This is a genomic window from Streptomyces chengmaiensis, from assembly GCF_029846775.1.
GTDB classification, from domain to species: Bacteria; Actinomycetota; Actinomycetes; order Streptomycetales; family Streptomycetaceae; genus Streptomyces; species Streptomyces chengmaiensis.
The window spans coordinates 1-56,178 of the sequence record NZ_JARWBG010000009.1; the positions used below are offsets into that span (position 1 = coordinate 1).

General features: G+C 72.1%; 53 protein-coding genes and 2 pseudogenes (1 of these 55 only partly in view). 24 read left to right on the forward strand and 31 right to left on the reverse strand.

The features are described 5' to 3' along the window. The first annotated feature begins 357 nt into the window (after positions 1-357). The gene (locus tag QCN29_RS10250; RefSeq protein ID WP_279927630.1) at positions 358-1,962 is read left to right on the forward strand and encodes an alpha/beta fold hydrolase; all 1,605 of its coding nucleotides are present in this window, start codon (positions 358-360) and stop codon (positions 1,960-1,962) included. Positions 1,963-2,104: 142 nt separating this feature from the next. Here QCN29_RS10250 and QCN29_RS10255 read toward each other — a convergent pair whose 3' ends face one another. From QCN29_RS10255 to QCN29_RS10305, 11 genes are all read right to left on the reverse strand, one after another. After that, on the reverse strand, positions 2,105-2,566 hold the full coding sequence (locus QCN29_RS10255) for a DUF6278 family protein (protein WP_279927476.1): 462 nt from the start codon (positions 2,564-2,566) through the stop codon (positions 2,105-2,107). A 58-nt stretch (positions 2,567-2,624) separates the two neighbouring features. Then, positions 2,625-3,404: an exodeoxyribonuclease III gene (locus QCN29_RS10260; protein WP_279927478.1), complete on the reverse strand. Its 780-nt coding sequence runs from the start codon at positions 3,402-3,404 to the stop codon at positions 2,625-2,627. 63 nt (positions 3,405-3,467) lie between these two features. Beyond that, on the reverse strand, positions 3,468-4,100 hold the full coding sequence (locus QCN29_RS10265; protein ID WP_240135109.1) for an MBL fold metallo-hydrolase: 633 nt from the start codon (positions 4,098-4,100) through the stop codon (positions 3,468-3,470). Positions 4,101-4,112: 12 nt separating this feature from the next. After that, positions 4,113-5,564 carry a bifunctional 3-oxoadipate enol-lactonase/4-carboxymuconolactone decarboxylase PcaDC gene (pcaDC, locus tag QCN29_RS10270; RefSeq protein ID WP_279927481.1) on the reverse strand — a complete coding sequence of 484 codons (1,452 nt, stop codon included), beginning with the start codon at positions 5,562-5,564 and terminating at the stop codon, positions 4,113-4,115. A gap of 51 nt (positions 5,565-5,615) precedes the next feature. Continuing rightward, complete coding sequence (locus tag QCN29_RS10275; RefSeq protein ID WP_398859170.1) at positions 5,616-6,254, reverse strand: hypothetical protein; 639 nt, start codon at positions 6,252-6,254, stop codon at positions 5,616-5,618. A 2-nt stretch (positions 6,255-6,256) separates the two neighbouring features. Further along, positions 6,257-7,417, reverse strand: coding sequence for an ROK family glucokinase (locus QCN29_RS10280; protein ID WP_279927483.1), 1,161 nt, complete (start codon positions 7,415-7,417; stop codon positions 6,257-6,259). A 381-nt stretch (positions 7,418-7,798) separates the two neighbouring features. Then, positions 7,799-8,617: an ATP-binding cassette domain-containing protein gene (locus QCN29_RS10285; RefSeq protein WP_240135106.1), complete on the reverse strand. Its 819-nt coding sequence runs from the start codon at positions 8,615-8,617 to the stop codon at positions 7,799-7,801. Continuing rightward, positions 8,584-9,642, reverse strand: a complete 1,059-nt coding sequence (locus QCN29_RS10290) for an ABC transporter permease (protein WP_279927485.1) — start codon at positions 9,640-9,642, stop codon at positions 8,584-8,586. Before QCN29_RS10290 ends, QCN29_RS10285 begins: the two co-directional genes overlap by 34 nt. After that, positions 9,639-10,652: a sugar ABC transporter substrate-binding protein gene (locus QCN29_RS10295; RefSeq protein WP_450169260.1), complete on the reverse strand. Its 1,014-nt coding sequence runs from the start codon at positions 10,650-10,652 to the stop codon at positions 9,639-9,641. Before QCN29_RS10295 ends, QCN29_RS10290 begins: the two co-directional genes overlap by 4 nt. 116 nt (positions 10,653-10,768) lie before the next feature. Continuing rightward, complete coding sequence (locus tag QCN29_RS10300) at positions 10,769-11,797, reverse strand: sugar ABC transporter substrate-binding protein (protein WP_450169259.1); 1,029 nt, start codon at positions 11,795-11,797, stop codon at positions 10,769-10,771. Between the two features lie 125 nt (positions 11,798-11,922). Continuing rightward, entirely contained in the window at positions 11,923-12,696 is a 774-nt protein-coding gene (locus QCN29_RS10305) for a GntR family transcriptional regulator (RefSeq protein ID WP_279927491.1), read from the reverse strand. A 103-nt stretch (positions 12,697-12,799) separates the two neighbouring features. Here QCN29_RS10305 and QCN29_RS10310 point away from each other — a divergent pair, with 103 nt between their 5' ends. Next, positions 12,800-13,804 (forward strand): Gfo/Idh/MocA family protein, encoded by a 1,005-nt coding sequence (locus QCN29_RS10310; protein ID WP_279927493.1) that lies wholly within the window; start codon positions 12,800-12,802, stop codon positions 13,802-13,804. A 720-nt stretch (positions 13,805-14,524) separates the two neighbouring features. Here QCN29_RS10310 and QCN29_RS10315 read toward each other — a convergent pair. The 7 genes and pseudogenes from QCN29_RS10315 to allB all read right to left on the reverse strand — a co-directional run bounded on the left by QCN29_RS10315 (position 14,525) and on the right by allB (position 21,050). Beyond that, positions 14,525-15,727 (reverse strand): cytochrome P450 family protein, encoded by a 1,203-nt coding sequence (locus QCN29_RS10315; protein WP_279927494.1) that lies wholly within the window; start codon positions 15,725-15,727, stop codon positions 14,525-14,527. A 435-nt stretch (positions 15,728-16,162) separates the two neighbouring features. Further along, on the reverse strand, positions 16,163-16,594 hold the full coding sequence (locus QCN29_RS10320) for a PaaI family thioesterase (protein ID WP_279927496.1): 432 nt from the start codon (positions 16,592-16,594) through the stop codon (positions 16,163-16,165). 45 nt (positions 16,595-16,639) lie between these two features. After that, a complete protein-coding gene (locus QCN29_RS10325; RefSeq protein ID WP_279927498.1) occupies positions 16,640-17,332 on the reverse strand; it encodes a response regulator transcription factor in 693 nt (230 codons plus the stop codon). Next, positions 17,329-17,522, reverse strand: a pseudogene (locus QCN29_RS10330) (sensor histidine kinase); the annotation flags it as partial. The gene QCN29_RS10325 and the pseudogene QCN29_RS10330, both read right to left, overlap by 4 nt. A 213-nt stretch (positions 17,523-17,735) precedes the next feature. After that, entirely contained in the window at positions 17,736-18,362 is a 627-nt protein-coding gene (locus tag QCN29_RS10335) for a dihydrofolate reductase family protein (protein WP_279927500.1), read from the reverse strand. Positions 18,363-18,589: 227 nt separating this feature from the next. Beyond that, the gene (gene alc, locus QCN29_RS10340) at positions 18,590-19,711 is read right to left on the reverse strand and encodes an allantoicase (RefSeq protein ID WP_279927502.1); all 1,122 of its coding nucleotides are present in this window, start codon (positions 19,709-19,711) and stop codon (positions 18,590-18,592) included. Positions 19,712-19,715: 4 nt separating this feature from the next. Then, positions 19,716-21,050, reverse strand: a complete 1,335-nt coding sequence (gene allB, locus QCN29_RS10345; protein WP_279927504.1) for an allantoinase AllB — start codon at positions 21,048-21,050, stop codon at positions 19,716-19,718. A gap of 214 nt (positions 21,051-21,264) precedes the next feature. Between allB and QCN29_RS10350 the strand changes: the two genes are divergently transcribed. Next, positions 21,265-22,065, forward strand: a complete 801-nt coding sequence (locus QCN29_RS10350) for an IclR family transcriptional regulator (RefSeq protein WP_279927505.1) — start codon at positions 21,265-21,267, stop codon at positions 22,063-22,065. A gap of 19 nt (positions 22,066-22,084) precedes the next feature. On the opposite strand, the gene QCN29_RS10355 is transcribed toward QCN29_RS10350, so the two are convergent. From QCN29_RS10355 to QCN29_RS10365, 3 genes are all read right to left on the reverse strand, one after another. Further along, entirely contained in the window at positions 22,085-24,115 is a 2,031-nt protein-coding gene (locus tag QCN29_RS10355; protein ID WP_279927506.1) for an NHL repeat-containing protein, read from the reverse strand. Positions 24,116-24,255: 140 nt separating this feature from the next. Then, on the reverse strand, positions 24,256-24,933 hold the full coding sequence (locus QCN29_RS10360) for an ABC transporter ATP-binding protein (RefSeq protein ID WP_279927507.1): 678 nt from the start codon (positions 24,931-24,933) through the stop codon (positions 24,256-24,258). After that, positions 24,930-25,973, reverse strand: coding sequence for an FtsX-like permease family protein (locus tag QCN29_RS10365; protein ID WP_279927509.1), 1,044 nt, complete (start codon positions 25,971-25,973; stop codon positions 24,930-24,932). The genes QCN29_RS10360 and QCN29_RS10365 overlap by 4 nt, the downstream gene beginning before the upstream one ends. Positions 25,974-26,085: 112 nt before the next feature. Here QCN29_RS10365 and QCN29_RS10370 point away from each other — a divergent pair, with 112 nt between their 5' ends. After that, positions 26,086-27,258 carry a sensor histidine kinase gene (locus QCN29_RS10370; protein WP_279927511.1) on the forward strand — a complete coding sequence of 391 codons (1,173 nt, stop codon included), beginning with the start codon at positions 26,086-26,088 and terminating at the stop codon, positions 27,256-27,258. Continuing rightward, on the forward strand, positions 27,255-27,890 hold the full coding sequence (locus QCN29_RS10375; RefSeq protein WP_240135072.1) for a response regulator transcription factor: 636 nt from the start codon (positions 27,255-27,257) through the stop codon (positions 27,888-27,890). Before QCN29_RS10370 ends, QCN29_RS10375 begins: the two co-directional genes overlap by 4 nt. Positions 27,891-28,375: 485 nt before the next feature. On the opposite strand, the gene QCN29_RS10380 is transcribed toward QCN29_RS10375, so the two are convergent. Beyond that, entirely contained in the window at positions 28,376-29,053 is a 678-nt protein-coding gene (locus tag QCN29_RS10380) for a response regulator transcription factor (RefSeq protein WP_240140222.1), read from the reverse strand. Then, positions 29,050-30,312: a sensor histidine kinase gene (locus QCN29_RS10385; protein WP_279927512.1), complete on the reverse strand. Its 1,263-nt coding sequence runs from the start codon at positions 30,310-30,312 to the stop codon at positions 29,050-29,052. The genes QCN29_RS10380 and QCN29_RS10385 overlap by 4 nt, the downstream gene beginning before the upstream one ends. A 420-nt stretch (positions 30,313-30,732) precedes the next feature. Here QCN29_RS10385 and QCN29_RS10390 point away from each other — a divergent pair, with 420 nt between their 5' ends. Then, complete coding sequence (locus QCN29_RS10390) at positions 30,733-32,892, forward strand: MMPL family transporter (protein WP_279927514.1); 2,160 nt, start codon at positions 30,733-30,735, stop codon at positions 32,890-32,892. Positions 32,893-33,188: 296 nt separating this feature from the next. Here the strand turns inward: QCN29_RS10390 and QCN29_RS10395 are convergent, their stop codons facing one another. Together QCN29_RS10395 and QCN29_RS10400 are read right to left on the reverse strand one after the other, a co-directional pair. Beyond that, positions 33,189-33,500, reverse strand: a complete 312-nt coding sequence (locus QCN29_RS10395) for a DUF5955 family protein (RefSeq protein ID WP_279927632.1) — start codon at positions 33,498-33,500, stop codon at positions 33,189-33,191. Between the two features lie 144 nt (positions 33,501-33,644). Then, entirely contained in the window at positions 33,645-35,612 is a 1,968-nt protein-coding gene (locus QCN29_RS10400; protein WP_279927516.1) for a serine/threonine-protein kinase, read from the reverse strand. 113 nt (positions 35,613-35,725) lie between these two features. On the opposite strand from QCN29_RS10400, the gene QCN29_RS10405 reads away from it, so the two are divergent. From QCN29_RS10405 to QCN29_RS10435, 7 genes are all read left to right on the forward strand, one after another. After that, on the forward strand, positions 35,726-36,355 hold the full coding sequence (locus QCN29_RS10405; protein ID WP_279927518.1) for a nucleotidyltransferase family protein: 630 nt from the start codon (positions 35,726-35,728) through the stop codon (positions 36,353-36,355). A gap of 306 nt (positions 36,356-36,661) precedes the next feature. Further along, complete coding sequence (gene aceB / locus QCN29_RS10410; protein WP_279927520.1) at positions 36,662-38,284, forward strand: malate synthase A; 1,623 nt, start codon at positions 36,662-36,664, stop codon at positions 38,282-38,284. Between the two features lie 155 nt (positions 38,285-38,439). Continuing rightward, the gene (locus QCN29_RS10415) at positions 38,440-39,285 is read left to right on the forward strand and encodes a helix-turn-helix domain-containing protein (RefSeq protein WP_279927522.1); all 846 of its coding nucleotides are present in this window, start codon (positions 38,440-38,442) and stop codon (positions 39,283-39,285) included. Continuing rightward, the gene (locus tag QCN29_RS10420; RefSeq protein ID WP_279927523.1) at positions 39,282-39,521 is read left to right on the forward strand and encodes a DUF397 domain-containing protein; all 240 of its coding nucleotides are present in this window, start codon (positions 39,282-39,284) and stop codon (positions 39,519-39,521) included. The genes QCN29_RS10415 and QCN29_RS10420 overlap by 4 nt, the downstream gene beginning before the upstream one ends. 251 nt (positions 39,522-39,772) lie before the next feature. Next, entirely contained in the window at positions 39,773-40,678 is a 906-nt protein-coding gene (locus tag QCN29_RS10425) for an AraC family transcriptional regulator (protein ID WP_279927524.1), read from the forward strand. A 232-nt stretch (positions 40,679-40,910) separates the two neighbouring features. After that, entirely contained in the window at positions 40,911-41,426 is a 516-nt protein-coding gene (locus QCN29_RS10430) for a hypothetical protein (protein WP_279927526.1), read from the forward strand. Between the two features lie 46 nt (positions 41,427-41,472). After that, positions 41,473-41,940 carry a peptidoglycan-binding domain-containing protein gene (locus QCN29_RS10435; protein WP_279927527.1) on the forward strand — a complete coding sequence of 156 codons (468 nt, stop codon included), beginning with the start codon at positions 41,473-41,475 and terminating at the stop codon, positions 41,938-41,940. A 175-nt stretch (positions 41,941-42,115) separates the two neighbouring features. Here the strand turns inward: QCN29_RS10435 and QCN29_RS10440 are convergent, their stop codons facing one another. Next, positions 42,116-43,153, reverse strand: coding sequence for a saccharopine dehydrogenase family protein (locus QCN29_RS10440; RefSeq protein WP_279927528.1), 1,038 nt, complete (start codon positions 43,151-43,153; stop codon positions 42,116-42,118). Between the two features lie 128 nt (positions 43,154-43,281). Here QCN29_RS10440 and QCN29_RS10445 point away from each other — a divergent pair, with 128 nt between their 5' ends. Beyond that, complete coding sequence (locus tag QCN29_RS10445; protein WP_279927529.1) at positions 43,282-44,250, forward strand: helix-turn-helix domain-containing protein; 969 nt, start codon at positions 43,282-43,284, stop codon at positions 44,248-44,250. A 141-nt stretch (positions 44,251-44,391) separates the two neighbouring features. Here QCN29_RS10445 and QCN29_RS10450 read toward each other — a convergent pair whose 3' ends face one another. Continuing rightward, complete coding sequence (locus tag QCN29_RS10450; protein ID WP_279927530.1) at positions 44,392-44,802, reverse strand: VOC family protein; 411 nt, start codon at positions 44,800-44,802, stop codon at positions 44,392-44,394. Positions 44,803-44,989: 187 nt separating this feature from the next. Between QCN29_RS10450 and QCN29_RS10455 the strand changes: the two are divergent. Further along, positions 44,990-45,541: pseudogene (locus QCN29_RS10455) on the forward strand (transposase family protein); the annotation flags it as partial. A 31-nt stretch (positions 45,542-45,572) separates the two neighbouring features. Here the strand turns inward: QCN29_RS10455 and QCN29_RS10460 are convergent. From QCN29_RS10460 to QCN29_RS10470, 3 genes are all read right to left on the reverse strand, one after another. Beyond that, complete coding sequence (locus tag QCN29_RS10460) at positions 45,573-46,145, reverse strand: TetR/AcrR family transcriptional regulator (protein WP_279927634.1); 573 nt, start codon at positions 46,143-46,145, stop codon at positions 45,573-45,575. A gap of 5 nt (positions 46,146-46,150) precedes the next feature. Further along, complete coding sequence (locus QCN29_RS10465; RefSeq protein WP_279927531.1) at positions 46,151-46,513, reverse strand: DUF1304 domain-containing protein; 363 nt, start codon at positions 46,511-46,513, stop codon at positions 46,151-46,153. 171 nt (positions 46,514-46,684) lie between these two features. Further along, on the reverse strand, positions 46,685-47,386 hold the full coding sequence (locus QCN29_RS10470) for a serine hydrolase (RefSeq protein ID WP_318036704.1): 702 nt from the start codon (positions 47,384-47,386) through the stop codon (positions 46,685-46,687). On the opposite strand from QCN29_RS10470, the gene QCN29_RS10475 reads away from it, so the two are divergent. Beyond that, positions 47,385-47,627, forward strand: a complete 243-nt coding sequence (locus QCN29_RS10475; protein WP_279927532.1) for a TetR/AcrR family transcriptional regulator C-terminal domain-containing protein — start codon at positions 47,385-47,387, stop codon at positions 47,625-47,627. The genes QCN29_RS10470 and QCN29_RS10475 overlap by 2 nt on opposite strands. Positions 47,628-47,745: 118 nt before the next feature. Next, positions 47,746-47,940 carry an MbtH family protein gene (locus QCN29_RS10480; protein ID WP_240136170.1) on the forward strand — a complete coding sequence of 65 codons (195 nt, stop codon included), beginning with the start codon at positions 47,746-47,748 and terminating at the stop codon, positions 47,938-47,940. A gap of 20 nt (positions 47,941-47,960) precedes the next feature. On the opposite strand, the gene QCN29_RS10485 is transcribed toward QCN29_RS10480, so the two are convergent. After that, positions 47,961-48,977 (reverse strand): helix-turn-helix transcriptional regulator, encoded by a 1,017-nt coding sequence (locus tag QCN29_RS10485; RefSeq protein WP_279927533.1) that lies wholly within the window; start codon positions 48,975-48,977, stop codon positions 47,961-47,963. A gap of 250 nt (positions 48,978-49,227) precedes the next feature. On the opposite strand from QCN29_RS10485, the gene QCN29_RS10490 reads away from it, so the two are divergent. The 7 genes from QCN29_RS10490 to QCN29_RS10520 form a co-directional block, all read left to right on the forward strand. After that, positions 49,228-49,404, forward strand: a complete 177-nt coding sequence (locus QCN29_RS10490) for a hypothetical protein (protein ID WP_279927535.1) — start codon at positions 49,228-49,230, stop codon at positions 49,402-49,404. A 39-nt stretch (positions 49,405-49,443) separates the two neighbouring features. Next, positions 49,444-50,352, forward strand: coding sequence for a LysR family transcriptional regulator (locus QCN29_RS10495; RefSeq protein ID WP_279927537.1), 909 nt, complete (start codon positions 49,444-49,446; stop codon positions 50,350-50,352). Positions 50,353-50,724: 372 nt separating this feature from the next. Further along, entirely contained in the window at positions 50,725-51,453 is a 729-nt protein-coding gene (locus QCN29_RS10500; protein WP_279927538.1) for an NADPH-dependent FMN reductase, read from the forward strand. A 55-nt stretch (positions 51,454-51,508) separates the two neighbouring features. Then, on the forward strand, positions 51,509-52,306 hold the full coding sequence (locus QCN29_RS10505; RefSeq protein WP_279927539.1) for a thioesterase II family protein: 798 nt from the start codon (positions 51,509-51,511) through the stop codon (positions 52,304-52,306). Next, a complete protein-coding gene (locus QCN29_RS10510; RefSeq protein WP_279927540.1) occupies positions 52,303-53,946 on the forward strand; it encodes a condensation domain-containing protein in 1,644 nt (547 codons plus the stop codon). The genes QCN29_RS10505 and QCN29_RS10510 overlap by 4 nt, the downstream gene beginning before the upstream one ends. Then, positions 53,936-55,822 (forward strand): amino acid adenylation domain-containing protein, encoded by a 1,887-nt coding sequence (locus QCN29_RS10515; protein ID WP_279927541.1) that lies wholly within the window; start codon positions 53,936-53,938, stop codon positions 55,820-55,822. The genes QCN29_RS10510 and QCN29_RS10515 overlap by 11 nt, the downstream gene beginning before the upstream one ends. After that, positions 55,819-56,178, forward strand: the 5' end (the start) of a protein-coding gene (locus tag QCN29_RS10520; RefSeq protein WP_279927542.1) for a type I polyketide synthase. The gene runs 4,488 nt beyond the window's last position; only the first 360 of its 4,848 coding nucleotides appear in the window; the start codon lies at positions 55,819-55,821; the stop codon falls past the right edge of the window. Before QCN29_RS10515 ends, QCN29_RS10520 begins: the two co-directional genes overlap by 4 nt.

Here is a 56,178-nt window from a genome sequence, read left to right on the forward strand (position 1 = left end):
GCCCGGCCGGGGCGGGCCGTCCGGGCCGGGCGGGCCGCACCGCCCGCGCCGGTCCGGCCGCTTCGGCGGCAACCCTGGCCGCCGCGCTGACCGCGTGCTCCGGCGGCGCCTCCGCCGACACGGGCAGCTCCGTGAACGCCGGCGACAAGAAGCGGTGCCCTCGACAACGGTTACGGCGAGTGGAATCTGAGCTGGGAGGAGAGGCAGGCGAAGAGCGCGCTGCACTGAGGGGACGCGAGCGACCGCTTCCATGATTGTTACTCTCACGTAACATACCGACCGGTTACCACGAGTAAGTCGCTGCGGTTACCGTCGGGTCACTTTGCTGACACGAGCGAGGAGTGACCCGTGACACTGATGCGCACGGCTTTGCGTACGGCCGCGATCGGCACGGTCTCAGCGGCACTTCTCGCCGGGCCGGCCGCGGCCGGCGCAGCCGCCGCCCCCGCTCCGGCCGTGTCTCCGGCCGTGTCTCCGGATGCTTACGGCGCGTCAGGGGCGACGGGCGTGCGGTTCGTCGACATCGAGGGCGACGGCGGCACGGTCCTCAAGGCCAATGCCGTCGTCCCCTCCGACTGGGACGGCCGTCGCCGCTACCCGGCGATCGTGCTGCCGACGAGTTGGGGCCTGCCGCAGACCGAGTATCTCGCCCAGGCCCGCAAGCTCGCCGACTCCGGCTATGTGGTGGTGAGTTACAACACGCGCGGCTTCTGGCAGTCCGGCGGCCGCGTCGAGGTCGCGGGGCCCCCGGACGTCGCCGACGCCTCCGCGGTCATCGACTGGACGCTGGCCAACACCCCGGCCGACCCCCAGCGCATCGGAGTGGCCGGGGTCTCCTACGGCGCGGGCATCAGCCTGCTGGCCGCCGCGCACGACAAGCGCATCAAGGCCGTGGTGGCGATGAGCGGCTGGGCCGATCTCATCGACTCCATCTACAGCGGCCGCACCCAGCACCGCCAGGCAGTGGGGCTGCTCGGCGGGGCCGGCTATCTCACCGGCCGGCCCAGCGACGAGATGAAGCAGATCCTCAAGGACTTCCTCGGCTCCAACCTGGCCAGGGAACAGCAGATGATCGACTGGGGCTGGAAGCGCTCACCCGCCGCCTACGTCGACCGGATCAACGACAACGGCGCGGCCGTGATGCTCGGCAACGCCTGGGGCGACACGGTCTTCCCGCCCAACCAGTACGCGTCCTTCTACGAGAAGCTCACCGGCCCCAAACGGCTGGAGTTCCGCCCCGGCGATCACGCCACCCCCGAGGGGGCGGGACTGCTCGGACTGCCCAACGACGTATGGACCAGTGCCCACCGCTGGTTCGACCGCTATCTCAAGGGCGTCGACAACGGCATCGACCGGGAACAGCCCGTCCAGCTCGCCTCCCGCTCCGGCGGCGCCTACGAGGGCTATCCGGACTGGAAGTCGGTCGGCGCGACCGAGCGGAAGATCGCACTGGACGGCCGCAAGAAGATCTACGCGAACCTCGACTCGGGAGCGAACGGCGGGACGGTCATCCTCTCCAGCGCCCTCGACCAGTTCCTGAAGCTCCCGCCGATGGCCGTGGTCCCCTTCCTCCCGCGCTCCTTCGCCGCCGTCTGGCAGTCCGAGCGGTACGGCTCCGAGCAGCGGCTGCGCGGCGCGGCGAAGCTGCACACCACGGTCACCAGCACCAAGAAGAGCGGGACGCTCGTCGCCTATCTGTACGACGTGGGCCCCCTCGGCATCGGCAGGCTCATCAGCAATGCGCCGTACACCTTCCACGGAGAGACACCGGGCCGACCGTTCAACGTGGATCTGGAGCTCTTCGCCACCGCGTACGACGTGCCGGCGGGCCACCGGCTCGCCCTGGTCGTCGACACGGTCGACCCCCTCTACATCGAGCACAACCCATCCGGCGCACAGCTGACCTTCTCCTCGTCAGCAGCCGATCCGTCGTATCTGTCGGTCCCGCTGCGCAAGAAGTGATCACCGGCTGCCGCCGGAGGGTCGGGGCGATCTGTCCTCCGCAAACTATCCATCCCGAAAAGGGACTTCGCTCAGGACACGCATAAAGGGGGCATAAGCCGTATTAATCCTGGCCCACCCGGCGGACCCGGCGCGGCAGGCCCTACGCTTCGGCTGCCTCCGCATAGACCAGTGACAGCTCCGGCGCGCCCGCCACCGCCCAGTCGAGCCCCGCCTCGACCACGTTGATCGTGCGGCCGGAGGCCAGCTCCACCACCGGGTGGCCCCCGGGGCGGAGGCGCCAGTGCGCACCGGGCACCGTGCGGACGATCACCGTGCCGAGGTAGAGGCCCGCGTCGTTGCCCAGCCAGGGCAGCTCCTCCGGGTCCTCGCGCCAGCGTGGCGGGAGCTGGTCGAGGGCCGCCAGCGAGTCCGGCGAGTCGTCCAGTGCGAGCCCCGCCTCCCCCGCCCGGACGCGCAGCAGCTCGCACTCCGCGAGCAGTTCGGCCACGGTCGCCGCGTACGCAGGGTCGTCGACGCGCGGAGGTGCGGCCTGGGTCGGGGTCCCGTCTTCCTGGTCACCGCCGAGACGCTTGAGCCAGCTGTCCAAGAAAGGGATGTTCATACCGCTCACCCTTGCATCCCGGCGGCCGCGCGCACCACCAGGCGCGCGTCGGCGAACGTCAGACGTCGAGATCGACGACGACGGGCGCGTGGTCCGACGCGCCCTTGCCCTTGCGCTCCTCGCGGTCCACATAGCTGTCCTTGACGGCCTCGGCGAACGGGCCGTTCCCGTACACCAGGTCGATGCGCATGCCGCGGTTCTTGGGGAAGCTCAGCTGGCGGTAGTCCCAGTATGTGAACGGGTGGTCGTACTTGAGGGGGCGCGGCACCACATCGGAGAGACCGGCGGACCGGAGGGCCTCCAGGGCGCTCCGCTCGGCGGCGGTGACATGGGTGGAGCCCTCGAAGGCGGCGATGTCCCACACGTCCTCGTCGGCGGGCGCGATGTTGAAGTCGCCCAGCACGGCGAACGGGCGCTCGGCCGCCGCGTCCTGTGCCACGGCCGTCTTCAGCGCCTGAAGCCAGCGCAGCTTGTAGGCGTAGTGGTCATGGGCCACCTCCCGGCCGTTGGGCACATAGACCGACCAGAGGCGGACCGGGCCGCAGTCGGCGGAGATCGCCCGGGGCTCCTGCACACCCTCGTACTCCGGGCCGCCGGGGAGGCCGGTGACGACGCCGGACAGACCGACCCGGGAGACCAGCGCCACCCCGTTCCACCTGCCGTCGGCGTGGACGGCCGACTCGTAGCCGAGCTCGCGCAGCTCGTCGGCGGGGAACTGCCCGGCCGTGCACTTGGTCTCCTGGATGCACAGCACATCGGTGCCGCTGCCCTCCAGCCAGGCCAGCAGCCGGGGCAGCCGAGCAGTGATCGAGTTGACGTTCCAGGTGGCGATGCGCATGGACCCCACCCTAACGGCGGGGTCCGACAGTCACCGGTGCGCGGCGGGCCGGGGAGCCCGCCGTCACAGGTCCGTGCTCTCCCCCGGCGTCAGCCGGCCGTGCTCCGCACCGCCGAGCGCCCCGATCTGGCTGTCGTAGATCGGCCGGGCCAGATCGGTGAGCAGTGCGTCATGGATGTCGACGGCGCGGCGCGGCTTCACCTCGCGCACATAGTCGATCACTTCGGAGATCTTGTTCCAGGGGGCGTGCACGGGCAGCATCAGCGTGTCGACCGGGTGCTCGGGGACGGTCAGCGCATCGCCCGGGTGGAAGACGGAACCGTCCACGAGATAGCCGACGTTGGCAATCCTCGGGATGTCCGGGTGGATCACGGCGTGCAGCTCGCCGTGCACCTGTACATCGAATCCGGCGGCGGTGAAGCGGTCGCCGTGGCCGACCGTGTGGACCCTGCCGGGGAAGGCCGCCGCCATCTGGTCGGCGACGCTGCGCAGGGTCCACAGGGCGGCGGCCGGATTGGACTCCAGGGCCGCGCGCAGCCGCTGCTCGTTGAAGTGGTCGATGTGCTCATGGGTGACGAGGATGACGTCGGCACCGAGCGCCGCGTCCTCCTCGGTGAAGGCGCCGGGGTCGATGACAAGCGTCTGCCCGTCCTTCTCCAGGCGGATGCAGGCGTGCTTCTTCTTCGTGAGCCTCATGCCCCCATCCTGCTACGGACGGGGACCCGTCTCCTCCTGGACGACCGCCTGTGCGACACGGAAGGCCGAATTGGCCGCGGGGACCCCGCAGTAGACGGCCGCGTGCAGCAGCACCTCGCGGATCTCGGCGGGGCTCAGCCCATTGCGCAGCGCGGCACGGGTGTGGAAGGCGAGTTCGTCCAGATGGCCGCCCGCGACGAGCGCGGTGAGGGTGATGCAGCTCCGGGTGCGCCGGTCCAGGCCGTCGCGGGTCCAGATCTCCCCCCAGGCATAGCGGGTGAGAAGGTCCTGGAAATCGCGGGTGAAGTCGTCGGCGGCAGCGTTCGCCCGGTCCACATGGGCGTCGCCCAGCACATCGCGGCGTACCCGCATCCCCGCCTCGTACGGATCGGGGCGCACGGGCCCGGTCGCACCGTCGGCGTTCACGCCGACGCCGGTCGGGGCCGGGCCGGGCTCGGCTGCCGGGGTCGCGGGCGCGGGCGCGGCGGGCTCGGGGGCGGCGGACGCCTCGGGCGCGTCGGATGCGGGCTGGAACACGGGGACGGGCACGGGCACGAAGGCGGGCACGGGCGCGGGCGGCTCCGGCACGAAGGGAGACGCGGCCGCGGGCGGCTCCGGCACGAAGGGAGACGCGGGCCTCATGGGCGCGTTCATGCCCGGGGCGCCGTCGGAGGCGGGCTGCCAGGCGGTCGCGAAGTGGTGGACGAGCAGTTCCGTGACGGCCGCGGGCTGCTCGACGGGGGCCAGGTGGGAGGCGCCGGGCACCAGGGCGAGGCGGGCGTCGGGGATGCCCTCGACCAGTGTGCGGGCCTCCACGGGCCCGGTCAGCTGGTCCTCGGAGCCGACGGCCACCAGGGTGGGGACGGCGATCCGGCCGAGTTCCGCGGTGACGTCGAAGGCGGCGAGCGCCTCGCAGGCGGCGACATAGCAACCGGGGTCGGTGGTGCGGACCATCTGCACCGCCCACTCCACGATCGCGGGCTGGCCGGCGGCGAAGGCCTGGGTGAACCAGCGCTCGGGCGCAGTGCGGGCGATCGGGTCGAGGCCGTTGGCGCGGACGACTCCTCCGCGTCGGCGGAACTCGTCGGGGGTGCCGAAGCGCGGCGAGGCGGCGACCAGCGCCAGGGCGGCGATCCGATCGGGGCGGCGCAGCGCCAGCTCGATGCCGATCGCTCCGCCCACCGCACAGCCCGCGTATCCGAAGCGCTGCACGCCCAGTTCGTCGAGCGTGGCGAGCAGCCGGCCAGCGAGGTCGGCGATGGAGGCGGCGGGGTGGGCGGGCGCTCCGCCGTGGCCGGGCAGATCGAAACGGAGCACTCGCCACTGGCGGGTCAGTTCGGCTATCTGCCGGTCCCACATATGCCAGGTGGTGGCGAGCGATGGCCCAAGGACGAGTACGGGGGCGTCGTCCGGGCCGTCCCACCGGTGCTGCAGGGTCTGCGGGGGCGTATGCGTCTCACTCACCCGACCCACGGTAATGACTTCAGCGGTGTGGTCCGTTCAGGGGCCGGGCATTCAGGGGTTGGTGGTGGACACCACGTACACCCAAGGGCGTTGGGGTTCGGTCAGATCGACCGTGATGTCCCGGGTCGGCCGGGGGTCCTGCTGCCGGTGAGTGGTCCCCCGCCAGTCACGGCCAGGGAGGTCGAAGTCCCAGCCGACCCTCGCCGCGTCGCGGTCGCTGATGGTGACCTCGCCGTCCGCCAGTTCCCCGCGGCCGGTCCCGACGTCCTTCAGGAAGGCGTCCAGGCCCTCGGGGGATGTGCGGAACTGCACATAGAGCCGGCTGGTCTTCCAGTTGCTGGTCTCGTAGTAGGCGACGTTCGCGGAGCCTGAGGGGATCGGCACCTCGAAGACGCGGCGCTTCATCAGCGAGGGCCAGAAGTCGCGCAGACCGGTGGCCGAGGACTCGGCTTCCTTGTCGCGGCCGCTGGCCCGGCTCTGCTGCGCGGACACCACGAGATAGCCGGCCGGGATGCCGATCAGCAGCACGATGATGACGAGCGTCAGCAGCCGGCGCAGGATCATGCGGCGATGGGTCTCGGGCGCCGGGAGCCGGGCGGACTCCGTAGGCCGGGGGGACTCCGCGTGCAGGCCGGGCTCCGGGAGCCGGCCGGGCGAGGGCGCGGTGGGCGGCTGGTGGGGCAGGGTCATGGCTACGGTTCCTGGGTGGGACGGGCAGTGCTCGGGTTGCGGAGCGCCTGCGCATAGCGCTCGTACCGCTCATGGCGCTCCACCCGACGCCGGGTGGCCCGGCGGAAGCGGCGCGCCACCAGCCTGGCGAGGTCCGCGGCGCCGACCATACCGGCTTCGGGGCCGAGCTGGGCCTTGGCGATGCGGGCCTCGGGGCGGTAGCCGCGGCCGGTGAGATGGCGGCGGAAGGCGTCGCGGGCGGGGCCGATGAGCAGATCGTCGGCGGCGCTCACGCCACCGCCGATGACGAAGCAGGAGGGGTCGAGGGCGGCGGCGAGGTTGGCGATGCCGACGCCGAGCCACTGCCCTATGTCCTCGAGGAGTTCGATGCACATGGCGTCGCCCTCCCTGGCCAGCTCGGTGATCAGCGGGCCGCTGATATCCGGGATGTTCCCCTTGACCCGTTCGATGATGTTGTACGCGACCGGGGAGTCGGCGGCGGCCAGCTCACGGGCCTCCCGGACGAGGGCGTTGCCCGAGCTGTACTGCTCCCAGCAGCCGCGGTTGCCGCAGGGGCAGCGGTGGCCGCCGGGCACCACCTGCATATGGCCGAACTCGCCCGCCACGCCGTACTTGCCGCGCTTGACCCGGCCGTCCTCCAGGATCGCGCCGCCGATGCCGGTGCCAAGCGTGATCATGACGAGATGGTCCTCGCCGCGGCCCGCGCCGAATCGCCACTCCGCCCAGGCGGCGGCGTTCGCGTCGTTGTCCACCAGGACGGGGACGGCGAGACGGGCGGAAAGCGCGTCCCGCAGGGGCTCGTTGCGCCAGGCGAGGTGGGGGGCGAAGAGCACGCTGGCGCGGTCCGCGTCGACCCAGCCGGCCGCGCCGATGCCGACGGCGTGCACGTCATGGCGGTCGGAGAGGTCGAGCACCAGCTCGCAGATGACGTCCTCGACGACCTTGGGGCTCTTGGACTTGTCCGGCGTCTCCGTGCGGACCTTCTCCAGGATCACCCCGTCGGCGTCGACGACGCCCGCCATCACCTTGGTGCCGCCGATGTCGATCCCGACGGTCGGCACCCGCGGCGCGGACAGATGCGAGCGGCGCTCGCGTGTCCCCACGGTCCGCAGGACGGTGGCGCGGGCGGAGCCTCGGTTCGCGAAGTCGCGGTACGTACTCATGTCCCCTGGGGGGTTGGGGGCGGGTGCGGTCAGGAACCGATTCTGCCATTGGGCGGGGGCGGGGGCGGGGCGCGCCCGCGGCGGGCCGCTCCCGAACCCGGGACTCCGCCCCCGGACCCCTCTCCTCAAGCTCCCCCGGACTCCGTCCGGGGGTACCCGCACGGGGCTGGATTTTCGGGGGCTCTGCCCCTGGACCCCCTGTACGGCCTTCGGCCGTGTCATCAACCTCCCCAGCTACCTCCCCCGGACTTCGTCCGGGGGGTACCCCCAAGGTGCCCCCCAACGGGCTGGATCTTCCAGCCCCGCCTGGGGGTACCGCCCAGCGGTAGCCGGGGGAGAGTGAGGCGCGGGGGTCCGGGGGCGGAGCCCCGGTGGTCGCCGTTACCGCTCCAGCTCGTGCCGCAGGTCGTCCAGCTCGCTCCCACCCGCCATCTGCCGCGTCAGCTCGTCGAGGCTCACCGAGTCCTTCGTGTGGCTCGCCGTCATCGCGCCGCGCTTCAGCAGCACGAAGCGGTCGCCGACCAGGTACGCGTGGTGCGGGTTGTGGGTGATCAGCACCACGCCCAGCCCCGCGTCCCGCGCGGCGGCGACGTACTTCAGCACGACGCCGGACTGCTTGACGCCGAGCGCGGCGGTCGGCTCGTCGAGGACGAGGACCTTCGCGCCGAAGTAGACGGCGCGGGCGATCGCCACACACTGGCGCTCCCCGCCGGAGAGCGTGCCGATGGGCTGGTCGACGTCGCGGAGGTCGATGCCCATCCGCAGCAGTTCGGCGCGTGTGGTCTCGCGCATCGTCGCGACGTCGAGGCGTTTGAAGGGCCCCGCGCCCTTCGTCGGCTCGGAGCCGAGGAAGAAGTTCCGCCAGACGGGCATCAGGGGCACCACCGCGAGGTCCTGGTAGACGGTGGCGATGCCCCGGTCCAGCGCCTCGCGCGGGTTGGCGAGGCGGGTGTCCTCGCCCTCGATGCGAAAGGCGCCCGCGTCATGCTGGTGCAGACCCGCGATGATCTTGATGAGGGTGGACTTGCCCGCGCCGTTGTCGCCCAGCACACAGGTGATCTGCCCTGCGTCGACCGCCAGGGAGACGCCTTCGAGGGCGCGGATGTTGCCGTAGTACTTGCTGACGTCGGTCAGCTCGACAAGGGGGGCCGAGACAGCGGTCGTGGTCATTTCGTCGCCTCCGCGCGCTTGCGGACCCATGCGTTCAGCAGGGTGGCCAGAAGGAGCATCGCTCCGAGGAAGAACTTGAACCAGTCCGGGTTCCACTCCGCGTAGACGATGCCCTTGCTGGTCATGCCGAAGATGAACGCGCCGACGGCCGAGCCGATCGCCGACCCGTAGCCGCCGGTGATCAGACAGCCGCCGATGACGGCCGCGATGATGTACGTCAGCTCGTTGCCGACGCCCTCGCCGGACTGGACGACGTCGAACGAGAACAGCAGATGCTGCCCGGAGACCCAGGCGCAGAAGCCGACGCCCATATACAGCCCGATCTTGGTCCTGACGACCGGCACGCCGACCGCGCGCGCCGCGGGCGCGTTGCCGCCGACCGCGAAGATCCAGTTGCCGAAGCGGGTGCGCAGCAGGATCCAGGTGGCCAGGGCCACCAGCGCGAACCACCACAGGATCGTCACCTTGAGACTGACGTCGCCGATGGTGAGCTGGGAGGCGAACAGCGCCTTCGCTGATTCAAAACCGTCCATGTCGGCGATGGACTTGGTGGACACCGTGCCGCTGATCAGCTTGGTGAACCCGAGGTTGAGGCCGGTCAGCATCAGAAAGGTGCCGAGTGTGATGATGAAGCTGGGGAGCTTGGTGCGGGTGAGCAGCACTCCGTTGAAGACGCCGACCGCCAGGGTGGCCAGCAGCGACACCGTCACCCCGACCCATACGTTCGCGGTCAGCTGGTAGCTGACCATCGAGGAGACCAGCGCCGAGGTGGTGACCAGGACGCCCGCCGACAGGTCGAACTCCCCGCCGATCATCAGCAGCGCCACCGGCACGGCCATGATGCCGAGCGTGGAGGCCGCGTACAGGACGGTCGAGAAGCTGGACGTCTGCAGAAACGAATCCGCGACGACCGAGAAGAAGATGAAGACCGCGACGGCGCCGACGACCGAGCCCAGTTCCGGGCGGCCGAGCAGTCTGCGCAGCGGTGAGGTGTGCAGCAGCCGCTCGTCCGCGGTCTTCTGCGGTGTGGCGGCAGGTGGTGCGGTCGCGCTCATCGGGTTCCCCGCTCCGTGTAGTCCCGCAGCTCGGCGGCGTCGTCGCGGGTGACGATCTGCGGCCCGGTCAGCACCGGGCGCCCGCCGCCGAGCACCTCGGCGTTGTACTTGTAGAGCCACAGCAGATCCACGGCCTGGTAGCCCTGGAGATGGGGCTGCTGGTCGACGGCGAACCCGAGCGACCCGGCCTGGAGGGCTGTGGCGACCTTCTCGTTGAGGTCAAAGGTGTCGATCTCGGCCTTGCTTCCCGCGCTCTGCTTGGCCTGGACCGCGGCGTCCGCGAACGGCGCGCCCAGGGTCACGACGGCGTCGATCGAGCGGTCGGACTGCAGCTTGGCCTCGATGGCCGCCCGCACGTCGGGCATGTTTGTGCCTTCGACGTAAAGGCTCTGCATTTCGCCGTCGAAGGCCTTCTCCGCTCCGGCGCAGCGCTGCTCGTGGCCGACGTTGCCCTGCTCGTGCAGCACGCACAGGGCCTTCTTCCTGCCGCGCCGGTCGAGTTCGTCGCCGACGGCCTCGCCGGCGATCGTCTCGTCCTGGCCGACATGGGTGAGGGCGCCCAGCTCCCGCGACTCGGCGGATCCGGAGTTCACGGTGATCACCGGAATGCCGGCGGCGACGGCCTTGCCGACGACGGACTTCATCGCGTCGGGCTTGGCCAGCGTGACGACCAGGCCGTCGACGTCCTTGTCGATGTACGACTGGACGAGCTGGGCCTGCTGCTGCCCCTCGTCGCTGTGCGCGTACAGGAAGTCGACGTTGTCCTTGGCGGCGGCCTGCTCGGCCCCGCTCTGCACGATGTCCCAGAAGGTGTCGCCGTCCCCGGAGTGGGTGACCATGGCGAAGGTCCACCGGGGGGTGGTGACGGCGGCCCGCCCGGCGGCCTGCTGCGCCTTGCGGGCGTCCTCGGCGCGCTTGCCGCCGGTGCTGCTGCAGGCGGTGAGCGTGGCTCCGAGTACCGCCGCGAGCACCGCGCCGAGCGCGCGTACCCCTGTCCTTGCCCTTGCCACGACGCCGTGCCCTTCTTGCTGTGCGGCCATGCCGGCCTGTGCTCCTCGGTGCGGCCGGGGGTCGAAACGTCCCGGTCCGGCCGCCCAAGTATGGTTCACGGCGATGGTGAGCGCGGTCATCGGGTGCCGTCGGCCGTGAGCTTCTCCAGCGCCGGCACATCCTTCTCGGTGACCAGGGCGGGCCCGGTCAGCACCGGCTTGCCGCCGCCGATCACATTGCCGTTGACCTTGTGGAGCCAGAGTTCGTCGACGGCGAGGTAACCCTGGAGGTAGGGCTGCTGGTCGACGGCGAAGCCGATCTCCTTGGCCTTGAGCCGCTTGACCACCTCGGCGTTGAGGTCAAACGTGTCGATCTCCGCCGTGGAGCCCGCACCCTCCCTGGCCTGGACGGAGGCGGCGGCAAAGGGCGCGCCCAGCGTGACGACGGCGTCGATGTCCTTGGAGCTCTGCAGCTTGGCCTCGATGGAGGAGGTGGAGGCGGGCATGTTGGTGCCCTCGACGTTGAGGTTCTCCACCGTGCCCCGGAAGGTCTTCTTCACTCCGGCGCAGCGGGCTTCGAGGGAGACGTTGCCCTGCTCGTGGATCACGCAGAGAGCTTTCTGCTTGCCGCGCCTGTTGAGCTCCTCGCCGACGGCCTCGCCCGCCACGGACTCGTCCTGGCCGATGTGGCCGAGCGCGCCCAGCTCCTTGGAGAACTCCGCTCCGGAGTTGATGGTGACCACGGGGATGCCCGCGGCGACGGCCTTCTTGACGACGTCCTGCATGGCCTCCGGCTTGGCGAGGGTGACCACGATCCCGTCGACCTTCTGGTCGATGTAGGTCTGGACGAGCTGGGCCTGTTCCTTGCCCTCCTTGTTGGCCGCGTAGAGGAACTCGACGTTGTCCTTGCTCGCGGCGACCTTCGCGCCGCTCTGGACGATGTCCCAGAAAGTGTCGCCCTCGCCGGAGTGGGTGACCATCGCGATCTTCATTCGCTCGGTGGCGGCGGGCTTGCCGCCGGCCGCTGCCCCGTCGGAGGGCTTGTCGTCGGCCCCCTTGCCGCCGGAGCTGCTGCATCCGGCGGTCGCGGCGAGTGCCAGTGCGGCGAGCAGAGCTGCCGCCATACGGGCTCGATGGGCTCTCAGGACTGTTCGGGCATTGCGCATGGTGGGTCCCGCCTTCTCTCCCGGCCGCCCCGTGGCGGCTGAGGAGAGTTTCTACGCAGGCAGCCCCGAGCCGTCAATACTTTGTCCGAACATTCTGACGCGGATTGGCCGAGACGGTGACGCCGCTACGGGCGGACGAGGAGCTGAAACTCGAAGGCGTAGCGCGACGCGCGGTAGATGTGCGTGCCGAACTCCACGGCCCGGCCGGTGTCGTCGAACGCCGTGCGACCCATGGTGAGCACCGGCGCGCCCGGCTCCTCGGTGAGCAGCTCGGCCTCGGCGGCGGTGGCGGCCCGCGCGCCGACCGACTGGCGGGCGCTGTGCAGGGTGATGCCCGCGGCCCGCATCATCCGGTACAGGCCGGTGGCCTCCAGCCGCTCGCTGTCGCAGTCGACCAGCCCGGCGGGCAGCTGGTTGCGCAGCAGGGCCATCGGCTCGCCGTGCGCATAGCGCAGCCGCTCGATCAGCTGGACGTCGCTGCCCTCGGGGATGCCGAGCGCCGCCGCGGCCTCGGCGCCCGCCGGTTCGAGGGCGTTGCGCAGGACGACGGTGGCGGGGCGCTGGCCTGCCGCCTCCAGGTCGTCGTAGAGGCTGCTGAGCTCCAGGGGCCGCTTGACCTGGCTGTGCACGACCTGGGTGCCCACGCCGCGGCGGCGCACCAGCAGACCTTTGTCGACGAGGGACTGGATGGCCTGGCGGACAGTGGGGCGGGACAGGCCGAGGCGGCTCGCCAGCTCTATCTCGTTGCCGAGGAGGCTGCCGGGCGTGAGACTGCCCCGTTCGATGGCCGCCTCGAGCTGCTGGGCGAGCTGGAAGTAGAGCGGGACCGGGCTGGTGCGATCCACGCTGAGCTGGAGCGACAGCGACGCGTCCGCCGTGTGTCTGGGCTGCTTGGGCACGGGAGTGAGCGTAGTCGTCAGGGATGTTGACGGGAAGTCGTGAAGTTCGGTTGTCAGGACAAAGTCTTGACACGGCGGCATCGCGGGCCCCACCTTTGGGCGCATGCGCATCGGACTCATCGGAACGGGACGTATCGGAAGCTTCCACGCGGGCGTGCTCAGCCGCCATCGCGATGTGGGCTCCCTGGTCGTGGCTGACACGGACGCGGGACGCGCGGCCGAGGTCGCCGAACGCACCGGGGCGACGGCGGCCCCGGGGCCGGACGAGATCTTCACATGGGGCGTGGACGCGGTCGTGATCGCCTCCGCCACCGCCGCACACGCCGAACTGATCGCCCGCGCCGCACGCGCCGGGCTGCCGACGTTCTGCGAGAAGCCGATCGCACTCGATCTGCCGGGCACGCTGACCGCGCTGAGCGAGGTGGAGAGCGCCGGCACGCTCCTCCAGCTCGGCTTCATGCGCCGCTTCGACGCGGGGTACACGGCCGCGCGCGAGCTGGTCCGCTCCGGGCGGCTCGGCCGACTGCACACCGTACGGGCGGTCACCTCCGACCCCGCGCCGCCGCCCGCGGCGTATCTGCCGCTCTCCGGCGGGCTCTACCGGGACTGTCTGGTGCACGACTTCGACATCCTGAGGTGGGTGACCGGACGCGAGGTCGTCGAGGTGTACGCGTACGGCTCCGACGCCGGCCCCGAGATGTTCCGCGAGGCGGGTGACGTGGACACCGCGGCGGTGCTGCTCACGCTGGACGACGGCACGCTGGCCACGGCGACGGCCACCAGGTGCAACGGCGCGGGCTACGACGTGCGGATGGAGCTGGCCGGCGAGCTGGACCAGGTGGCGGTCGGCCTCGACGACCGCACCCCCATCACCTCGACCGAGCCCCAGGGCCCACCGCGGGCCGACAAGCCGTGGCCCGGCTTTCTGGAGCGGTTCGCCCCGGCGTACGAAGCCGAACTGGACGCGTTCGTGCGCGCGGCGCGCGGAGAGGCGGACAACCCGTGCGACGGGCGCGAGGCGCTGACGGCCCTGCGGATCGCGGAGGCTTGCGAGCTCTCCCGGCGGGAGCGGCGGCCGGTGCGGCTGGAGGAGATCCCGGGGGCGTAGGGGCGGGGGCGTTGGGGGGCGGGGGCGTTGGGGTGACCCGGCCGGGCCGACCGGGCCCGGGTGACCCGGGTGACCGGCAGTCCAGCCGGGCCCGCGTGCGGCCCAGCCCGCACAGGTGACCCAGCTGGCCCAAGTGGCCCGGTCGACCCAGGTGACGCGGCTGGCCCGACGGCAGCCGGGCCCGCGTGCGGCCCAGCCCACACAGGTGACCCAGCTAGCCCAAGTGACCCGGTCGACCCAGGTGACCCGGTCGACCCAAGTGACCCGGCTGGCCCGAGTGACCCGGTCGACCCAAGTGACCCGGCTGGCCCGGGCGGGCCCGGGCGGGCCCGGGTGACCCGGGTGACCGGCAGTCCAGCCGGGCCCGCGTGCGGCCCAGCCCGCACAGGTGACCCAGCTGGCCCGAGTGACCCGGTCGACCCAGGTGACCCGGCTGGCCCGGGTGACCCGGTCGACCCAGGTGACGCGGCTGGCCCGAGTGACCCAGGTGACCCGGCCAGCCCAAGTGACCCGGTCGACCCAGCCGACCCAGGTGACCGGCGGGCCAGCGGCCGCCGGGCGGCTCGGGACGAGAACACCAGGCACACGACCGCCGCCGGCAACCGCCCGGAGAGCTCCCCGAGGCCCGGTCCGGGGGCGGCGGGCCCCGGAGACCCCGGCACGGCGGCCATCTGCCGCGCCGCCCGCCGCTGCCCGGCCGACGGGCCGGGGACCGCTCGCCTACCAGGCGACCGGCAGGCGCTGCGGGCCGCGGATGAGCATCCCGGGGCGCCAGGTCAGGGCGGCGGGGTCGGCGTCGAGACGCAGGCCCGGGAAGCGTTCCAGCAGGGAGCGGAGCGCGGTCCGGGCCTCCAGCCTGGCCAGCGGCGCGCCCAGGCAGTAGTGGATGCCGTGGCCGAAGGCCAGATGCCCCCGGCTCTCCCGGCGGATGTCGAAGCGGTCCGGGTCTGCGAAGCGCGCCGGATCGCGGTCGGCGTCGCCCAGCGCGACCAGGACCAGTTCGCCGCCGCCCGGGATCACCGTGTCGCCGACCTGGTACGGGTCGGTCGTGAAGCGGTACGTGGGCGTCTCCAGCGGCCCGTCATAGCGCAGCATCTCCTCCACGGCTCCGTCGAGCAGCGAGAAGTCGGCCCGCAGCGCGTCCAGTTGGGCCGGGTGGGTGAGCAGCGCGAGCACGCCGTTGGAGATGAGGTTGACCGTGGTCTCGTGTCCGGCGACCAGCAGCAGCCAGGCCATGCCCAGCAGCTCGTCCTCGCTGAGCCGGTCCCCGTCCGCGTCCTCGTCCGCAGTATGGATCAGTGCGCTCATCAGGTCGTCGCCCGGCCTTTGCCGCTTGTCCTCGACGAGGTCTACCAGATACCGCTTCATCGCCGTCGAGGCGTCGGCGCGGTCCTGGGCGTCCGTCCCGGACAGCGCCGTGTTGGACCAGGCACGGAATGAGTCCCGGTCCAGGAAGGGCACGCCCAGCAGCTCGCAGATGACGGCGATGGGCAGCGGGAACGCGAAGGCGTCCACCAGGTCGGCCCGGCCCGCCGGGGCCATCGCGTCGAGCAGGCCGTCGGCGATCTCCTGCACGCGGGGCGCGAGCCGCTCAACGCGCCGCGGGGTGAACTCCCGGGCCACCAGCGTGCGCAGCCGGGTGTGCAGCGGCGGGTCCGCACTGAGCATGGTCACCCCGGCGGCGATCCGCCGGACCGCCAGGTCGGGCGCGGCCTGCCGGAAGTCCTTGGCCAACCGCGGATCGGCGAGCGCGGCGCGCCCGGCCTCGTAGCCGACGATCAGCCAGGCGGTCCTGCCTTCGGGCATGTGGATGCGGTGGACGGGGCCTTGTGCGCGTAAGGCGGCGTAGACGGGATAGGGGTTGCGGGTGAAGTCCTCGCCGAGGGCGGCGAGGTCGACGAGGTGGGTGTCGCTGACGGTCACGGGGGCCTCCTTGGGTGCCTCGGGCACCTTTTGCCTTGCGGCGGGGCTCTTCCCCTCCCCGCCCCTTCCCGAAACTGGGGCTCCGCCCCAGCCCCCGTACGGGGGCTCCGCCCCCGGACCCCCGCTCCTCAAACGCCGGAGGGGCTGGATTGCGCCGCCCCTCGCCCCTCAAACACCCGAAGGGACCCGATTGCACCACCCCGCTCCCCTCAAACACCCGAAGAGGCCGGATTGCACCACCCCTCACTCCCCAAACACCCGAAGAGACCCGATCGCACCACCCCTTCACTCCCCCCAATCGCCGGCAAGGTGGAATGGACGGAGCCAAATTCAGCCCGTCCGGCGATTGAGGACACGGCCTTCAGGCCGTACAGGGGGTCTGGGGGCTTGCCCCCAGTTTCGGGAAGGGGCGGGGAGGGGAGACACCCACACCCCTCACGACCTCTGCGCCGCCACCACCGTCCCCTGCGCCACCGCGCACAACGTCCCCTCCCCGTCCCCCTCCCCGTCCTCGCCCACCATCCGCAGGTCGCAGCGCACGACCGCCTGCCTGCGCCCCGCGTGGGCAACGGCGGCGTGGGCGACGAGGGCGCGGCCGGTGGCGGGGCGGAGGTACTGGATGGAGAAGCCGCCGGTCAGCACCGCGGGGCCGAGTACGGAACCGGCGGCGAAGGTCAGGGAGTTGTCGGCGGCGTAGGCGATGACCCCGCCGTGGAGGTAGCCGTTCTGCTGCCGCAGCTCGTCCCGGGCATCGATTTCGAGGACGGCCCTCCCCTCGCCAAAGGCCGTGATGCGGGCCTTGAGGAGCACGCTGAACGGCTGGCCGTCCAGGACCTTCTGGGCCAGTTCGAGGTCAAGTTCCGTCACGGTCAGGCTCCTTGGCTGGGATCGGGATGTCCATGCACCGTGAACCTATGGCCTTGGCTCGTCCTCGTCGAGCAGCCCCGCGTCATGCACCAGCAGCGCGATCTGCACCCGGTTGTTGAGCTCGAGCTTGGCCAGGATGCGGGAGACATCTGCCTTGACGGTGGGGACGCTCGAATAGAGCTCCGCGGCGATCTCCGCATTGGAGCGGCCATGGCCGACGGCGACGGCCACCTCGTGTTCACGTTCGGCGAGCGTGTCCAGCCGGGCCCGTGCGCGGAGGGCGCGCTCGTCGCCTGCGCTGTCGGCGACATGGGTCATCAGCTGCCGGGTGACGGCCGGGGAGAGCACCGGCTCTCCCGCCGCGACCTTCCGGACCGCGTCGACGATCTGCCCGGGCGGAGTGTCCTTGAGGACGAACCCGGCGGCCCCGGCGCGCAGCGCCCGGAGCACGTGTTGATCGGCGTGGAAGGTGGTGAGGACCACCACTTCGGGCGCCTTCGGCCTGCGGCGCAGTTCCTCGGTGGCGGTCAGGCCGTCCACCGTCGGCATCCGGATGTCCATCAGCACGACGTCGGGCGTCCGTTCCTCGACGAGCGCGGGGACCTCCGCGCCGTCGGCCCCCTCCCCCACGATCTCGATGCCGTCGGCGCCGCCGAGCATCAGGGAGAGTCCGGCCCGTACGAGGGGGTCGTCGTCGACGATGAGCAGCCGGATGGGAGGGGTGGTCTGAGCGGTCATGAGGGCCACGGTAGCCAGGCGTGGACGCGGAATCCGCCGTCCGGGTCCGGTCCGTGGTCGAGACAGCCGCCCGCGCGGGCCGCGCGCTCGGTCAGTCCGATCAGCCCCTGCCCTGAGCCGGGCACGGCCTCGGCCGCGCCGGCGGGGCCGGGTTGACCACCTCGACGGTCGGCCCCTGTCCCCGCTCGCCGCCGACGTGGGGCGGCGGGTTCTGAGCCCGGGAGTCAGCGCCCCGGCTCACGGCCGGGCTCAGGGCCCGCGACTCACGGCCCCGGCTGGCCTCGACCTACGGCCCGGGACTTCAGGGCCGGGGGAGTCAGCGCCCCGGCTCAAGGCCCGGCTCAAGGCCCGGCTCAAGGCCCGGCTCAAAGCCCGGCTCAAAGCCCGGCTCAAAGCCCCGGAATCAGGCGCCGATGGTGCCGAACGTCGCGCGCCCCGCGGGCCGGTAGGTGTGAATGGCGACCCCGGCCGCCGTGGTGCGGTGGTCCGCCAGTTCGAAGGCGGTGGGCAGCGGCAGGTCCTGGAAGAGCCGCTGCCCCTGGCCCACGGCGACCGGATAGACGAGCAGGTGGCATACGTCGATCAGGTCGCGGGCCAGCAGGGACCGCGCCAGTGTGGCGCTGCCGTGGATCTGGAGTTCGCCTTCCGGCTGCTCCTCCTTGAGCCGGGCCACCTCTGCCGCCACGGCGTCGTCGTCGCCGCCGACGATCGTGGAACCCTCCCAGTCGGCGTGCCGCAGCGTGCGGGAGACCACGTACTTGGGCAGGTGGTTGAGGCGGGAGGCGATGGGGTCGTCCTCGTCGGTCACCCGGGGCCAGTAGGAGGCGAAGATGTCGTACGTCCTGCGGCCGAGGAGGAAGGCGCCGGCCCGGTCGAAGACCTCGTTCACAAAGCTGCCCATGTCGTCGTCGGCGAAGGGGACGAGCCAGCCGCCGTGTTCGAAGCCTCCGCTGCGGTCTTCGTCGGGTCCGCCGGGCCCCTGGTAGACACCGTCGAGGGTGAGGAACTGGGTGAACGTGAGCTGAGCCATGGCGGGGCTCCCTTGTGTGGAGTGGCAGTCGGTGCAGTGCCGACTCCACTGTCGCCCCTGACTCATCGGCGGGCGCGTGCGGCGCGCGGGGCGCGCCGGTGCTGTCAGCCGGTGCGCCCCGCGTCTTGGGGCCTTTTCGTTCGCGCGAAAGGCCCGGCCCCCGCGACCACAGCGGGGGCCCGGGCGGTGTCGCCGCCGCCCGGGTCTTCGGCGGCGGGCCGCGGTGGTCAGCCGCCGAGCTCCTGGTGGCGGGCGGCCAGCCGGTTCGCGCCCTGCTCGGTCAGCGACCCGTACAGCCGCAGCCGGGAGAACCCGCCGTCCGGGTAGATGTCGATGCGGATGTGGCGGCCGACGGCCGGGGTGTCCAGTACGAAGCGGTGGTTGGTGTCCGGCTGGAGCCGGGTGCGGGGCAGCACCTCGGTCCACTCGCCCGCCTCGCCGTCCCCGCCGTCCCGTACGGAGAGCGCCGCCCAGCCCGCGCTGTTGCCCTTGAGGTAGGCGGTGTCGATCTCGACGGCGCGGATCTCGGACTGCTCGGCGAGCCGGTAGCGGATCCAGTCGTTGCCCTTGTCCCGGCGGCGGCGGGTCTCCCAGCCGTCGTCCATCTTGCGGGAGCGGCCGGGCTGGATGGTGTTGGTGGCCGGGGAGTAGAAGCGGTCTGAGGCGTCCTCGACCTGCCCGCCGTTCTCCAGGGCCGCGAGGTCGAAGGTGCCGAGTGCCTTCAGCCAGGCGGGGTCGGGGGAGACCTCGCCGTGGACGCGGAGCCGTGCGATGCCCCCGTCGGGGTGCTGGTTGACGCGCAGGTGTGTGAAGCGCTGCTCGACGTCGACGGCGAAGCCGTTGGCGGCGTGGCCGCCGATGGCGGTGCGAGGGACGAGGGTCGTCCATTTGACGTCGTCGCCGAGGAGTTGCTCGGGCGAGGGGGTTCCGGGGACGGACGCGGCCTCGATGGAGACCGCCTGCGGGTAGTTGCCGCGGAAATGGGCGGTGTCGACGACGATGCCGCGGATGACGCCGGGCGCGCCGAGCCGCACGAGCGCCCAGTCGTGGTCGTCCTGAGCGGGGTGCGGCTGCTGCGCGGAGACGCCGCGGCGGCGGCGGGTCTCCCAGCCGTCCATGATCTTGCCCTTGTGGCCGAAGTGCTCCGGGTCGAACTCCGCGGGCCCTGGCTTGAGGAGGTTCTCCCGCTCGGCGAAGAACTCGTCGTTGGCGGCGATCACGCCCGCGCCGAGCCTCCGGTCGGCGAGATCCGCGAGGTGGGTGAAGGGGAACTCGGCCGTGCGGTAGTCGGCGTACGGGTCGCCGCCGCCGTAGGGGGCGGCGTCGCCGGTGAAGGAGGGTATGGACACGGTTTCAGTTGTTCCTTTCGAGCAGCCGGCCGCTCGGCGCGGCCAGGGTGCCGTTCTCCACGATGCGTCGGCCGCGCAGCCACGTCGCGGTGACGACGCCGTACAGGGTCTTGCCCGCGTAGGCCGTGACCTGGTTGCGGTGGTGGAGTCCGGCCGGGTCGACGGTGAAGGTCTCGTCGGGGGCGAGGACCGCGAAGTCGGCGTCCCGGCCCGCTTCGATGGCGCCCTTCCGGTCCAGTCCCGCGAGTTCGGCGGGGGCGGCAGCCATCCATCGGGCGACGTCCTCGAGGCTGTGGCCGCGTTCGCGGGCCGCGGTCCAGATCGCCGGCAGGCCCAGCTGGAGGGAGGAGATGCCGCCCCAGGCGGAGGCGAAGTCGGGGGTCTTGAGGTCGGTGGTGCACGGGGAGTGGTCGGAGACGATGCAGTCGATCACGCCGTCGGCCAGGCCCTGCCACAGGGCGTCCTGGTTCTCCCGCTCGCGGATGGGCGGACAGCACTTGAACTCCGTCGCCCCGTCGGGGACCTCTTCGGCGGTGAGGGTGAGGAAGTGCGGGCAGGTCTCGACCGAGATCCTGACGCCTTCGCGCCGGGCGGCGGCGATCATCGGCAGGGCGTCGGAGGAGGACAGATGCAGCACATGGACGCGGGCGCCGAGCCGCCGGGCGTGGCCGATGAGGCTCTCGACGGCGGTGTTCTCGGCTTCGCGCGGGCGCGAGGCGAGGAAGTGGGCGTACTGGGGGCCGGTCCTCTGGGGGGCGGAGGCGAGGTGGTGCGGGTCCTCGGCGTGCACGATGAGCAGTCCGCCGAAGCCGGCGATCTCGGCCATGGCGCGGGCGAGCTGCTCCTGGTCGAGTTCGGGGAACTCCTCGACTCCGGAGGGTGACAGGAAGCACTTGAAGCCGAAGACGCCTGCGTCGTGCAGCGGCCGCAGATCCTTGAGGTTGGAGCCGACGGCCCCGCCCCAGAAGCCGGTGTCGACATGCGCCTTGGGTCGGGCGACCTCCTGCTTGGTGCGGAGATGGCCGACGGTCGTGGTCGGCGGGAGGGAGTTCAGCGGCATGTCCAGCAGGGTGGTGACGCCGCCCGCGGCCGCTGCGCGGGTGGCGGTGAAGAAGCCTTCCCACGCGGTGCGGCCGGGGTCGTTCACATGGACGTGGGTGTCGACGAGACCGGGCAGCAGGACGTGGTCCCCGAGGTCCTCGGCGGTCGCTCCGGCGGGCGGCTCCGCGTCGTACGGGAGGACCGCGGCGATCGTCTCGCCGGCTACGGCGACCGAGGCCGGCCGCATGCCTTCCGGGGTGATGACGCGTGTCGAGCGCAGCACCAGATTGACGTCCACCCGTACTCCTCCCGAATTTCAACGAACTGTTGAAGGAGTCTTCATCCACGGGGCCGCGGAGTCAAGGGTCACCGGCCGCACCGGAACAACCCTTGTGCGCTTCCACAAAGCGAAAGTAGAATTCCACCAAGCAGAAGGTTGCTTCCGCCAAGGAGCGGGCGCGAGACCGGCCGGTACGCTGCTGCCTCGCCCTGCCTGCCCGAAAGGACCGCCCGTGCCGACGTCCAGCGCCAGCACCACCGACGCCGCCAAGACCGCCAACAGCGGTGGCGTGCAGTCCCTGGAACGCGCCTTCGACCTGCTCGAGAGAATGGCCGACGCGGGCGGCGAGGTCGGGCTGAGCGAGCTGTCCGCGGCGAGCGGGCTGCCGCTGCCCACCATCCACCGTCTCATGCGCACGCTCGTCGCGTGCGGCTACGTCCGCCAGCAGCCCAACCGGCGCTACGCCCTCGGCCCCCGTCTGATCCGCCTCGGCGAGTCCGCCGCCCGCCTGCTGGGCACCTGGGCGCGGCCCTATCTCGCCCGCCTCGTCGAGGAGACCGGCGAGACGGCCAACATGGCACTGCTCGACGGCGACGAGATCGTCTATGTGGCGCAGGTGCCGTCGAAGCACTCCATGCGCATGTTCACCGAGGTGGGCCGGCGTGTGCTGCCCCACTCCACCGGCGTCGGCAAGGCACTCCTCGCCCACACCCCGCCCGACGAGGTCCGCGCGCTCCTGGCCCGTACGGGCATGCCCGCCGCCACCGAGAAGACCATCACCACGCCCGAGGGCTTCCTGGCCGCCCTGGAGCAGGTCCGGCAGGTGGGTTACGCGGTCGACGACAACGAGCAGGAGATCGGCGTCCGCTGCCTCGCCGTCTCCGTGCCCGAGTCTCCGACGGCCGCGGCGATCTCCATCTCGGGTCCGGCGGGCCGGGTGACGGAGGCGGCGACGGAGAAGATCGTCCCGGTGCTGCAGGAGGTCGCCCTGGACCTGTCCGCGGCACTGGCGAGCACGGGGGGCCAGGGCTGATCCGCACGCCCCCGGCGTCTCAGGAGACCGAGCGCGGGGTCCCGATCAACGGGGTGCGCACCGGTTCGGCGATCCCCACGAAGACCACCACCTCGTGTCCTCCGGGATTGGTCTGCAGCGGCACGGTCTCCCAGTTGTTGACGACCCAGACATTGCCCGACGGGTCGATCTGCAGCCCGGTGTTCCGCGACAGGCCGTCGCTGGTGTAGCCGGTGTCGGCCGGGGAGATCGGCTGTCCCGTGCGGAGTCCGGGCGGGCAGCCCTCGGGCCGGGCCCCGCACAGCTGGGCCACCCGCTGTCCGCCGAAGTTGGCGACCCAGACGGTGTCGTTCCCGTCGACCGCGATGCCCCAGGGCAGGAACAGGCCGCCGTCTTCGAACGGGCGGCTCGTCGAGCCGTCGGGGCGGATCAGGGTGACGGAGGCGTCGGCGGCCCCCTCGACCGGGTCGACGCCGTCGGTCGGCGGCAGCGGCGACGGAGTGCCTGAGCAGGGCGGGTCGGCCAGCGCCGAGTTGGCCACCCAGACGTTCCCCAGGCTGTCCGAGGCGAGACCCATGGGAGCGCTGATGCCGCCGCCGCTGACCGAGCGCCGCGGCTGCCCGTCCGGGGAGAGCATCAGCACGCTGTCGGTCCTGTTGCTGGACACCCAGGCCCGGCCCCGGGTGTCGATGGCGATGGAGAACGGCTTGACGAGCGTGCCCTCGGGCGGCGTGATGTTCCGCGCCCGCTTGGGCCGCCCGTCCGGGATACGCGTCACCGTGTTGTTGCCGCAGTTCGCGACCCAGATGTTCCCCTTGCGGTCCGAGACGGTGCCCATCGGCCGGGAGATGTCCCCCTGCCGCCAGCCGACCGTGGGCGACAGCGCAGTCCCGTCTTCCCGGAACTGCGACACGCTGCGCGACAGGAAGTCCTGGTCATAGGTGCAGCCACGGCCCTGGAAGCCGAAGTTCCCCACCCACACGTGCCCCTTCGGGTCAAGGGTGACGCCGTATCCGGCCCCGTACAGACCGCCGCCCCGGAACGGCGCGCCCGGGGCGTCCCCGCCCGTGGGCGTCAGCTTGGTCAGCTGCTCGCCGCCGCAGACGGTGATCAGCGGATCGCGGTTGTAGTGGTAGTTGTTGATGATCCAGGCGTTGCCGTCGGCGTCAAAGGCGACATTGCCCGGCCCGTCGAGCTCATGGCCGTTGCCGACATAGCGCAGGGCGAGCGTCCAGGCGTCCGGCGGCGAGGTGAGGTGCGGCTCGTACGAACTTCCGGCGAGCTCCGACAGCCCGTACAGCGCCGTGGCGTTCCGGCCGGGGGCGTGCGCGATGTCGACCGCCGCCTGGAAGGTGTCCCGAGGCGCGTCCCCGCCCGCGGGCGTGGCCAGCTGGAACAGCTCCTCGCAGGTCTCGCCCGCGACACAGCCCGCCAGGATGTTGGCCAGCGAGTTGAAGGCCCGGAGGGTGGAGGTCTCCGCGCCGTTCGGCGGCGCGTCGAGCACGGCGGAGACCTTGCCGGTCTTGACGTCGGCGAGGTTGTGGGAGGTGCCGGCCGCGTTCTGCAGCCCCGGATGGCCGCCGGCGATATGCGGGCCGTGCGTGAAGCGGGCCATCGCGTACGCCGCGGCGACGGTCGTGCGCTCGTTGACGGTGACCGGGGTCGGCTGCGCCTCGGGCAGCAGCACGGCGGCCAGGCGGACCGGCCCGTGCCCGCGCGCCTCCTTCCCCCCGCCCTGCTTGCCGCCGTCCTGCCGCCCCGCGTCGGCGATCAGGTACAGCACCGTGCCGGGCGCCTTCGGCCGCTCGTACTCGACGGTGAACCGCCCCTCCCCGTCCGCCCGCGCCCGCCCCAGCGGCCTGGCCTCGCCGCCCCGCCGGTCACCCGCCTGATAGAGCGTCACCCAGGCGAAGGGCACGGCCGCGTCCGCACTGGTGACCACGCCCTGCTGCCGGCTGGGCCCGCCGTGGTGCACAGGCCCTTCGCCGTCCGCGAACGACGTGGCGGCCGGCAGGGCGGCGAGCAGCGCCCCCAGCAGGAGGACGGCGGAACGACGAGGGGGACGACGCATCGGGCAGCTCCTCGGGGGCGGGAGGATCGGGCGACGCACGGAGACTGCCACGGGGGGCGGGGCGGTGGGGGGAGGACGGGGCGGGGGTCACCGCATTGGCGGGAGGATGTGAGCCCGTCCGGCGTTTGGGGACGAGGCCGTCAGGCCGTCCCCGCCGTCAGCCGCCCGTCCCGCATCCTCCCCACCCGGTCCGCCCTCCCCGCGTGCCCCGCGTCATGTGTGACGACCACGGTCGCGACCGACCGCTCCCGCGTCAGCGCCAGCAGCAGGTCGATCACCTCCGCGCCCCGCTCCCGGTCCAGCGCGCTGGTGGGTTCGTCGACGAGCAGGACCGCGGGGTCGTTCATCAGGGCCCGTGCGATGTTCACGCGCTGCCGCTGGCCGCCGGACAGTTCACGCGGGCGGCGCCGGGCCAGGGCCGCGAGGCCGACGGCGTCGAGGAGGTCCTGGGCGCGACGCCGTACCGAGGGGGACATGCGGCCGGTCAGATGGGCCATGACCTCCAGCTGCTCCGCCGCCGTAAGCGACGGCAGCAGGTTCGGCTGCTGGAAGACGATGCCGATGCGCTCGCGCCGCAGCGCGGCGCGAGCCGTGCGGTCCAGGCCGCCGGCGTCGACGCCGTCGACGACGACCCGGCCGCGGTCGGGGCGCACAAGCGTCCCGGCGACGGCCAGCAGACTGGACTTGCCGGAGCCTGAGGGGCCGACGACGGCGGTCAGCGATCCGGCGGGGACGTGCAGACCGACCGCGTCGAGGGCGGTCAGCCGCCCGTCGCCGTCGGGGTAGGTGAGGGTCACCTCGTCGATCAGCAGGGTCATCGGGCGCTCCCGAGGGCGGTGAGGGGGTCGACGGCGGTGATCCGCCGGATGGCGAGCGCGGCCCCGCAGGCGCCGAGGGCGATCAGCACCCCCGCGGGCAGCAGCACCGTCGCCGCGTCGAGCACGAAGGGCACGTCCGTGCCGCTGATCAGGACCCCGGCCCCCGCGGCGAGAGCGGCGCCCGCGAGGGTCCCGCCCGCGAGCAGGGCGACGGCCTGCCCGAGCGCGTCACGCAGCAGATAGGGCGTGGATGCGCCGAGCGCCTTGAGCACGGCGACGTCGCCGCTGCGCTGGATCGTCCACACCGTGAAGAACGCGCCGGTCACCAGCGCCGAGATCACGAAGAGGAAGCCCCGCATCAGCTGCAGCGAGCCGTTCTCGGCCCGGTACGAGCCGATGGCGGTCAGCGCGTCGTCCACGGAGAGGGCGGTGGTGCCGGCGGCCTCGTCCCCCGCGGCCAGGTCCGCTCCGCTGCCGGTCCGCAGAGCGATCACCGTGGCGGCGTCGCCGTCGAGCGCGGTCCACACCACCGGGGTGTGGCTGTACGAGGCCTCGCCCGCCACCGCCGCGACCGCGGCCTCCCGCTCCCCCAGGCGTACGGCGTCCCCCGCTCCGACGCCCAGTTCCTCGGCGGCCTTCGCGGAGAGGACGACGCGGCCGGGGCCCACGCCCCGCGGCGCGAGCCCGGAGTCCGGTTCGGCGGCGAACGCCGTCACCGACGCCGTACGGTCCCCGGCCGCGGCCCGCAGCGTGCGGATGGCCAGCGGCTGCGCACCGGTCACGCCCGGCTGCCGCTCCCAGGCCTCCCACTGTTCGCGGGACACCTTCGAATCGGCGAAGGACACCGCCCGGCCGTCCGGCGGGGCGGCGAAGGCGAGCCGGTCGGCGGGCAGGCCGGCCACGGCGGAGACGTTCTCCCGGGCGAGCCCTTCGGTCAGCCCGGACACCAGCCCCACCAGCAGGGTCATCAGCACGACGACCGTGCCCATCAGCGCGAACCGCCCCTTGGCGAACCGCAGATCTCTCCATGCGACGAACATGCCGATCAGCGTGCGCGCACCACGGGCCGCCCGGCATCGAGCCTGCGTGCACGCTGGTATCAACCTTTCGGTTGACCCGACGCCCGGGCGGTCCGCCTACGCTGGACGGGCCATGGATTCCCGTCCCCTCACTCCCGTACTGCGCGCGCTCCGCTGGTGTCTGCACGCCCTGCTGCTGGGCTTGCTGGCGCTCACGGCGGTCCGCTCGGCGGCGACGCCCCACGCGGTCACGGCATCGGCGACCGCGGCGGCGATGGCGGGCGTGTACGGGTACGGCGTCCGCTCCCCCGCCGTGGACCGCTCGGCGCGGGCGGCCGGACTCTGGCTCGCGGCACTCGGCACGGTGTGGCTGGTCCTGCTGGCGCTCTCCCCCGACGCGCTGTGGGCGGCCTTCCCGCTGTACTTCCTCCAGCTGCATCTGCTGCCGGTCCGCTGGGGGCTGCCCGCGGTGGCGGTCACCGCCGCCGCGGCGATCGGGAGCTTTGTGCTCCATGCGCAGGAGGTGACGCCGGGGGCGTTCCTCGGACCGCTGCTCGGGGCAGCGGTGGCCGTCGCGACCGTCCTGGGCTACCAGGCGCTTTACCGGGAGAGCGAGCACCGCCGCCAACTGATCGAGGAGCTGGTCTCGACGCGCGCCGAGCTGGCCGACGCGGAGCGGGCGGCGGGGACGCTCGCGGAGCGGGAGCGGCTGGCCCGGGAGATCCATGACACCCTCGCGCAGGGGCTGTCGTCCATTCAGCTGCTGTTGCGCGCCGCCGAGCGGGCGCTGCCCGGGGACGGCCCGGCCGCCGTCGTACACGTCCGGCAGGCGCGGCGGGCCGCGCAGGACAATCTGGCCGAGGCCCGCCGCTTCGTCCGCGCCCTGACCCCGCCGGACCTGGCGAACGGCTCGCTCACGGGCGCGCTGGAGCGGCTGTGCGCCAAGTCGCCGGGGCCGCCCGCCGTGCGGTTCTCGGTGAGCGGCACACCGGTGGAGCTGCCGACCGCCTACGAGGCAGCCCTGCTCCGCACGGCCCAGTCGGCGCTGGCCAACGCGGTCCGGCACGCACAGGCCGGACGCGCCGAGATCACCCTCAGTTTCATGGACGCCTCCGTCTCGCTGGACGTGGTCGACGACGGGCGCGGATTCGATCCGCCGGCCGTCGCCGGGGGCGAGGGATTCGGCCTGCCGGGCATGCGGTCGCGGGCGCGCACGCTCGGCGGGACCCTGAGCGTGGAGTCGGCCCCGGGCGAGGGCACGGCGGTCGCGCTCACCCTGCCGCTGCCCGCGCGGGCGGCCGTATGAGCGCCCCGCCGATCCGGCTGCTGCTCGCCGACGACCACCCCGTCGTACGGGCGGGGCTGCGGGCCGTCCTGGACACCGAGCCGGACTTCGCGGTGGTCGCGGAGGCCGCGACCGCCGAGGAGGCCGTCCTGCGGTCTGCCGGGGGCGGCGTCGACGTGGTGCTGATGGACCTTCAGTTCGGGGCGGGGCTGCACGGCTCGGAGGCGACGGCGCAGATCAGCGCCCTGCCGGACGGCCCGCGGGTCCTGGTACTGACCACGTACGACTCCGACGCCGACATCCTGGCCGCGGTGGAGGCGGGTGCGGCGGGGTATCTGCTGAAGGACGCCCCTCCCGAGGAGCTGGCCGCGGCGGTCCGCACGGCCTCGTCCGGCGGCTCGGCCCTCGCGCCCGCGGTCGCGCACCGCCTGATGCACCGGATGCGCGCCCCGGCGGCGGCGCTGACGAAGCGGGAGCTGGAGGTGCTTCAGCTGGTCGGCGACGGGTTGTCGAATCTGCAGATCAGCAAGCGGCTCTTCCTGAGCCAGGCCACGGTCAAGTCCCATCTGGTGCATATCTACGCCAAGCTGGGCGTCGACTCGCGTACGGCGGCGGTGGCGGCGGCGACGGCCCGCCGCCTGATCCGCCGCTGAGTGCCGGCTGCCGCACGGGCTGAGCGCAGGTCGCCGCACACGCTGGGCGCCGGGAGCCGCAGGCGCTGGACGCCAGGTGCCGCACGGGCTGGACGCCGGTCGCCGCACGCCCTGAGTGCCGGGAGCCGCAGGCGCTGGACGCCAGGTGCCGCACGGGCTGGACGCCGGTCGCCGCACGCCCTGAGTGCCGGGAGCCGCACGCTGCTGAATGCCGGTCGCCGCACACGCTGAGCGCCGGGAGCCACGCGGGCTGGACGCCGGAGCCGCACGCGCCGAGTGCCGGGAGCCGCAGGCGCTGGACGCCGGAGCCGCACGCGCCGAGTGCCGGGAGCCGCAGGCGCTGGACGCCGGGAGCCGCACGCCTGGACACCGGGAGCCGCACGGGCTGAGCGCCCGTCGTCGCACACGCTGGACGCGGGGTGCCGCACGTGCTGAGTGCTGCTGCCGCGCAGTCCGCTGTCTGCGGCCGACGTCGGCAGCCGGCATCAGTGGCCGATGTCGTGGACGCCCGCCTCGACGAGGCCGCTCTCGTAGGCGAAGATCACCACCTGGGTGCGGTCGCGCAGCCCCAGCTTCACCAGGATGCTCGACACATGCGACTTGACGGTCGCCGCGCCGATGCGGAGGTCTGCGGCGATCTCCGAGTTGCTGGCCCCGCGCGCGACGGCGGCCGCCACCTCGCGCTCCCGTTCGGTGAGCCTCTCCAGCCGGGCGGCGACGGCCGCGTTGACGGCGGGGCGCTCGCTGAACCTGCCGATGAGACGCCGGGTGATGGACGGCGCCAACAGGGCTCCGCCGTCCGCCACGGTGCGGACCGCGTCGGCGAGTTGCTCGGGAGGGATGTCCTTGAGCACAAAGGCGCTGGCTCCCGCGCGCAGCGCCCGGTAGACGTACTCGTCCGGGTCGAACGTGGTCAGGATCAGCACCCGGACGTCCCAGTCCGCTTCGGCGAGGATGCGGGAGGTGGCTTCCAGCCCGTCCATCTCGGGCATCCGGATGTCCATGAGGATCACATCGGGCCGGTGCCGTCGTGCCGCCTCGACCGCTTCGAGGCCGGTTCCGGCCTCGGCGACCACCTCGATGTCCTGATGGACCCGGAGGATCATCGCAAAGCCTCCGCGGACCAGTGCCTGGTCGTCGACGACGGCGACGCTGATGGTCACGCCGGCTCACCTCCGGACGGAAGTCGGGCGACGATCCGGAAGCCCCCGCCGGGGCGTCGGCGGGCGTCCAGGGAGCCGCCCAGCAGCAGTGCCCGCTCCCGCATCCCGACCAGCCCGTGGCCCGGGCCGTCTCCCTGGACGGGGCCTGCGCCCTGTGTGACGGCCGTGCCGCGCCCGTCGTCCAGCACCTCGATCACGATCGCCTTGCGGTCGACGCCGAGCCGCACCTCCGCGCGGGCGCCGGGGCCCGCGTGCTTGAGCACGTTGGTCAGCGCCTCCTGGACGATGCGGTAGGCGAACAGGTCCACGCGCGCGGGAAGGCCCGAGAGCGCGGTCTGCGCCTCCCGGGCGCCGTCCGCCAGCGAGACGTCCACGCCCGCCGTGCGGATCTGCTCGACCAGCCGGTCGAGGTCCGCGAGCCCCGGCTGGGGGCCGAGAGCGTCCAGGCCGGTCTCCGGTCGCAGGACGCCGAGCAGATGGCGCAGCTCGTCCAGCGCCTGCCGCCCCACCTCCTCGACCGCCGCCATCGCCTTGAGCGCGCTCTCGGGGTCCTGTGCCGCCACGGTCTTGGCGGCGCCCGCCTGCACCGTCATCATGCTCACCCGGTGGGCGACCACGTCGTGCAGTTCGCGTGCGATGCGGGTCCGCTCCTCGGCGACGATCCGGCGGGCTTCGGCGGCCTGTTCCTGGAGCAGCCGGGCGGCGCGTTCCCCGCGCAGCCGCATCCGTCGCCCCACGTACCACGCGCCGAAGAGGACCACGACGCCCGCGACGGCCTGCTCCGCCCACGGCGCCGGTTCGAAGAGACCGTCGACGCCGACCACGACGAGGGCCGCGGCCACGCCGGTGTGCGCCCACCGGTCGTCGTCGGCGTACCTGCCGGTGCTGTACAGGGCGATGATGGTCCCCCAGCCGAGGTCCGCGTGACCGCTTCCGAGCAGTGCGACCCAGCCCGCCAGGTTCACACCGAGAGCGACCAGCGGGGCGCTCCGGCGCCGGTACAGCGCGGCGGCGGCCGCGGCGAAGACCAGCGGAGCGATCAGGGGGAGGTCGCCGAAGGACCGGATGACCAGGGAGTCTCCCGGGCCTTCCGTCACGAGCAGCGTGGGGAGGAAGACCGCGACGACGAGGACACCGTCCGCGGCACGGGGCCAGCGGGCGAAGGGCCCCCTGTATCTCCTCGGGGCGTTCCCCCGCGGCGTCGGGGACGGCCACGCCGTGCTGTCCAACGCCGTGCTGTCCAGCGCCGTTGTGCTCACCTTCTCACCGTCGCTCCGCTTCTCACCGTCGCTCCGCGCAGGACGTCCCGTGGCCCCCGGGCGGGCCGCCGAAGCAGTCCGCACACGATAGGTCAAGCCCCGCGGGGCGGTCATCAGCCCGGAGGCGGATGCGGGTCTCCGTCGCGCGGGGGGAGACGGCGGCTCGGACCGGGATGCGCCGTCCGCCGCGAGAGGGGTGAACGGGTGCGTCCGCGGGCGGGCGACCTGCGGGGCCTTGGCGAGGAGAGTGATGCGGGCGGCGGCAGCCAGGTAGGCGTCCGCCGTTCGAACCGCTTTTCTCGGCCGTTTCCGCAGCCGTTTCCGCGGCCGTTTCCGCGGCTGTTGTCTCGGCCGTTTCCTCGGCCGTTTCCTCGGCCGTTCGATCCGTTTTCTCGTCCGCACCCTCGAAGGAGCACCGACGTGCATCGCTTCATCCGCCGCATCGGCGAGGCCAGCGCCCGCAGACCCTGGGCCGTCATCGGAGCGTGGCTGACGGCCGCGGCCCTCGTCCTGGGCCTCGCGGGGACCGTCGGCGGCGCGTTCAGCGACGATCTCGTCGCCCCCGGCAGCCAGAGCGAGAAGGCGATGCGGCTGCTCGAGGAACGCTTCCCCGAGGCCGCGGGCGGCAGCGCCAAGGCGGTGTTCGCCGTCCCGGAGGGCGGACGGCTCGAGGACAGCCGGTCCGCAGTCGACGCCGCGGTGGCCGAGATCGCCGGTGTGGAGCACGTCACGGCGGTGGCCGATCCGTTCGCCGCGGGCGCGGTGTCGGCCGACGGCCGCATCGGATACGCCGAGATCGCCTTCGACACGCCGTCGGCGGAGCTCGGTCCTGAGCCGCTCGACGCCCTCACGGCCGCGCTGGAACCGGCACGGGCGGAGGGGGTGACGGCGGAGCTCGGCGGGGACGCGGCCTTCATCAACGCCGAGACGGAGACCTCCGGCGCGGAGGCCGCCGGCCTGCTGGCCGCGCTGGCCGTGCTTGCGGTCGCCTTCGGCACGGTCGTGGCCGCGCTGGTCCCGGTCGTGCTGGCGCTGGTGGCGGTGGCCGCCGGGCTGGGCGGCATCCTGCTGCTGGCCGGGGCGATGGACGTCTCGAGCGCGGCGCCGACGATCGGCGCGATGATCGGGCTCGGCGTCGGCATCGACTACGCCCTGATCATCGTGGCCCGCTACCGGGAGAACCGAGCCGCGGGCCGGGACAACTCCGTCGCGCTGTCGCAGGCCATGGCGTCGTCCGGCCCGTCCGTCGTGTTCGCCGGAGGCACGGTCGTGGTGGCGATGGCCGCCCTGGCCTTGACCGGTCTGGGCTTTCTGACCTCGATCGGCCTGAGCACCTCGCTGGTCGTCCTGTTCGCCGTGGCCGCCTCGCTCACCCTGCTGCCGGCGCTGCTGGCGCTGCTCGGCGACCGCGTCGACGCCGGGCGGCTGACGGGCCGCCGCCGGGCCGGCAAGCCCGAGGCCACGGCATGGTGGCGGTTCGCCCACCGCGTCGCGGGCCGGCCGTGGCCGTATCTGGTCGTCGCCGCTGTGGCGCTGCTGGCGCTGGCCGCCCCGGCGCTGAAGATGCAGACGGGGTTTCCGGACGCCGGAGACGACTCGGTGAGCACGACGCACCGCCGCGCCCACGATCTGCTGGCGGAGGGCTTCGGCCCCGGCGCGAATTCCCCGCTCCTGATCGTCGCCGATCTGCGCAGCCCCGGCGTGGACGCCTCGGGCATTCCCGCGCTGTCCGAGCGGATCGCCGCCGACCCCGGCATCGTCGAAGTGAAGGAGGCGCAGGAGTCGCCCGCCGGGGACACGGTAGTGCTGCCTGCGGTGCCGGCCACGGCCGCCGCGGACGAGGAGACGTCCCGCACCCTTGAGCGCGTTCGCGGTCTGGCGCCCGCCAATGTCGCGGTGTCGGGTCTGACCGCCATGACCGTCGATCTGACGACGCAGCTCACCGACACGCTGCCGGTCTTCATCGCGGCGATCCTGGCCATGTCGTTTCTGCTGCTGACCTTGGTCTTCCGCTCCGTCGCAGTGCCGCTGAAGGCCGTCGTGATGAATCTGCTCTCCATCGGCGGGGCGTACGGGGTGGTGGTCGCCGTCTTCCAGTGGGGTTGGCTCCAGGGCCTGTTCGCCCTGGAGGAAACGCTGCCGATCGCGTCCCCGCTGCCGGCCATCTTCTTCGCCGTGCTCTTCGGCCTGTCCATGGACTACGAGGTGTTCCTGCTCTCACGCATCCGCGAGGAGTACGAGGCCACCGGGGACAACGCCGAGTCGGTGGCGCGCGGCATCGCGGGCACGGGCCGGGTGATCACCTCGGCTGCGCTGATCATGACGGTGGTGTTCCTCAGCTTTGTCGTTCATCCCTCACCGCTGGTGAAGATGATGGGCCTCGGGCTGGCGACGGCCATCGTGCTCGACGCGACGGTGGTGCGGATGGTGGCCGTACCCGCGGCGATGGCGCTGCTGGGCCGCGCGAACTGGTGGCTGCCGCGCTGGCTCGACCGGCGACTGCCCCGGCTGGGCACTGCGGGCGGCACACCCGTGCAACGCCCCGAGCCGCTCCCGGAGGAGGCGTCGGCACACGGCTGACGGCATCCGGGGACGTCGCCGAGCGCGCCTGCGCGAGCCCCGAGGCGACCGCGCGCCGGCCCGGGCCGACTGACCACGCGTCGATCCGGGCCCGCTCGTCGTCGGGCCGGCCGACCACGCGCCGGCCCGGGCCGGACCCCGCGCTGGATGGCTCCGGCTGCCCAGCCGGTGTGCGGCGGCCGGCTCCGGCTACCCCGGCCCCGGACACGCGCCGGACGAATCCGGCTACCCCGGCCCCGGCCTCAGGCCCACCGGCCCGGCGGCGGCCGTCAGCCGCCCGGTGCCGCCGCGGCAGCTCAGCCGCGGCCCCGCGGCGGCGTCTCGCCGAACAGGTCGACCGCCTGGCGCACCTGCATCAGCGCGGACCCCAGCGCGCTCACCGAACCCACCGCACCGGCGATCAGGAGCAGTGAGCGCCGCATCCGCGGAACCTCCGGTTCCCCGCTGGACACCATCGCGGCCAGCACGGCCAGTTCGTCCTCCGCGATGTCCCGGTCGGGGAAGTCGACCGGGTGGCCGGCCAGTTCACGGCGGAGCCGGGAGACGGCAGCGCGCAGCTCCGTCGCCCTCGGGTCCTCGCCGCTCCCTGTCAACCGCGTCTGCCCCACGCTCCGCAACAACAGCCCTCCCCCTCGCACGTCGTCGTGCCCGGTACACACACCGGCCCGCGACCCTCGGGTGATGGTCGGTCACCAAGGGTCGCGGGCCAGTTAACGCCATGGGCGCAGTGCGCGCCACTCCGCGGACGGAATTCAGGACGTCGGCTCCACCGGGTTGAGCGCGTTGCGCCACACGGTCACATCGAGGGTGATGTAGCGGCTGGGGTCGGAGTCTGGGGACTTCCCCTGGTACGTGACCACTCCGACGTGCCCCGAGTTGGTCAGGACGCAGAACCTTGACCCCTTGGACAGTCCGCTGAGCCTGAGCTTGGTCGCGTAGCGCGTCTCGTTCCGGCAGGTGTCGAGGTCTCCGGTCTGGCCGTTGCGCAGCAGGATCAGCCGGGCATTCTCGACCTCGATCCAGCCCACGCTCCAGTCGTAGACGACATCGGCGTTGGAGTTGTCGCCGACCGGCTTGATCGGGTGGTCGTCGAAGGTGAGGTGGTAGTCGTCGACGACGTTGAGGCCGTTGTACGTCGCGGGTTCCGGATCGTCCACGGGTTCGGCGGGCGGGTCGGAGGAGGCGTCCTGACCGTCGGCCTGGGACCCGTCGCCGTCCTCGCCGTCCGTGCCGTCCTCGCCGTCCCCGGTCGGGCCGGGTGCGGGCGTCTGTTGCCGCTGGGAGGAGGACTGCCCGCCGGACGGCTCGTCCTGGCTCTGGGCGGAGGTCTTGTCGTCCTTGTCGCCGTCGGAGAGGGCGAGATAGGCGCCGCCTCCGGCGAATCCGGCGATGACGAGGACGGCCAGCACCGCGAGGGTGACGTTGCGGCCCGTTTTCTTCTTCTTGGGTGCGGCCGGAGGTGCAGGCGCCGGCATCGGCGTGGGCGTGGGCGCGGTCTGGTACGGCTGCGGCTGCTGCGGATAGCCGTACGCGGCCTGGGGCGGCGGGCCGAAGCCGGGCGGCGGGGTCGCGGGGGCGGCCGCCTCGGTGGGCGGGGGCGCGGGCGTCGGATTCGGCGCGGGCGGAGGCGAGGGCGTCGGAGCGGCCGCCGGGCTCGGAACCGGAGCGGGGTTCGGAGCCGGAGCGGCCGCCGCGGTCGGCGCGGCGGCGGGCGGGGCGGTCGGCGGTGCGGGGACGGTCCCCGGTGCGGTCGCCGCCGGCGCCGTCGCAGCCGGTGCGGCCGGCGGCGGAGTGGGGGACGCCGGCGCGGGCGCGGCCTTGCGGGTGCCGATCTCCGCGGCGACCGCGCTCGGCAGCCACTCCTCGGGCCGCCTGAGCACCGTCTCCGCGGTGGCCTCCTGGCAGATGGTCAGCAGCTCGGCGACCGACGGCCGGTTCTCCGGCTCCTTCGCCAGGCAGCGCGTCACCAGCTCCCGCAGCCGCTCCGGCACCTCGGTCAGATCGGGCTCCTCGTGCACGATCCGGTACAGCACGCCGTGCGAGGTGCCCTCGCCGAACGCGGGGCTGCCGGTGGAGGCGTACGCGGCGACCTGCCCCAGCGCGAATATGTCGGTCGCCGGGGTGACATGGCTGCCTGCGGCCTGTTCCGGGGCCATGAACGACGGCGTGCCGATGGTGACGCCGCTGCCGGTGAGCGAGGTGGCGTCGGCAGCACGGGCGATGCCGAAGTCGATGACGCGCGGACCGTCGGCGGCGAGCAGCACATTGGCGGGCTTGAGGTCGCGGTGGACGATGCCCGCGCCATGGATGACATGGAGCGCCTCGGCGATCCCGGCGACGAGCAACAACACGGTCTCGACGGGGAGTTTGCCGTGCTGGTTGACGGCGTCGGCGAGGGAGGGGCCGGGGACGTACGCGGTGGCGAGCCACGGCTGCTCGGCGTCGGGGTCGGCGTCGATGACGGGCGCGGTGTAGAGGCCCTGGACGCGCTGGGCGGCCTGCACCTCCTGGGCGAACCGGCGGCGGAACTCGGCGTCCTGGCCGAAGTCGGGCCGGATGACCTTGATGGCGACGGGCCGTCCGCCGAGCGTGTACGAGAGGTACACCTTGCCCATGCCGCCGGCCCCGAGCCGAGCGGCGAGCCGGTACCCCGCGACATGCTGCGGATCGTCCTCCCCCAGCGGCTTGAAGACCGTGCCCTGCTGTGCACTCGCGCTCATTCGGCTCTCGTCCCCCATGGTGAACTTCTCTGTCGGAGGCTGCACTTTATCCAAGGCCGTGTCACCCACGCAGGGCGCATCACCCCCATCCTCACGTGCGATATGGATGGTCCATGAGAGACACGTCAGGACTGGCGGAGGACCGCATGCACCGCACACCGGCCGTCGCCGGCCTGCTGCTCGCGGCGGGCGGCGGACGGCGGCTCGGCGGCCGCCCGAAGGCGCTGCTGACGCACCGGGGGCGTCCGCTGGTCGAGCATGCGGCGGCGGTGTTGCGGGAGGCGGGCTGCGGCCCGGTGCATGTGGTGCTGGGCGCGGCGGCCGAGCGGGTGCGGGCGACGGCCGAGCTGACCGGCTGCACGGTGGTGGACAACCCGGAGTGGGAGGAGGGCATGGGCTCGTCGCTGCGCGCGGGTCTTGCGTCGCTGGCGGGGACGGGGGCGGACGCCGCGCTGGTGTCCCTGGTGGACCAGCCGGGCATCGGCGTACCGGCCGTGGCCCGGGTCCGTGCCGCGTACCGCTCCCCCGCCACCCTGGCGGCGGCTTCGTACGGCGGCGAGCGCGGGCACCCCGTGCTGTTCGGCGCGGACCACTGGGAGGGCATTGCGGCGAGCGCGACGGGCGACCGCGGTGCGCGCGCCTATCTGGCGGCGCACGCTTCGGAGGTCACGCTGGTCGAGTGCGGGGATGTGGCCCAGGCGTACGACATCGACACCCCGGACGACCTCGCGCACCTTGCGTAACCCCGCACACTCCGCACGCCTCGCACCCCGCACACACCGCACACCTTGCGTGCACGGCGTGGCACTGAGAGCCATGGTCTGTCGACCCAGAGAATCTCGACATCAACAAACCATTGAACTTCCACTATGCGATAACTACTATCCACTGTTCAGAAGCGCCCGACACCGCGACGGCGCCTGCGACCGATCTCTCGGAGACTTGGCACTCAGTGCCGTGAGCACGTCCGCCGCACCGCGGCGTCGCCCGCTCATCCCGACGGCCGCCCGGCACCGCCCGTGAAGCCCGCCCGAAGGAAGTGACCTTTCATGTCCGCACCAGCGCCGTCCCCGCTGGCCATCGTCGACGCCGAGCCCCTGCCGAGGCAGGACGAGGTCCTCACCGATGCGGCCCTCGCCTTCGTGGCCGAGCTGCACCGGAACTTCACGCCCCGCCGTGACGAGCTCCTCGCCCGCCGCGCCGAACGCCGCGCCGAGATCGCCCGCACCTCCACCCTCGACTTCCTTCCGGAGACGGCCGCGATCCGCGCCGACGCCTCCTGGCAGGTCGCCCCGGCCCCGGCCGCGCTGAACGACCGCCGCGTCGAGATCACCGGACCGACCGACCGCAAGATGACCATCAACGCGCTGAACTCCGGCGCGAAGGTCTGGCTCGCCGACTTCGAGGACGCCTCCGCCCCCACCTGGGAGAACGTCGTCCTCGGCCAGCTCAACCTGAGCGACGCGTATACGCGGAACATCGACTTCACGGACGAGCGCACCGGCAAGTCCTACACCCTGCGCCCCGCCGAGGAGCTGGCCACGGTCGTCATGCGCCCCCGCGGCTGGCACCTGGAGGAGCGCCACCTCCAGCTGGACGGCCGCGCCGTCCCCGGCGCACTGGTCGACTTCGGCCTGTACTTCTTCCACAACGCCAAGCGTCTTGTCGAGCTGGGCAAGGGCCCGTACTTCTATCTCCCGAAGACCGAGTCGCACCTGGAGGCCCGCCTCTGGAACGACGTCTTCATCTTCGCGCAGGACTACGTGGGCATCCCGCAGGGCACCGTCCGCGCCACCGTCCTGATCGAGACGATCACGGCCGCGTACGAGATGGAGGAGATCCTCTACGAGCTCCGCGACCACGCCTCCGGCCTCAACGCCGGCCGCTGGGACTACCTCTTCTCCATCGTCAAGAACTTCCGCGACGGAGGCGAGAAGTTCGTCCTCCCGGACCGCAACGCGGTGACGATGACCGCGCCCTTCATGCGCGCCTACACCGAGCTCCTCGTCCGCACCTGCCACAAGCGCGGCGCGCACGCCATCGGCGGCATGGCGGCCTTCATCCCCTCGCGCCGCGACGCCGAGGTCAACAAGGTCGCCTTCGAGAAGGTCAAGGCCGACAAGGACCGCGAGGCGCACGACGGCTTCGACGGCTCCTGGGTCGCCCACCCCGACCTCGTCCCGATCGCCATGGCCTCCTTCGACGCGGTCCTCGGCGACAAGCCCAACCAGAAGGACCGCCTCCGCGAGGACGTCTCCGTCGCCGCCGGCGACCTGATCGCCATCGACACCCTCCACGCCAAGCCCACCTACGAGGGCCTCCGCAACGCAGTCCAGGTCGGCATCCGCTACATCGAGGCATGGCTGCGCGGCCTGGGCGCGGTCGCCATCTTCAACCTGATGGAGGACGCAGCCACCGCGGAGATCTCCCGCTCCCAGATCTGGCAGTGGATCAACGCGGGCGTCACCTTCGAGAACGGCGAACGCGCCACCCCCGACCTCGCCCGCAAGGTCGCCGCCGAGGAACTCGCCGCGATCCGCGAGGAGATCGGCGAGGACGCCTTCACCTCCGGCAACTGGCAGCAGGCCCACGACCTGCTGCTGAAGGTCGCGCTGGACGAGGACTACGAGGACTTCCTCACGCTCCCGGCGTACGAGCAGCTGCAGGGCTGACCGCACAGCAGTCACGCAGCGCCACGCGTACGGAGCCGCCGTACTCACACGGTGGGTATCTGTACATGCACAATCGGTAGACAGTACGACGTACCGGCCATAAACCTGGACGAGTTGCAGCGGAGAGGAGTGACCGTGCGAAAGGTGTCCGGGATATGGCCAACTACAACGACAACGGCAACAGCAGCACCAACGACGAGGCCTCCGACAGCCTTAAGGGCTTCGGGGAGGTAGTCAAGGCCTTCCGGGAGCACCGGGGTCTGTCACGCGAGGAGTTCGCACCCAAGGTGTGCTGCTCGAAGCACACGGTGGCCTCGGTGGAACTGGGGCGGCGGTTTCCGCCGCCCCAGTTCCCGGAGTTGGCGGATGAGGCGCTGGACGCGTTCGGCGTCATCAAGCGGGCGGCGAAGCATGTGTCGCGGAGCAACCCGGGGCTGGCGACATGGTTCCTGAGGTGGGCGGCGCTGGAGCGGGAGGCCCGGTGGCTCGACACGTACGAGTGCCGACTGGTGCCGGGCCTGCTGCAGAGCGAGGCGTACGCACGGAAGCTGTTCGAGAACCGCATTCCGCCACTGAGTGATGAGCAGGTCACCGAGCAGTTGACGGCCCGACAGGAACGACAACGCCTGCTGACGGAACGGCCGAACTGCGCCTTCAGCTTTGTACTGGAGGAGCATCTGTTTCTGCGCAGGATGGGCGGTGTCGAGGTCACCCGGGGTCTCATCGACCATGTGCTGGAGGTCGGATCGCTGCGGAACGTCGCGATCCAGCTCATCCCCCTGATCAGGGAGGAGCACTGCGCCATGGACGGCTCCATGCAGCTCTTGGAGACCCCGCAGCTCGAGCGCTTCGCCTACTGCGAGGGGCAGGAGAGCGGACAGTTCATCTCCGACCGGAAGACCATCAGCACGCTCCAGATGCGGTATGCGAAACTGCGTTCGCAGGCACTCACCCCGGAAGACTCCGCGGATCTGCTGAAGAGACTGCGAGGAGCGCTATGAGCACGGATCTGGTCTGGTTCAAGAGCAGCTACAGCGGCGACTCGGGTGACAGCTGCGTCGAAGTGGCCCTCTCCTGGCGGAAGTCCAGCTACAGCGGAAGCTCCGGTGACAGCTGCGTCGAGATCGCCTCCACCCCCGACACCGTCCACATCCGCGACTCCAAGCTCCAGCCCAGCCCCCATCTCACGGTCTCGGCCGCCACCTGGTCCCGTTTCCTGGCGCTCACCGCACCGTGAGGCCGGGCAGCCCGCACCGGCCTCCCGGGTGCAGACACAGGGGCCGCTGGAGTCCGGCGCTGCCCTCTGCCCTACACACCTCCCCACGCTCTCCCCTACTGTGATCGTTGTCGGTGGCCGTTGTCCCAGGGCGGGGAGAGCGGGACGACATTGGGGCCGATTCACTGCATGGGGGATCCGCTGTGCTGCCCGTATCCGGGATTGACACTACGAGCCTGAAGCGCGGTGAGCGCTTCGAAGCCTGGCGGAGCGTGGTCAACTCGACCATGGCGCCGATGGAGATCGAGAGCGAGCATGCGGGCAACTTCCACTCCCGCATGCGCGTCATCGCCCTCGGCTCCGGCAGCCTGTGGCCCGTCACCCAGGCCGCCGCCCGCTATGACCGGCCCAGACGCCTGATACGCGTATCCGACCCCGGCCTGATCCACCTCACCGTCTTACGGCCCGGATCCAGCCCCCTGGCCGTCGACGCCGATGGACAGCGCCACATCACCAGCCCCGGCGGCATCTACCTCCTGGACTCCTCCCGCCCCTACACCGTCCACTCCACCCAGCCCGACATGCCCGTCATCGGCTACGGCGCCGAAATCCCCGGTCACCTGCTCGACCTGCCTCCCGCCGGACTCGGCCACCTCGCCGGAGCGCCCCTGGAGACAACAGCCGGCTTCGGCGCCCTGATCAAAACCTTCGTCACCCGCCTGGATCCGGCCAGCCATCACGCCAGCGACGGCCCCCACCTGATCAACACCCTCGCCGCCCTCATCAGCGGACTGGCCCGCCGCCAGCTGACCGACCACAGCCACCACGACCGGCTCTGGCAGGCAGCCACCACCCACATTGACGCCCACCTGGAGGACCCCGCGCTGGCTCCAGCCACCGTCGCCGCCGCGGTATACGTCTCCCTGCGGCAGCTCCAGCGGGCCTTCGCCGACCACGGCACCACCATCGCCGCCTACATCCGCCACCAGCGCCTGGACCACGCCCGCCGCTGCCTGCGCACCACCCGCGACACCTCCATCGCCGCCGTCGCCGCGCGGTACGGCTTCGCCTCCGCCGCCCACTTCTCCCGCACCTACAAAGCCGCCTACGGCCATCCCCCCACCGCAGACACGGGTGGGCGCCGCGCCGGAACACCGGCACCGGGCGCACCCGACTGACAGCTCAGGCGCGGACCTTGCTATGTCTACGTCAGCCTCTCGTGGTGCCTCCGTTGACAATCAGCGACAACGACGCGCCCCAGGTTTGATCATCCGCGCCAAGGATCCGGATCGGAACGCTGCAGGCGTCGCCGCAATGCCACCGTCGCTCTGTCAGAACCGAGCTACCCGATGCCAGAACGCGGCACCGGGGCCCTGCCACACGGCAGACGAGAACACGGAGGACATGTCTATGCGCATGCGGAACAGGACGGCAGCACTCACGACCGGAGCCACGGTTGCAGCCGCGGGGCTGCTCGCCACCGTTGCCGCCGCTCCCGCCCAGGCGTACGACCCCAACCCGAAGGCGTGGGTCACCACGACGTCGACGGACAACTGCCCATGCACCGACGGGGACCTCATCGACGGGACCTACTTCCAGAAGGATGTAGGCGGCAGGGGCGTCAAGATCCTGGCGACGAAGCGGGATGACGTCTCAGTCATCCTGGGCAAGGTCGAGTTCCACCCCGCCGGCGAGAAGCTCTGGGTCTACGACACACGAAACGACGGCGACGCTCTCTACGCCACGGTGGAGTACTACTCCGGCGGCAAGAAGGTCGTCAAGGGCCCCTACAAGGCTCCGGGCACCCCGAAGAGGATCGACAAGACGACCATCGACCTGAGCATCCCTGAAGGGACGTATGTGACGGTCAAGCTGTACGACGGCAAGGGCACCGACCTGATCAAGTCCGCTGGTGGCAGGGCCTGACCTGTAGCGCCGACCAGACGGCACAACCCACACAGGAAGAGAGAGCATGAGACTCAGCGCATGGAAGCGCACGTTCGTCAGCGGCGTCGCCGCCGCCGGAATCGCCGTCGGCGCCCTCGCCGGCGCCAGCGCCACCGCCGTCGCGGCCCCGACGGACACCACGTCGGCCTCCGCCACCGAGAGCGCCGCGCAAGCGGTTGAGAACCTCGGGCTGAGCGTCAGGCAGGCCAAGGGAGTCCAGCGCCGACTCCAGGAGCGTGGCTACAACCCCGGAGCCATCGACGGATACCTGGGCACGAACAGCTGGAAGGCCTTCCAGCGCGCACTGCGCGATCACCAGGGATACACAGACGCCATCGACGGGATCGTCGGCCCCAACACCATCAAGGCGCTGCAGCGTGGGCTGAAGCAGAGCTGGGACTACACCGGCCCAATCGACGGCATAGCCGGGCAAGGCACCCGCGCCGCCTTTGCGCGCTTCGCCGACTGGTGCGTCGACCGGTACGGCTACTGATCCCTCTCCGGGACCGAGCCTGGCCCGCACCCCCTTGAAGCCTCTCGGGGCCGACCTCCCTAGTGCTGTGACCGCGTAGGTTCTCCCGGAGTGCTTACGTGCGTGCGCTCAGAAGACGTGGTGGGAGTCCGCTTCCGGGAATCCGGAAACGGTCTTGCGTCGTGGAGCGTCGCGGTCAGGTACCTTGCGGGTGGAGGTCGAGTGCGATGTACGGGGCGAGTGCGTGCAGGAAGTCCGGTGCGTCGAAGATCTCGCCGGCGGAGGCGACGCCGACAGTCTTGGTGCGGCCGGTCAGGACGCGTTCGAGCGCCTCGGCGACGAGAGGCGCGGTGACGGCGTAGATGTCCTGGCCGCTGGCCGTGGCCCGGCGTTCGACTCCGCCGGAGCGTACGACGGCGTCGACGAGGAAGGTCTGGTCCGAGCGCCCGCTCCGGTCGGCGGCGGTCGGGGCCGGTGTGTGGGGGGTGGCGACATCACGGACCGCCTCAACGGTCATGTAGGTGGTCACGTCGGGGATGGACAGGTGCTGGGGAACGGTGACGACGTCCGCCATCGTGAACTCGCCGATCACCTCCCGGACTCCCATCGGTTCCGGGAAGGTCCACTGAAGGGCGGGCGCGGCGTCGGTGCGGCGCTCCCACTGGCCGCCGCTGTAGCGCAGGCGGACGTCGCCGCGGCGCTCGCGGGAGACGGCACCGGACAGGCGGGTGCCGGCGGTGGGGTGCCAGCTGCTGAGCGCGTAGGCGATGTGGGCCTCGTCGGCTGCGGACCAGTCGCCCATCGCTGCGGTGGCCAGCAGGTCGCCGAGGCCGCCGAAGAAGGCCATGGCCGGGACGATCACCGCTCCCGCGTCCCGGGCTCGCTCCTGGTAGTGGGCGAAGGTGTCGAGGTTGGCCTCAAGCTCGGCGGCCACGTCCAGGTACGGGATCTTCGCACGGAGCGCGGCCTCGATCACGGGACCGGTGGTCGACGCGAAGGGGCCCGCGCAGTTGATGACCGCCACCGCGCCCGCCAGGGCCCGGTCCAGCGACGCCGCATCCTCGGCCGACGCCACCCGGGCCTCAAGGCCGTGCTCCTGGGCCAGCTCCCGCAGCGCCTGGGCGTTGCGCCCGGAGGACACCGGGACGTATCCGCGCGCGGCCAGCTCCGCGACCACGAACCGCCCGGTGTGACCGTACGCGCCGAACACCGCCACCTGCTGACCTGACCCCATGAGACTGCCCCCGTGCACTGGAACACCCGCCGCGATGTCGATCCGCCGCAGCCTGACACGCACATCCTGTCCTCGTGGCAGCACCCCGCACGAGCGTCGGAAACGACAAGACGCGTACAGTTTCAGACATGCCCACTGTCGCGCTGGCCGTCACCGACGGCATGCTCCACTACGAACTGTCCGTGGCGATCGAGATCTTCGGCGCTGATCTGACCCACATCGTGGACCCGTGGTACGACTTCTCCGTCTGCGGAAGCGGTCCGGTACACGTCGACCGCTTCCGCCTGGCGCCCGACCACGGACTCGACCATCTCGCGCACGCCGACACGGTGATCGTCCCCGGCTGGGCCGACACTGACCGTGAACCGCCCAGCGCCCTGGTCCAGGCGGTGCGCACCGCCCACGAGGCTGGCGCACGCGTGGCCTCGCTGTGCACGGGCGCCTTCGTCCTGGGCGCGGCCGGACTGCTCGACGGCAGGCGCGCCACCACCCACTGGGCCCACACCCAGGAACTGGCCCGACGCCACCCGGCGGCCACCGTGGATCCGGACGTCCTCTACGTCGACAACGGCGACGTCCTCACCTCTGCGGGCAAGGCCGCCGCCATGGACCTGTGCCTGCACCTGGTCCGCCTCGACCACGGCTCGGCCAACGCCAACAAGATCGCCCGCCGTCTGGTCATCCCGCCCCACCGCGACGGCGGCCAGGCCCAGTTCATCTCCACACCCCTGCCCAAGCCCGGCAACCACCCCCTGGGCGGACTCTTCCCCTGGGTGCTGGAACGACTGGACCAACCGCTTACCGTGGAGGACCTCGCCCGCCAGGCCCGCATGAGCTCACGCCACCTCGCCCGCCATTTCAAACGCCTCACCGGCACCACACCACTGCAGTGGCTCCACACCCAGCGCATCCGCCACGCCCAGGAACTCCTGGAAACCACCAACGCCACCGTCGACACCATCGCCACGGCCACCGGCATGGGCACCGCCACCACCCTGCGCCGCCACTTCCACCGCAGCGTCGGCGTCCCGCCCGACACCTACCGCCGCACCTTCCGCCCCCAAGAGCCAGTCTCAAGCCCGCATCACGGAAGCTGACACTTCACGGTCAGTAGCCATCGGCGGCCAGTTAGCTCCCCACCTACCGGCCGCCGATGGGGAATTTCAACTGGCCACTGTCACCACGGCGGGAGAACACCCACGGAGAGCCCCGGAACGTCCTCCATGACCGGAATCTAATTAGTCGCGCTTGGGCCAGATCGGGCCCTGGTCGGTCCAGATGACGCCCTTGTTGCGGCACAGGCAGAAGGGGTGGCCGATCGGGTCGGTGTAAACCTGCCAGCCGTAGCCGTTGGGGCCGATGAAATCCTGCCTTAGCGTCGCGCCGAGGTCGAGGACGCGGCGCTGCTCGGACTCGATCTCGTCCACTTCGAAGTCGAGGTGGAACTGCTTGGGGTGCTCGCTGTCGGGCCACTGCGGAGCGCGGTAGTCGTCCACCCGGATGAATGCCAGCTCGATCTCGCCGAACTGGATGCCAGCCCAGTCCTCGGAGCTGCCTTCCTTGACCGGACGGCCCGTCACCTCGGAGTAGAAAGCCGCCAGCTTCATCGTGTCCGGGCAGTCGATAATGAAATCGGTGAGTCGCAGCATGCCGCGATCTTGTCACAACTCACACTCGACTTCGAGACAGGCCCTAAGCAGCTCCGCTGAGTTGCGGGAACAACAAGTTCCTGGGGGCTTCGCCCCCAGACCCCGTTCACCAGGGGTCTGTCAAACACGAGCGGCCCTGTCGCACATTCGGTGGTGACGGAGAGTCGTGAGGGTCGTTGACATTCCCGTGAAGAATGTCAACGAGTTGGTGCAGACGGTGTTTTCGGGGCTGTCCCCGCTGGTCGTCGAGGAGGCCGCCGACGAGGGCGAGCGGATCGTGGTGCGGGCACGGACGCCGACGGAGGCCGCGGTCTGCCCGGTGTGCGGAGCCTCGTCCGGGCGGGTGCACGGCTATCACTGGCGGACGGTGGCCGACGTGCCGGTCGATGAACGCCGGGTGGTGGTTCGTGTGCGGGTGCGGCGCCTGGTGTGTCCCACACGCGGCTGCCGCCACACCTTCCGCGAGCAGGTGCCCGGCGTCCTGGACCGATACCAGAGGCGAACCGTCCGCCTGACCGGGCAAGTCGATGCCGTGGCCGCGGAGTTAGCGGGCCGAGCAGGGGCGCGTTTGCTGGCGGTACTCGCGGTGGGCCTGCCGCGTCACACGGCGCTGCGCACGCTACTGCGGATCCCGCTGCCCGCCGGGCGGACACCCCGCGTGATCGGCGTCGACGACTTCGCTCTGCGCCGACGGCACCGCTACGCCACTGTGATCATCGATGCCGAGACCCATGACCGCAAAGCCGTGAACGCCGCCCTCACGACGCCCGTCAGGGCAGCGGGGTGCGGTGCAGGGCGATGAGCAGGCGCCAGACCCGCTGGGCGATCTCCGCAGGCGTGGCTTGGATGAGGCCGTGCAGCCAGTCGGCGAGCACCCCGGCGAAGGTCGCGGCCACGGCCGAGGCGATGAGGTCGGGCTCCGGCGCGCCGACCAGTGTGCGTTCGCTGTGGCTGCGGGCGCGCAGGTCCTGGTGGAGGACCAGGCCGAGTGGGCCGCCGCCGCCCGGGCTGAGGAGTTCCCGGTAGAGGGCCGTGTGCGGGGCGAGTTGGTCGAAGAACTCCCGCAGCGCGGGCGGCGGTGCGTCGGGGTCGGGGACGCCGCGCCAGGCGTGCAGGGCGTCCACGGCATCGCGGACAACATCGGCGCAGGCGTCGACGGCGAGCGCATCCAGGTCGGCGTAGTGGAGGTAGAAGGTGGCGCGGCCGACACCGGCCCGACGCACCAGAGTGGCGACGCTGACCTCGGCCAGCGGGTGCAGCATGCACTCCTCGAGCAGGGCCCGGCGCAGTTTGGACCGGGTCCGGGCGGTGCGGGGGTCGGGTGGCACGGCGGCCGGCGGCATGGCGGTCACCGGGCCAGCAGGACGGCGGCGAGCGCCAGAGCCCCGGGCAGCGCCTGCGCGACGAGGATGCGCCGGTTCGCGGTGAACCCGCCGTACAGCCCGGCGACGACCACGCAGGCGAGGAAGAAGACCTGGACCCGGAATCCGGTCGGGTCCCCTGCGATCAGGCCCCACACCAGTCCGGCCGCCAGGAACCCGTTGTAGAGGCCCTGGTTGGCTGCCAGCGGGGCGGTGGCGCGGGCCAGGGCCGCGTCGAAGCCGGAGAGTTCACGGCCCGGCTTCTTCTCCCACAGGAACATCTCCAGAACCAGGATGTACAGGTGCAGTGCGGCCACCAGGCCGACCAGCACATTCGCAGTCGTCTGCATCGGATACCCACGCCCTCGATCTCATAGACAGATGTCCAGGTTACATGGACACCTGTCCAGGATCTACCGCTGGCACGCAGGCCGACGCCCGAGCCTCGGGCTGAGCGCTCACCCCGAGGGGCCCGCCCCGCCGCACCAGGCCGCGGGCGGGTCTCCTCGCACACCCCGGGATCAGGCGACCTTCGGCGCCGCCCGCATGCCGATGTACACGCATCCCGTGCCGTCTGCGAGCGTGGAGAACACCACCGGCATCCAGTCCGCGCTGTACGCCCCGGAGCCCGGCCCCGCGAACACCTGCGGCGCGACGGGCACGAGGTCCATCTCCAGCGGCGGCGAGAAGTCCTTCATCCCGCCGACGAACTCGTACACCAGACGCCCCGCGCCTTGCTGCTCGCTGACGGTGATGCGCACGCCCTCCCGCTCGTATACCCCGGTCAGCGGAGCGAGGTCCACGGCGGGCGGCTGCGCGGGCGGCCCGAACGGCTCCGGCATCCGCACCCCGGCCAGTTCGCGCAGCAGCTCGCCGAACAGCTCCTCGTACAGCCGTCGTGCGTCGCCGCCGTTGGTGAGCAGCACCACCACGACGCCCGCCTCAGGCGCCACCCGGAGGAAGCCGTGCTGTCCGATCGACGCCCCGTCATGCCCAAAGCCCGGCGCGCCGAACCAGTCGTAGAGGGTCCAGCCCAGACCCCAGCCGTCCGCGCTGACCGTCCACTTGTCGGGCACGTCGACCTCGCGGCGCTGCATCGCGCGGACGCCGCTGTGAGCGAGCAGTCGGGCGCCGTCCTCGGCGAGGCCGCCGTCGAGGTGCATCTTCGCAAGCCGTATGACGTCCCCGGCGGCGGCGACGCTCATCGCGTATGTCACGGGCATGGCGACGAGCGAGGCCGCCTGGCTGACGGTTCTGGCCCGCAGCGGCCAGGACGAGCAGGAGTGGGTGGAGCAGCTGTGGCCCGCGGCGGAACAGGCCGCCCTGGCCTACCCCCGTCTGCGCGAGAGCTATGCGCAGCAGCGGGGCAAGGACCCCCGGGCCGCCCGGGAGAGGGATTTCCAGTACGGGCTGGAGCGGGTGCTGGACGGCCTGGAGACCCGCCTGCGGTCAGAGCGGTCCTGAGATGTAATCGAAGGAATCGATCCGGGCGTTCGGGACCTTCCATGGGGTCGGCCTTGCGCCGGACGCGCGCGGCGACCCAGCCTTGGGACGTTGTCCAAGTCATCCCTGGAGGTGGGGCGTGGTCCGGAACGACGACGTCGACCGATTCGTCGTGGTGCTCAACGGCGAGGAGCAGTACTCGATCTGGGCGGAGGGCAGGGAACTGCCCGCCGGCTGGCGGGAGGCCGGGTTCTCGGGGACCAGGCAGGAGTGCCTCGCGCACGTGGACGACGTCTGGACCGACATGCGTCCGCTGAGCGCCCGCGGCGCATAGCGCTCAGCACCCGCTCGTCGTCACAGGTCCCTGGGCAGCCAGCCCCGCTGGACCGCTCGCACCCCCGCTTCGAACCTGCTCCGCGCGCCCAGGCGCTCCATCAGGACCGTCGCTATCCGGCGTGCGGTCCGGTGGGAGAGGCCCAGGCGCTTGGCTATGCCCTCGTCCGTGTGGCCCTCGGCGAGCAGGCGCAGAGCGGCGGCCTCCTGACGGTCGAGTTCGTCCCCGCCGCCCCGGCGGGACGTCTGCCCCAGGGGCTGCGCCGTCTCCCACACCACCTCGAACAGGGTGCACAGCGCTGTGAGCGGTCCCTGCCCCGTCAGGACGACGGCGCCTTGGGCGCTGTCCTCGCTGTCGACCGGGACGACCGCCGCCTCCCGGTCGATGAGGGTCAGCCGGATCGGAAGGGTGGCGACCGTGCGGACCTGGCCGCCCAGTTCGGTCAGCCAGCGGGCGTGCGCGACCGTCGCGGGGTCGTTGCGCACACTGTCCAGGTAGACCGTCCGCATGGCCACGCCACGCCCCAGCAGCCACTCGTTGAGCGGACGGGCGGCCATCATGTTCGCCTCGGTCTGCGCTCCGCCCGGGGCGAAGGCCATCACCTCCCGCTCCACGGTCTCGGACAGGGCGGCGAGCCGGGCGCGCACCTGCGCCACGTCCGGGAGGTGCTCCACCGCGACCGGGCAGTTGGGGGCCTGCAACTCGGCGTACTCGGTGAGGAGCCGGGAGGCGGTGGCCCGTGCCGCGGAGATGCGCTGGCGGTTCCTGGCCAGCTCCGCCTGCAACTGGGCGAGCCGGTAGTCGAAGCCGAGTTCGGGACTGATCGGCCGGGGTGTGTGCGGGCTTCCGGAGGCCGACGGCACTGCCTGCGGGAACTGGATCAGCGACAGCTCGGCCAGCCGGTCCCAGGCCCCTCGGACGCTCTCCTCCGAGGCCCCCAGATGCCGGGCGAGCGCCGCGGCGTCATCGCGGGGCCGGGCGAGCATCGCCCGGTAGACCGCCTCGGTGAAAGCATCCAGTCCCAGCAGTTCCAGCATGAGGGCCCCCGTCCTCCAGTCCGCCGATGCGTGAGCGTGCGCGGTGCGAAGACCGGGCGCGGGAGGCTGGAAGCGATCCCCTGGCCCCATGGCCTGATTGGGCCAAGGCCCAATGGGGCCAACCGTTCTCCCTTCTCACACGCCTCACGTGCGGCGATGCTAATGCGCGGCGGACGACCCCGCCAAAGCCAAAAGGATTCACCGCAGCTGCCGTCCCCACCGGGGAACCGGTACCGGAAGGATGTACGTCATGCTCCGCGCACGTGTCGCCAAGGCCGCCGCACTCACCGCCCTCGCCGCCGCGACGCTCGTCGTGCCCGCCGCCGCCGCCGTCGCCGCGCCGCTGCCCGGCGCTCAGATCGCCCTGCCGCAGGCGGACTCCGAGCCGGAGTCGCCGGCCGCGGAGGGCGACATGGGATGGCAGTGAGCCACGGGGAGTGAACCATGGGGGAACACGGGGGACCATATGGACTTACGACAGCTGACCACTTTCCACCGCGTCGGGACACTGCTGAGCTTCACCCGGGCCGCGTCCGAGCTGAACTACGCCCAGTCGAGTGTGACCGCCCAGGTCAAGAGCCTGGAAGTGAGCCTGGGAGTGGAGCTCTTCGAGCGCCTGCGCGGCCGGATCAGGCTCACACCCGCCGGGGAGCGGCTCATTCCGTACGCGGAACGGATTCTCTCGCTCGTCGACGAGGCCCGTGACGAGACGACCGGATGGTCCGAGCCCTCCGGACCGCTCACCGTCGGCGCCGTGGAGAGCCTGACCTCGTACCGGATGCCGCCGGTCCTGGAGTTCTTCCACCACAGGTATCCGCTGCTCCAGCTCGCCCTGCGGCCGGGCTCCTGCGCACAGACCTGCGAGGCGCTGCGTCAGGGCACCCTCGACATGGGGTTCTTCATGGAGGCGGAGACCGACTTCGCCGGAGTGCGGGCGGAAGTGCTGGGGCCGGAACGGCTGGTGGCGGTCGCGGCCGCCGGGCACCGGCTCGCCGGGCTGCCGCTCGTGACCACGCGGGACCTGCGGACGACGCACGTCCTGGCGCCCGAGACCGGCTGCTCCTACCGGGCGCTGCTGGAGGCGGAGTTGGCCGGCGCGGCCGGGGCGTCTGCCGTGCCGCTGCTGGAGTTCGGCACCATAGAGTCGATCAAGCGCGGTGTCGCCGCCGGACTGGGGGTCGGCGTGCTGCCCGAGATCGCGGTGGCAGACGCCGTCGCGGCCGGGACGCTGGCGGTGCTCGACTGGCAGCCGCCGTTCGAGGTGTACACGCAGATCGCCTGGCGGCGCGGCCGGCAGGTCACCCGCGAGATGCGGGCCTTCATCGACGAGACGGCCCGGTTCATGTCACAGGACCGGCTGGCGCTGGCCGGGTAGAGGGAGCGGGCTCCGTCACCGGGGACGGGGCCCCGTGACGGCCGGCGGACGGGGCTTGATCTACGAGGGCTCCGCCCCCGGACCTCTGCTGCTCAAGCGCCCGGAGGGGCTGGAGAGTCCAGCCCGTCCGGCGTTTGAGGACACGGCCTTCAGGCCGTACGGGGGGCTGGGGGCTTGCCCCCCGGTTTCGGGAAGGGGCGGGCCCCCGATCTCTCCCGGGCCGCCCCGGCGAGGGGTTGCTCACCGGCCATCGGAATCGCCGATGGCCCGCATCGGAATCACCGTCAGCGGAACGTTGACCAAGGAGTTTTCCGTGGCCAAGGCTGTGGGCGGTCCTGGATGACGGGACCGCACACGACAACGGGGGTCGTCATGCAGAAGTCCGTCAAGGTGGTGGGGATCGGAGGGTCCTCGCGGCCCGGCTCCACGGTGGAGCGGGCCCTGCGGCTTGTGCTGGGCGAGGCGGCGCGGCTGGGGGCGGAGGTCAGCCTGGTGGGCGGCGCCGAACTGGAGCTGCCCCTGTTCGACCCGCGGACCGCGGCCGGACGGCGGCCCGCGGCGCGCAGACTGCTGGCGGAGGTTGCCGCGGCGGACGGAGTCGTCCTCGCGAGCCCCGCGTACCACGGAACGGTGTCCGGGCTGCTGAAGAACGCGCTGGATCACCTGGAGCAGCTGCGCGACGACGTACGGCCGTATATGAGCGGGCGCGCCGTCGGCTGTGTGGCCGTGGGGCAGGGCTGGCAGGGAGCTGTGACCACACTGGGCGCGCTGCGCGACGCGGCGCACGCGCTGCGCGGCTGGAACACCCCGCTGGGCGTGGCCGTGAGCACCGCCGCGGCGCGTTTCACGGAGGCCGGGGAGTGCGACGACCGGCATATCCGGGACCAGCTGACCACGATGGCCGCGCAGGTGGTGGACTTCGCCCGGGCGCAGCACGCCCTGCGTGCACAGGACGTGCACGCACAGGACGCCCGGACACAGGACCCCCACGCGCAGAACGGGCACGCGCAGAACGGGCACGCACAGGACGGCCTCCCGGCGGACCACGCCCTCGGGGACCGCCTCCCCGGCCGCCCCGCCGCCGTCGCCCCGGTTCGATAACCCCCGTCATTCGACTTCACCGACCCCGCGTACGAGGCTCGGCAGGGAACTCACGTTGACTCGTCACACAGACATGGACCCAGACCGCTGGATCCGTTGCTTCCATCCCAAACCCGGGGCCCGGCACACGCTGGTCTGCTTCCCGCACGCCGGCGGTTCGGCCAGCTACTACTTCGGGCTGTCCGCGGCGCTCGCACCGGACGTCGAGATGCTCGTCGTCCAGTACCCGGGGCGGGAGAACCGGCTGTTCGAGGAACCCGCCTCGTCTCTGGCGCAGCTCGCCCACCACGCGGCCGGGGTGCTGCGGTCCCTGCCGCTCATCCGGCCCGTCCTGTTCGGGCACAGCATGGGGGCGATCGCCGCCTTCGAGGTAGCCCGGCGGCTGGAGCAGCCCTTCTCGCCCGCAGCGCCCGCAGCGCTGATCGCCTCGGCCTGCGCGGCGCCCTCGCATCACGCCAACCGCGCAGACCGGCTGAGCGGGATCGAGGACGAGCAGGACACGGAGGTCCTCGCACGCGTCATGGGTCTCGGCGGCACCGCCGCGGGTGTGGCCGAACACGAGGAACTCGTACGGCTGTTCCTTCCGGCGCTCCGCGCCGACCTGCGCGCCCTGCGGGACTACCGGTCGGCGTCGGACGCGGCCGTGAGCTGCCCGGTCACGGTGTGCACGGCCGACGGCGACCCGGATGTGCGGGCGGCGGAGGCCGGGGAGTGGGGCCGCCACACGACCGCGGGCGCCGAGCTGCACCTGTTCGAGGGCGACCACTTCTATCTCGGCGCCCGGCCGCAGCGCTTCATGGATCTGCTGCACAGGACCGTGCGCACCGCGCGAACCGGGGTGTCGTTCGCATGACGGCCATGGGTTTCGTCGAAGAGGAGCTCGCCCATATGTGGTGCGAGCTGCTGAAGGTCACCGGCGTAGGGCTCGGTTCGGGGTTCGGCGCGCTCGGCGGGGACGACGCCGCGGCGGGCCGGCTCGCCGCCCGCGTCGACGAGGAGCTGGGCGCCCGCGTCGCCCCGGCCGAGCTGCTCGGCGCGGACACGCTTCAGGGCATGGCGGGGCTGATCCGCGAGGCCATGAAGAGGCCGCCGGGGGCGGGCGACGCCCTGCCGGAGCCGTCCGGCCCCCGGCCGGGGCCGCGCGGGGAGCGGCCCCCGCTGTCCTTCGCCCAGCAGCGGCTGTGGTTCATGCAGCAACTCGACCCCGGCTCCACGCTGTACAACGTGCCGACGGCGCTGCGGCTGCGCGGCGCCCTGGACCGAGCGGCCCTCGGACGGGCCCTGAACGCCGTGGTGGCCCGTCACGAGGTGCTCCGTACGACGTACGAGGCGGTGTCCGGCCGGCCGCACCAGGTCGTCGAGCCGCCTGCGCCGGTGCCTCTGCCGTACACCGACCTGGCCGGGGCGCCCGACGCGACGGCCCGGGCGGAGCGCATCGCAGCCGAGGAGGCGGCACGGGTCTTCGACCTCGCCGCCGCTCCCCCGCTGGCGGCCCGGCTGGTCAGGGTCGCCGAGGACGAGCACCGGCTGCTGGTGACGTTCCATCACATCGCGGTCGACGGGGCTTCGGCGGAGATCTTCTACCGGGAGCTGGGGCTGCTGTACGGCTCCGCGGGGGCCGGGCTGCCCGCGGTGGCGGTGCAGTACGCGGACCTGGCCGCCTGGCAGCGCCGGGAGCTCGCCGGGGAGACGCTGAGGCGTCTGGTCGACCACTGGCGCGCCGCGCTCGGCGTCGACCCGAAGGCCCCGGACCTGCCGGCCGACCGGCCGCGGCCCGCGTCCAAGAGCTTCCGCGGCGCGGTCGCCACCCGCGCCCTCGGCCCCCGGCTGGTGCGGGAGGTGCGGGAGTTCGGCCGTCGGGAGCGGGCCACGGCGAACATGACGTACCTCGCGGCGTTCCACGCACTGCTGGCGGGGTGGGCGCGGGCCGGGGAGATGACGGTCGGGATCCCGGCCGCGGGCCGCAACCGGCCCGAGACCCAGGACATGGTCGGCTGTCTGATCAACATGGTGCCGGTGCGTGCCCGGCTGGACGGGAACCCCGGCTTCCGTGAGCTGCTTGGCCGGGTGCGCACGGCGGTGCTGAACGCCTCGGAGCACCAGGACCTGCCGTTCGACAAGCTCGTTCAGGCCCTGGTGGCGCGGCGCGCCCGCGACTTCATGCCGGTCTTCCGGGTGATGTTCAGCTATCTGGGCGAGCGCCGGGCCCCGGTCTTCGCCGGGCTCGACGAGTGCGTTCTCGACCTCGCGGGACCGCAGGACACCGCCAAGTACGACCTGAGCCTGTACGTGGAGGAGCGCGGCGAAGGCATCGCGCTGACCCTCGAGTACGACACCGACCTGTTCGGACCGGACACGCCGGCCGCGCTGCTGGCCGCCTTTGAGCAGGCGCTGGAAGAAGCCATCGCCTTCCCGGACAAGCCGGTCCCGGATCTCGCAGCGGTCCGGTCCGCCGGCTGCGGCACTGAGAGGAACACCGACCTTGACCGTTGACGAAACGGCCCCGGCCGCCCGGGAAGCCTCCGCGACGATCCACGCGCGGTTCGCACGGCAGGCCGCGGACCGCGGCGACGCCGTCGCCGTGACGGCCCGCGACGGCCGGCTGACCTACCGGGAGCTGGAGCATGCCGCGAACCGGCTCGCCCACCGCCTCAGGACGCTCGGCGTCGGCCCGGAGACGCCGGTCGCCGTCCGCATGGAGCGCGGCGCCGGCCTGGTGACGGCGCTGCTCGCGGTGTTGAAGGCCGGCGGCGCGTATGTTCCCGTCGACCCGGCGAGCCCCGCGGAGCGGCAGGCCTTCCTGCTGGCCGACGCCGGCGCAGCGGTGCTGCTCACGGACGCGGCCGACGCCGGGCCCCGCGCCGAGCGCACGGTGGTGACCGGCCCGGGCGGCGCCGCGCTGGACGCATACCCCGTCACCCCGCCCGACGACGCGGGAACGGGCCCGGCGAACCTCGCGTACGTCATCTACACCAGCGGTTCGACAGGCGTCCCGAAGGGCGTCATGGTCGAGCACCGCAATGTGACGGCCCTGCTGACCGGTGTGCGGGACAGGTTCGGCTTTGGGCCCGGGGACGTGTGGTCGATGTTCTCCTCCGCGGCGTTCGACGTCTCGGTGTGGGAGATGTGGGGCGCGCTGCTGCACGGCGGACGCCTCGTCGTCGTGCCGGAGGACGTACGTCGCTCCCCACAGGACCTCCATGCGCTGCTGCACCGCGAGCGTGTCACCGTCCTCAACCAGACCCCGGCCGCCTTCCGGCAGCTGATCCGGTACGAGGAGGAGCAGGCGGCGCAGGGGGCCGCGCCCGCGCAACTGGCGCTGCGGCTGGCGGTCTTCGCCGGGGAGGCGCTGCCGCCCGGCATGCTGCGGCCGTGGATCGCCCGCCACGGCGACGCGACGCCCGTACTGGTCAACATGTACGGGATCACCGAGACGACGGTGCACTCCACATACCGGCGGATGACCGCGGCCGACCTCGACGGCGACGGCAGCATGATCGGAGAGGCGCTCGACGGCTGGACGATGCGCGTCGTCGACGCCGACGGCGCCGACGCGGCCACGGGCACGGCCGGTGAGCTGTACGTCGGCGGGGCGGGCGTGGCGCGCGGCTATCTGGGCCGCCCGGCCCTCACCGCGGAGCGGTTCCTGCCCGATCCGGACGCGGCGGCGCCCGGCGCCCGGCGGTACCGCTCGGGCGACGCAGCACGGCGTGACGCGGACGGCGACCACGCGTACCTGGGCCGCCTGGACCACCAGGTCAAGATCCGCGGCTATCGCATCGAGCCGGGAGAGATCGAGAACGCGCTCACCCGGCACCCCGCGGTGCGCGACGCGGTCGTGGCCGTCGACGAGGACGCCGCAGGGGACCCGCGCCTGGTGGCGTACTGGGTGGCGGCGGCCCCGGCCGGACCGTCGGAGCTGCGCGAGCACCTGGCTCGGACGCTTCCCGACTACATGCTGCCGAACGTCTACATGGCCCTGGACCGGCTGCCGTTGACGCTCAACGGCAAGGTGGACCGACGGGCGCTGCCCGCGCCCGACGCGGTCCGCCCGGACCTGGACGCGGACTTCGCGGCCCCGGGCACGCCCGTGGAGAAGGCGCTGGCCGACATCTGGGCCGAGGTGCTCGGCGTCGACCGGGTGGGCCTGGACGACGACTTCTTCGAACTGGGCGGCCACTCGATGCTCGCCACCCAGGCCGTGGCCATCGCCACGGAGCGGCTGGGCGCCGCGGTGTCGCTGCGCATGCTCTTCGACCGGCCGAGCGTACGGGAACTCGCGGGCGCCCTGGACGAACTGCTCGCGGCACAGAACGACTCCGGCGAACACGGCCGGTCCACTTCCGACCCGCACGGGGGGAACGCATGACGGAACGCGAGACGCACCGGACCGAGCTGCCCGGACTGCCCGAGCAGTGCGTGGCCGTCATCGGGATGAGCGGGCGCTTCCCCGGCGCCGAGGACGTCGAGGCGCTGTGGCGCATGGTGGTGTCCGGTGCGGAGGGCAGCACCCGCTACACGGACGAGGAGCTGGCCGCGGCCGGAGTGCCCCAGCGGCTGCTGGACGATCCGGCGCTGGTCAAGTCCGGCTTCCCGCTGGAGGGGTACGACCGCTTCGACGCCGCCTTCTTCGGCGTCACCCGCGCCGAGGCGGAGTTGATGGATCCGCAGCACCGGCTGCTGCTGGAGACCTCGTGGCAGGCGCTGGAGCGGGCCGGCTACCCG

Coding starts and splice junctions, on each gene's coding strand:
- QCN29_RS10250 (WP_279927630.1), top strand. CDS start 358: ATGCGCACGGCTTTGCGTACGGCCGCGATCGGCACGGTCTCAGCGGCA.
- QCN29_RS10255 (WP_279927476.1), bottom strand. CDS start 2,566: ATGAACATCCCTTTCTTGGACAGCTGGCTCAAGCGTCTCGGCGGTGAC.
- QCN29_RS10260 (WP_279927478.1), bottom strand. CDS start 3,404: ATGCGCATCGCCACCTGGAACGTCAACTCGATCACTGCTCGGCTGCCC.
- QCN29_RS10265 (WP_240135109.1), bottom strand. CDS start 4,100: ATGAGGCTCACGAAGAAGAAGCACGCCTGCATCCGCCTGGAGAAGGAC.
- QCN29_RS10275 (WP_398859170.1), bottom strand. CDS start 6,254: ATGACCCTGCCCCACCAGCCGCCCACCGCGCCCTCGCCCGGCCGGCTC.
- QCN29_RS10280 (WP_279927483.1), bottom strand. CDS start 7,417: ATGAGTACGTACCGCGACTTCGCGAACCGAGGCTCCGCCCGCGCCACC.
- QCN29_RS10285 (WP_240135106.1), bottom strand. CDS start 8,617: ATGGGTCCGCAAGCGCGCGGAGGCGACGAAATGACCACGACCGCTGTC.
- QCN29_RS10290 (WP_279927485.1), bottom strand. CDS start 9,642: ATGAGCGCGACCGCACCACCTGCCGCCACACCGCAGAAGACCGCGGAC.
- QCN29_RS10300 (WP_450169259.1), bottom strand. CDS start 11,797: ATGCGCAATGCCCGAACAGTCCTGAGAGCCCATCGAGCCCGTATGGCG.
- QCN29_RS10310 (WP_279927493.1), top strand. CDS start 12,800: ATGCGCATCGGACTCATCGGAACGGGACGTATCGGAAGCTTCCACGCG.
- QCN29_RS10325 (WP_279927498.1), bottom strand. CDS start 17,332: ATGACCGCTCAGACCACCCCTCCCATCCGGCTGCTCATCGTCGACGAC.
- QCN29_RS10335 (WP_279927500.1), bottom strand. CDS start 18,362: ATGGCTCAGCTCACGTTCACCCAGTTCCTCACCCTCGACGGTGTCTAC.
- QCN29_RS10355 (WP_279927506.1), bottom strand. CDS start 24,115: ATGCGTCGTCCCCCTCGTCGTTCCGCCGTCCTCCTGCTGGGGGCGCTG.
- QCN29_RS10360 (WP_279927507.1), bottom strand. CDS start 24,933: ATGACCCTGCTGATCGACGAGGTGACCCTCACCTACCCCGACGGCGAC.
- QCN29_RS10365 (WP_279927509.1), bottom strand. CDS start 25,973: ATGTTCGTCGCATGGAGAGATCTGCGGTTCGCCAAGGGGCGGTTCGCG.
- QCN29_RS10370 (WP_279927511.1), top strand. CDS start 26,086: ATGGATTCCCGTCCCCTCACTCCCGTACTGCGCGCGCTCCGCTGGTGT.
- QCN29_RS10375 (WP_240135072.1), top strand. CDS start 27,255: ATGAGCGCCCCGCCGATCCGGCTGCTGCTCGCCGACGACCACCCCGTC.
- QCN29_RS10400 (WP_279927516.1), bottom strand. CDS start 35,612: ATGAGCGCGAGTGCACAGCAGGGCACGGTCTTCAAGCCGCTGGGGGAG.
- QCN29_RS10405 (WP_279927518.1), top strand. CDS start 35,726: ATGAGAGACACGTCAGGACTGGCGGAGGACCGCATGCACCGCACACCG.
- aceB (WP_279927520.1), top strand. CDS start 36,662: ATGTCCGCACCAGCGCCGTCCCCGCTGGCCATCGTCGACGCCGAGCCC.
- QCN29_RS10415 (WP_279927522.1), top strand. CDS start 38,440: ATGGCCAACTACAACGACAACGGCAACAGCAGCACCAACGACGAGGCC.
- QCN29_RS10420 (WP_279927523.1), top strand. CDS start 39,282: ATGAGCACGGATCTGGTCTGGTTCAAGAGCAGCTACAGCGGCGACTCG.
- QCN29_RS10430 (WP_279927526.1), top strand. CDS start 40,911: ATGCGCATGCGGAACAGGACGGCAGCACTCACGACCGGAGCCACGGTT.
- QCN29_RS10435 (WP_279927527.1), top strand. CDS start 41,473: ATGAGACTCAGCGCATGGAAGCGCACGTTCGTCAGCGGCGTCGCCGCC.
- QCN29_RS10440 (WP_279927528.1), bottom strand. CDS start 43,153: ATGGGGTCAGGTCAGCAGGTGGCGGTGTTCGGCGCGTACGGTCACACC.
- QCN29_RS10445 (WP_279927529.1), top strand. CDS start 43,282: ATGCCCACTGTCGCGCTGGCCGTCACCGACGGCATGCTCCACTACGAA.
- QCN29_RS10450 (WP_279927530.1), bottom strand. CDS start 44,802: ATGCTGCGACTCACCGATTTCATTATCGACTGCCCGGACACGATGAAG.
- QCN29_RS10460 (WP_279927634.1), bottom strand. CDS start 46,145: ATGCCGCCGGCCGCCGTGCCACCCGACCCCCGCACCGCCCGGACCCGG.
- QCN29_RS10465 (WP_279927531.1), bottom strand. CDS start 46,513: ATGCAGACGACTGCGAATGTGCTGGTCGGCCTGGTGGCCGCACTGCAC.
- QCN29_RS10475 (WP_279927532.1), top strand. CDS start 47,385: ATGGCGACGAGCGAGGCCGCCTGGCTGACGGTTCTGGCCCGCAGCGGC.
- QCN29_RS10470 (WP_318036704.1), bottom strand. CDS start 47,386: ATGCCCGTGACATACGCGATGAGCGTCGCCGCCGCCGGGGACGTCATA.
- QCN29_RS10485 (WP_279927533.1), bottom strand. CDS start 48,977: ATGCTGGAACTGCTGGGACTGGATGCTTTCACCGAGGCGGTCTACCGG.
- QCN29_RS10490 (WP_279927535.1), top strand. CDS start 49,228: ATGCTCCGCGCACGTGTCGCCAAGGCCGCCGCACTCACCGCCCTCGCC.
- QCN29_RS10495 (WP_279927537.1), top strand. CDS start 49,444: ATGGACTTACGACAGCTGACCACTTTCCACCGCGTCGGGACACTGCTG.
- QCN29_RS10500 (WP_279927538.1), top strand. CDS start 50,725: ATGCAGAAGTCCGTCAAGGTGGTGGGGATCGGAGGGTCCTCGCGGCCC.
- QCN29_RS10510 (WP_279927540.1), top strand. CDS start 52,303: ATGACGGCCATGGGTTTCGTCGAAGAGGAGCTCGCCCATATGTGGTGC.